The 57,671-nt window shown below is 63.1% G+C and carries 42 protein-coding genes and 2 tRNA genes (2 of these 44 cut by a window edge); 36 read left to right on the top strand and 8 right to left on the bottom strand.

The window, feature by feature from the left end; genetic code table 11:
* From FS787_RS03140 to FS787_RS03060, 17 genes are all read left to right on the top strand, one after another.
* A protein-coding gene (locus FS787_RS03140; RefSeq protein ID WP_144670856.1) for a fumarylacetoacetate hydrolase family protein crosses the window boundary here: on the top strand, nt 1-608 show its 3' portion. It extends 169 nt beyond the left edge of the window; only the last 608 of its 777 coding nucleotides appear in the window; its start codon lies off the left edge, out of view; the stop codon is at nt 606-608.
* 20 nt (nt 609-628) lie between these two features.
* Nucleotides 629-862 (top strand): hypothetical protein, encoded by a 234-nt coding sequence (locus tag FS787_RS03135; protein ID WP_144670855.1) that lies wholly within the window; start codon nt 629-631, stop codon nt 860-862.
* Nucleotides 863-897: 35 nt separating this feature from the next.
* Nucleotides 898-2,430: a glutamate--tRNA ligase gene (gltX, locus tag FS787_RS03130; RefSeq protein WP_144670854.1), complete on the top strand. Its 1,533-nt coding sequence runs from the start codon at nt 898-900 to the stop codon at nt 2,428-2,430.
* A gap of 62 nt (nt 2,431-2,492) precedes the next feature.
* Nucleotides 2,493-4,784, top strand: coding sequence for a polysaccharide lyase family 8 super-sandwich domain-containing protein (locus tag FS787_RS03125; RefSeq protein ID WP_144670853.1), 2,292 nt, complete (start codon nt 2,493-2,495; stop codon nt 4,782-4,784).
* Between the two features lie 387 nt (nt 4,785-5,171).
* Complete coding sequence (locus FS787_RS03120; protein ID WP_144670852.1) at nt 5,172-6,056, top strand: glycosyltransferase family 2 protein; 885 nt, start codon at nt 5,172-5,174, stop codon at nt 6,054-6,056.
* A gap of 88 nt (nt 6,057-6,144) precedes the next feature.
* The gene (locus tag FS787_RS03115; RefSeq protein ID WP_144670851.1) at nt 6,145-7,299 is read left to right on the top strand and encodes a hypothetical protein; all 1,155 of its coding nucleotides are present in this window, start codon (nt 6,145-6,147) and stop codon (nt 7,297-7,299) included.
* A 421-nt stretch (nt 7,300-7,720) separates the two neighbouring features.
* A complete protein-coding gene (locus tag FS787_RS03110; protein WP_144670850.1) occupies nt 7,721-8,164 on the top strand; it encodes a hypothetical protein in 444 nt (147 codons plus the stop codon).
* Nucleotides 8,161-10,302: a glycosyltransferase gene (locus tag FS787_RS03105; protein WP_144670849.1), complete on the top strand. Its 2,142-nt coding sequence runs from the start codon at nt 8,161-8,163 to the stop codon at nt 10,300-10,302. Before FS787_RS03110 ends, FS787_RS03105 begins: the two co-directional genes overlap by 4 nt.
* A complete protein-coding gene (locus tag FS787_RS03100; protein ID WP_144670848.1) occupies nt 10,299-10,946 on the top strand; it encodes a hypothetical protein in 648 nt (215 codons plus the stop codon). Before FS787_RS03105 ends, FS787_RS03100 begins: the two co-directional genes overlap by 4 nt.
* Nucleotides 10,947-11,092: 146 nt before the next feature.
* Nucleotides 11,093-12,448: a UDP-glucose/GDP-mannose dehydrogenase family protein gene (locus FS787_RS03095; protein ID WP_144670847.1), complete on the top strand. Its 1,356-nt coding sequence runs from the start codon at nt 11,093-11,095 to the stop codon at nt 12,446-12,448.
* Nucleotides 12,449-12,464: 16 nt separating this feature from the next.
* Nucleotides 12,465-13,175, top strand: a complete 711-nt coding sequence (locus tag FS787_RS03090; RefSeq protein ID WP_144670846.1) for an HAD family hydrolase — start codon at nt 12,465-12,467, stop codon at nt 13,173-13,175.
* A gap of 719 nt (nt 13,176-13,894) precedes the next feature.
* The gene (locus FS787_RS03085; RefSeq protein WP_186329078.1) at nt 13,895-16,081 is read left to right on the top strand and encodes a heparinase II/III family protein; all 2,187 of its coding nucleotides are present in this window, start codon (nt 13,895-13,897) and stop codon (nt 16,079-16,081) included.
* 592 nt (nt 16,082-16,673) lie between these two features.
* Nucleotides 16,674-16,745, top strand: a tRNA-Gln gene (locus tag FS787_RS03080).
* A gap of 130 nt (nt 16,746-16,875) precedes the next feature.
* Nucleotides 16,876-16,948, top strand: a tRNA-Glu gene (locus tag FS787_RS03075).
* A gap of 424 nt (nt 16,949-17,372) precedes the next feature.
* On the top strand, nt 17,373-20,168 hold the full coding sequence (locus tag FS787_RS03070) for a discoidin domain-containing protein (RefSeq protein ID WP_222124039.1): 2,796 nt from the start codon (nt 17,373-17,375) through the stop codon (nt 20,166-20,168).
* 108 nt (nt 20,169-20,276) lie between these two features.
* Nucleotides 20,277-22,043: a dynamin family protein gene (locus FS787_RS03065; RefSeq protein ID WP_144670843.1), complete on the top strand. Its 1,767-nt coding sequence runs from the start codon at nt 20,277-20,279 to the stop codon at nt 22,041-22,043.
* Complete coding sequence (locus FS787_RS03060; RefSeq protein WP_144670842.1) at nt 22,040-23,650, top strand: GTPase; 1,611 nt, start codon at nt 22,040-22,042, stop codon at nt 23,648-23,650. Before FS787_RS03065 ends, FS787_RS03060 begins: the two co-directional genes overlap by 4 nt.
* Before the next feature lie 60 nt (nt 23,651-23,710).
* Here FS787_RS03060 and FS787_RS03055 read toward each other — a convergent pair whose 3' ends face one another.
* The gene (locus FS787_RS03055) at nt 23,711-24,247 is read right to left on the bottom strand and encodes a DUF1697 domain-containing protein (protein WP_144670841.1); all 537 of its coding nucleotides are present in this window, start codon (nt 24,245-24,247) and stop codon (nt 23,711-23,713) included.
* A gap of 17 nt (nt 24,248-24,264) precedes the next feature.
* Nucleotides 24,265-24,984: an IclR family transcriptional regulator gene (locus FS787_RS03050; protein WP_056426387.1), complete on the bottom strand. Its 720-nt coding sequence runs from the start codon at nt 24,982-24,984 to the stop codon at nt 24,265-24,267.
* 124 nt (nt 24,985-25,108) lie between these two features.
* On the opposite strand from FS787_RS03050, the gene leuC reads away from it, so the two are divergent.
* The 7 genes from leuC to FS787_RS03015 are packed head-to-tail and all read left to right on the top strand — an operon-like array spanning nt 25,109 to nt 32,465.
* Entirely contained in the window at nt 25,109-26,563 is a 1,455-nt protein-coding gene (gene leuC, locus FS787_RS03045) for a 3-isopropylmalate dehydratase large subunit (protein WP_144670840.1), read from the top strand.
* A gap of 58 nt (nt 26,564-26,621) precedes the next feature.
* A complete protein-coding gene (gene leuD / locus FS787_RS03040) occupies nt 26,622-27,224 on the top strand; it encodes a 3-isopropylmalate dehydratase small subunit (RefSeq protein ID WP_144670839.1) in 603 nt (200 codons plus the stop codon).
* A gap of 52 nt (nt 27,225-27,276) precedes the next feature.
* Nucleotides 27,277-28,077: a DUF6270 domain-containing protein gene (locus tag FS787_RS03035; protein ID WP_144670838.1), complete on the top strand. Its 801-nt coding sequence runs from the start codon at nt 27,277-27,279 to the stop codon at nt 28,075-28,077.
* A gap of 51 nt (nt 28,078-28,128) precedes the next feature.
* Nucleotides 28,129-29,454 (top strand): UDP-N-acetylglucosamine 1-carboxyvinyltransferase, encoded by a 1,326-nt coding sequence (gene murA / locus FS787_RS03030; protein ID WP_144670837.1) that lies wholly within the window; start codon nt 28,129-28,131, stop codon nt 29,452-29,454.
* A 10-nt stretch (nt 29,455-29,464) separates the two neighbouring features.
* On the top strand, nt 29,465-30,274 hold the full coding sequence (locus FS787_RS03025) for a 1-acyl-sn-glycerol-3-phosphate acyltransferase (RefSeq protein ID WP_144670836.1): 810 nt from the start codon (nt 29,465-29,467) through the stop codon (nt 30,272-30,274).
* Nucleotides 30,271-31,323, top strand: a complete 1,053-nt coding sequence (locus tag FS787_RS03020; protein WP_144670835.1) for an NAD(P)H-dependent glycerol-3-phosphate dehydrogenase — start codon at nt 30,271-30,273, stop codon at nt 31,321-31,323. Before FS787_RS03025 ends, FS787_RS03020 begins: the two co-directional genes overlap by 4 nt.
* Complete coding sequence (locus FS787_RS03015) at nt 31,320-32,465, top strand: D-alanine--D-alanine ligase family protein (RefSeq protein WP_186329128.1); 1,146 nt, start codon at nt 31,320-31,322, stop codon at nt 32,463-32,465. The genes FS787_RS03020 and FS787_RS03015 overlap by 4 nt, the downstream gene beginning before the upstream one ends.
* A 3-nt stretch (nt 32,466-32,468) precedes the next feature.
* Here FS787_RS03015 and FS787_RS03010 read toward each other — a convergent pair whose 3' ends face one another.
* Nucleotides 32,469-32,972 (bottom strand): DUF3515 family protein, encoded by a 504-nt coding sequence (locus FS787_RS03010; RefSeq protein ID WP_144670834.1) that lies wholly within the window; start codon nt 32,970-32,972, stop codon nt 32,469-32,471.
* A 791-nt stretch (nt 32,973-33,763) separates the two neighbouring features.
* Here FS787_RS03010 and FS787_RS18075 point away from each other — a divergent pair.
* From FS787_RS18075 to FS787_RS02980, 7 genes are all read left to right on the top strand, one after another.
* Entirely contained in the window at nt 33,764-33,895 is a 132-nt protein-coding gene (locus FS787_RS18075; protein ID WP_260982369.1) for a hypothetical protein, read from the top strand.
* An 83-nt stretch (nt 33,896-33,978) separates the two neighbouring features.
* Nucleotides 33,979-35,721, top strand: coding sequence for a glycosyltransferase family 4 protein (locus FS787_RS03005; protein WP_144670833.1), 1,743 nt, complete (start codon nt 33,979-33,981; stop codon nt 35,719-35,721).
* Nucleotides 35,722-35,777: 56 nt separating this feature from the next.
* On the top strand, nt 35,778-36,626 hold the full coding sequence (locus FS787_RS03000) for an ABC transporter permease (RefSeq protein WP_260982368.1): 849 nt from the start codon (nt 35,778-35,780) through the stop codon (nt 36,624-36,626).
* On the top strand, nt 36,610-37,500 hold the full coding sequence (locus tag FS787_RS02995; protein ID WP_260982367.1) for an ABC transporter ATP-binding protein: 891 nt from the start codon (nt 36,610-36,612) through the stop codon (nt 37,498-37,500). Before FS787_RS03000 ends, FS787_RS02995 begins: the two co-directional genes overlap by 17 nt.
* 242 nt (nt 37,501-37,742) lie before the next feature.
* Nucleotides 37,743-39,419, top strand: a complete 1,677-nt coding sequence (locus FS787_RS02990) for a glycosyltransferase (RefSeq protein ID WP_260982366.1) — start codon at nt 37,743-37,745, stop codon at nt 39,417-39,419.
* Nucleotides 39,420-39,432: 13 nt separating this feature from the next.
* Nucleotides 39,433-40,680: a UDP-N-acetyl-D-mannosamine dehydrogenase gene (wecC, locus tag FS787_RS02985; protein ID WP_144670830.1), complete on the top strand. Its 1,248-nt coding sequence runs from the start codon at nt 39,433-39,435 to the stop codon at nt 40,678-40,680.
* Nucleotides 40,681-40,713: 33 nt separating this feature from the next.
* Nucleotides 40,714-45,147: a glycosyltransferase gene (locus FS787_RS02980; RefSeq protein WP_144670829.1), complete on the top strand. Its 4,434-nt coding sequence runs from the start codon at nt 40,714-40,716 to the stop codon at nt 45,145-45,147.
* A gap of 48 nt (nt 45,148-45,195) precedes the next feature.
* Here FS787_RS02980 and FS787_RS18050 read toward each other — a convergent pair whose 3' ends face one another.
* The gene (locus tag FS787_RS18050; protein ID WP_222124038.1) at nt 45,196-46,197 is read right to left on the bottom strand and encodes a hypothetical protein; all 1,002 of its coding nucleotides are present in this window, start codon (nt 46,195-46,197) and stop codon (nt 45,196-45,198) included.
* Nucleotides 46,198-46,491: 294 nt separating this feature from the next.
* Here FS787_RS18050 and FS787_RS02970 point away from each other — a divergent pair, with 294 nt between their 5' ends.
* The gene (locus tag FS787_RS02970) at nt 46,492-48,708 is read left to right on the top strand and encodes a heparinase II/III family protein (RefSeq protein WP_144670828.1); all 2,217 of its coding nucleotides are present in this window, start codon (nt 46,492-46,494) and stop codon (nt 48,706-48,708) included.
* Here FS787_RS02970 and FS787_RS02965 read toward each other — a convergent pair.
* The 3 genes from FS787_RS02965 to FS787_RS02955 form a co-directional block, all read right to left on the bottom strand.
* On the bottom strand, nt 48,705-51,383 hold the full coding sequence (locus FS787_RS02965; RefSeq protein ID WP_186329077.1) for a heparinase II/III family protein: 2,679 nt from the start codon (nt 51,381-51,383) through the stop codon (nt 48,705-48,707). The genes FS787_RS02970 and FS787_RS02965 overlap by 4 nt on opposite strands.
* Before the next feature lie 95 nt (nt 51,384-51,478).
* Nucleotides 51,479-52,621: a non-hydrolyzing UDP-N-acetylglucosamine 2-epimerase gene (gene wecB / locus FS787_RS02960; protein ID WP_144670826.1), complete on the bottom strand. Its 1,143-nt coding sequence runs from the start codon at nt 52,619-52,621 to the stop codon at nt 51,479-51,481.
* Nucleotides 52,622-52,756: 135 nt separating this feature from the next.
* A complete protein-coding gene (locus FS787_RS02955; protein ID WP_144670825.1) occupies nt 52,757-53,026 on the bottom strand; it encodes a hypothetical protein in 270 nt (89 codons plus the stop codon).
* A gap of 310 nt (nt 53,027-53,336) precedes the next feature.
* Here FS787_RS02955 and FS787_RS02950 point away from each other — a divergent pair, with 310 nt between their 5' ends.
* Together FS787_RS02950 and FS787_RS02945 are read left to right on the top strand one after the other, a co-directional pair.
* Nucleotides 53,337-54,383 (top strand): LCP family protein, encoded by a 1,047-nt coding sequence (locus tag FS787_RS02950; protein ID WP_144670824.1) that lies wholly within the window; start codon nt 53,337-53,339, stop codon nt 54,381-54,383.
* 205 nt (nt 54,384-54,588) lie between these two features.
* Nucleotides 54,589-55,791 (top strand): glycosyltransferase family 4 protein, encoded by a 1,203-nt coding sequence (locus FS787_RS02945; RefSeq protein WP_260982365.1) that lies wholly within the window; start codon nt 54,589-54,591, stop codon nt 55,789-55,791.
* Here FS787_RS02945 and FS787_RS02940 read toward each other — a convergent pair.
* A complete protein-coding gene (locus FS787_RS02940; protein ID WP_144670822.1) occupies nt 55,782-56,414 on the bottom strand; it encodes a YdcF family protein in 633 nt (210 codons plus the stop codon). The two genes, FS787_RS02945 and FS787_RS02940, sit on opposite strands and share 10 nt — an antisense overlap.
* 208 nt (nt 56,415-56,622) lie before the next feature.
* Between FS787_RS02940 and thiL the strand changes: the two genes are divergently transcribed.
* Both thiL and FS787_RS02930 read left to right on the top strand, forming a co-directional pair.
* Nucleotides 56,623-57,633, top strand: coding sequence for a thiamine-phosphate kinase (gene thiL, locus FS787_RS02935; protein ID WP_144671887.1), 1,011 nt, complete (start codon nt 56,623-56,625; stop codon nt 57,631-57,633).
* Nucleotides 57,634-57,655: 22 nt separating this feature from the next.
* Nucleotides 57,656-57,671, top strand: partial view of a DAK2 domain-containing protein gene (locus FS787_RS02930; protein WP_144671889.1) — the 5' portion only. Its footprint extends 1,004 nt past the window's final position; only the first 16 of its 1,020 coding nucleotides appear in the window; the start codon lies at nt 57,656-57,658; the stop codon falls past the right edge of the window.

Genomic DNA, 57,671 nt, shown 5'->3' with positions numbered 1-57,671 from the left:
TCCCGCGCAGCAAGGTCATCGGCGTGGGCCGCAACTTCGTGGAGCACGCCAAGGAACTCGGCAACGACGTCCCGGCCCAGCCGCTGCTGTTCCTGAAGCCCAACACCTCCGTGATCGGGCCCAACGATCCGATCATCCTGCCGGAATTCTCCGAGGAAGTGTCCTTCGAGGCCGAGCTCTGCGTTGTCATCGGCCGGATCTGCAAGGACGTCCCGGAGGAACGCGTCGACGACGTCGTCTTCGGCTACACCTGCGGCAACGACCTCACCGCCCGCGACGTCCAGAAGACCGACCTGCAGTGGGCCCGGGCCAAGGGCTTCGACACCTCCGCGCCGCTGGGGCCGTGGATCGAGACCGAGCTGAACACCGAGGACCTGCAGATCCAGGGCCGACTCAACGGCGAACTGCGCCAGGACGGCAGCACCAGCCAGATGATCCGCGGCGTCCGCGAGCTCGTCTCGATTGTCTCGCAGGCCTTCACCCTGCTGCCCGGCGACGTCATCATGACCGGCACCCCCGCCGGCGTCGGACTGGTTGAGGCCGGGGACCGCTTCGAGGTGGAGATCGAGGGCATCGGCCGGCTCTCCAACCCGGTGGTCCGCCGCTAGGCGGACCGCGGAAACAGCACATGAGTAACGGCGGATGGCGCGGCGCCCTGCGCGGTTCCGGCCGCCGCCGTTCCTTCCTGTTCTTTGCCCTGGGATCCATCGGCACGTTCGCGATGGCGGCACGCGCCGTCGGCTGGCTGGACGGGCCGCCGTGGCTGGCGCTGACGTTCCTCGCCGTGGGCCTTGTGCTGGCCGGATACTCCCTGGTGAAGGCGCTGTCCCGCCCGCAAACCGCACGGGGCCGCGGGCGGTAAAGCGCGTGGCGGCACGCGGTAAAGTTGGTGTCACTATGACTACTCCTTCTGCGCCCGACGCCGTCTCCAGCTCCGCCCCCAGCGCGACCAGCGAAGTCACCGCTGACACCCCGGTCCGTGTCCGGTTCTGCCCGTCGCCCACCGGCACCCCGCACGTCGGCCTGATCCGCACCGCCCTGTTCAACTGGGCCCACGCCCGCCACACCAAAGGCACCTTCGTGTTCCGCATCGAGGACACGGACGCGGCGCGCGACTCCGAGGAGAGCTACCAGCAGCTGCTCGAAGCCCTGAAATGGCTCGGCATCACCTGGGAGGAAGGCGTGGAGGTCGGCGGACCGCACGAGCCGTACCGCCAGTCCCAGCGCCTGGACCTGTACAAGGACGTCGTCACCAAGCTGATCGACGCCGGCTACGCCTACGAGTGCTACTCCTCCCCGGAGGAGGTCGAGGCCCGCCACCGCGCCGCCGGCCGCGACCCCAAGCTGGGTTATGACAACTTCGACCGCGAGCTCACCGAGGACCAGGTGGCCGCGTTCAAGGCCGAGGGCCGCCAGCCCGTGCTCCGCGTCCGGATGCCGGATACGGATGTCACCTTCACCGACATGGTCCGCGGCGAGATCACCTTCAAGGCCGGCAGCATCCCGGACTACGTGATCGTCCGCGCCGACGGCTCCCCGCTCTACACCCTGGTCAACCCGGTGGACGACGCGCTCATGGGCATCACCCACGTGCTCCGCGGCGAGGACCTGCTGTCCTCCACGCCCCGCCAGGTGGTGTTGATCAACGCGCTGATGGACATCGGCGTCGCCAGCTACCTGCCGGTCTTCGGCCACCTGCCGTACGTCATGGGCGAGGGCAACAAGAAGCTCTCCAAGCGCGACCCGCAGTCCAACCTCTTCCTGCTCCGGGACCGCGGCTTCATCCCGGAGGGCCTGCTCAACTACCTGTCGCTGCTGGGCTGGAGCCTCTCCGCCGATGAGGATATCTTCACGGTGGAGCAGCTGATCGAGCACTTCGACGTCAACGACGTGTTGGCCAACCCGGCCCGCTTCGACATCAAAAAGGCCGAGGCCATCAACGGCACGCACATCCGGATGCTCGACGCCGAGGACTTCCGCGGCCGGCTGGTCCCGTACCTGCGCACGGCCGGGTTCGTCGGCGACACGCTCACCGCCCGCCAGGAGGAGATCCTCGCCGAGGCGGCCCCGCTGATCCAGGAGCGCATCTCGCTGCTGGGCGAGGCCCCCGAGATGCTCGCCTTCCTGTTCAAGAACGACGACGCGATCGACGTCGCGGACGACGCCCGTAAGGGGCTTCCGGAGAACCTCACCGAGGTGCTCGACGCCGCCCTGGCCGCCCTGGAGCCCATTGCGGACTGGAACGCCGAGAACATCCAGGCCGCGCTCAAGGAGGCCCTCGTGGAGGGACTCGGCGTCAAGCCGCGGCTGGCGTTCGGCCCGGTCCGCACCGCGGTCTCCGGCCGCCGGATCTCGCCGCCGCTGTTCGAATCCATGGTGATCCTGGGCAAGGACTCGTCCCTGGCCCGGCTTCGCGCGTTCCGCGGCTGACGATGAGCAATGATGCCCGACATGGCTTTCGATGACTTTCTAAGGGTTTGGCGAGTACTTCTATGAGCGAAGGCAGGATACGTTTGGAAACGGCGCCCGACGACCTTGAGCAATTGTTTCGCAATTGGGAGACTCTCATCATCGGCCGCCAAATCCTGCGCAATAACCGACTCGTCCAGGGGGCTGTGAATCTACTCGATGCTAAAGTCAGTTCGCTCATGGAGAGCTCCCACGAAGACGTCGCGATTTCCCAACTGGTGCCACCGGAACGCAAGACGGGCCAGGAATTATGGACCCAAGCGAAAAACCTGCGAACTTTAGCTCTGGCGTACCGCACCCAGCATTCAGCGCACTTTGAGTCACATCGACTGATTGATTTCGTGACGGACGGCCTTAACCAGCTTCGAGTCTCCGGATATAGTAATAAATTTGAGGGGTTTGGGAATTGGTGGGAATGGACCATTGGAATTCCTCAGGCGGTACTTGATGTCTGCGTTCTCTTAAGAGACGAACTTCCAAGAAGGCAAATTGAAAATGTCCTAGATGCTGTCGAGTATCACATACCCGATCCCCGTCTGAATCGATGGAGCCGGTCTTCTGCTAACCGGATTATGACGTCGGCGAATTTTGTCGATCAACTGCAGAGTTTGGTCTTAGCGAGCAGTCTGCGTGGTGACAGGTTCGGAACATCCGCGTATCTCCAAGCGGTCGGCGGCGCTTTTGAAATTGTGGAAGCCGGGGATGGCCTCCGCAGTGATGGTTCCTATATCTTCCATGAACGCGTACCATACAATGGAACGTATGGATGCGTCGCCTTTCAAGTGATCGCCAGATTTGCACTAGTGACTCACGGAACGGTGTTCGGGCGGAGCCGGGATCTGGATCTAGATGCCTTTCTCGACAAATTGCTTGACGATGGAATACTCCCCTTCTTTGTTCACGGATCCTTGTTGGATGTCGTAAGGGGCCGGGCTATTCAACGCTCATCCACGGATGCGGATAACCTCGAGGTCGTTGCCCAAATATTCAGATATGCATGCATCACAGCGGGACAAGCGAAATCCCGTGCCAGGCTGGAGCGGTGCCGAGACATCATCAGCTATTACTCAGAGACGCGAATTATAGAAGCGTTTTCCGCCGCTGGTCTCCCGGGTGTGGCGACGGCTGAGGCAATTGCCGAGCTTAGAGATATGAACGAGATAGCGCCGAGGCAGACATCGCCTGGCCACAGGCTCTACCCGGCGATGGATCGAGCGGTTCATTGCGCCCCGGCGGGATGGCAAGCATCGCTCGCCATGAGCAGCCAAAGGATTGCGTACTACGAGCACGGACACGGAGAAAATGAACGGGGGTACCACACCGGCAGCGGGATGTTGCTGATACACCTTCCGTGTGACGCCTTCCACTACGGACCCGGCTATTGGCGGACGACCGACCCACGCCAACATCCGGGAACAACGGTGGAGGAGAAATTGCCAATCGACGGTGCAGGCGGCCCGTGGGCCTCCCTGACGCCGCCAACTTCCTGGGCCGGTGGCGCGGTGTACAACGGACGGCTCGCCGCGTTGGGCCTTGACTTGGCCGGGTTCCAGTCGTCCGTCACCGCGCGGAAATCCTGGTTCTTCATTGATGACTACATTGTCTGTCTCGGGTCGGAGATTACCGGTGGCGAAACCGACATCCATACGACTGTTGAAAATCGGATCGTCGCCGGGAACGGGGCCCGGTTACTCCTGGACGGAAGTGAATGCGACGTCACGGGCGGCCACGAACAGACAGCCGTTTGGACGCACCTTGAGGGTGTTGGCGGCTATGTCTTCCTAGACCAGCCGACAGCCCTCCGACTAAGTAGTCAGCCGGCGACCCAAGCCCGACCGGAGTCGAACTCACCCGATATGTCCGGATCGGTCCGCGTCACGATCGAGATCAAGCACGCCGCTGGCGACCCGCAGTGCCGCTACGCTTATTTGATCTACCCGGGGGTATCCCGATCCCAAGTGCGAAGCAAAGCAGAGAGGCCCACGGCAACTGTCCTGCAGAACGACGCCTCCGCGCAGGTGGTCGCAGTGGCCAACATGAACGCTATACTTGCGAATGTTTACGTCAGCGGCGAGTATCGTTGGACTGGGCTTCCGCCGGTGGTCCTAAGCGCACAATGTTCCATAATTCTCAAGCGCGACGGCGATACGATTCGGTTTGCTGTTTCAGACCCTACTATGACAACGAGCAAGCTGATTATCGGCGTTCTCGGTGAGGCATCCGACACGATTGACACGGCCGCGTCCGCGGTCGTGGACCTTGGCGACGGAGCGTCGGTGCATGGCACCATACAGTTGCTCTCTGCCGGGTCGTAGGCAGGGCTCATCCACGGAGACTTCGAAATTGCCATGATGCCCAAAATCGACTCGAAAGCCTGGTCATTGTGGTCGATATGCTCCCACAAGGTTGCGAGGAATCGGATGGGACTGCGGCCATGCGTCGGACAGGGGCCTCAGCATTTGTGGTGAGATTTGGATTTCTGAAACCGTTCAGGGAATATTTTTCCGTCAGGCGATCGCTGGCACCGGACAGCTGATACGAGGGACCAGACGCTGGAAGGGATAGCCATATGCGTTCGTCCAAGTCCTGAGGACGGACGGCGAACACGATCCCTTAAAGTGGATCGCGAAGCTGAACCGCTGATGTCTCACCGGCGATACGCAGATTGATCCTTGGCCTCGGCTACCCGATCGCTTGTGGCGATGATTAGCCGGCTGCCAGGAATCGTTGAATATCGCGGGCTCCCCTTAGTCTTGGGACACAACATCCACGTCGTCGAAGGGTACGTTTTGCCTCATTCCATTGTGACCATGTCCAGGGGCGATGCCACTCGCCTGCGAGAGTGGATGGACTACCACTCCCTGCTGGGGTTCGACGATTTCCACATCATCTTGGACAACCCCAACGACGAAAGCGAGCAGTTGCTCAGGTCCTGGGGCGGACCGGCGAAGATTACCGTGGACATTCGCCCGGCGCACGATGCCTACTACGATGGCTTGACGCCCGCCGAGAGGTACAAGGAGGTGTTGGCATGGAGGGAACGAAACGCAGAGAGCCTCAAAGACTGGGACGCCCCTATCATCGACTCTCTATCCCTTCGCCAAGCCCTGTACTTCCCCGCAGTACTGAACAAGTACGCTTTACGGAAAGTCGGGTGGCTCGCGCTCATCGATGTCGATGAGTTCATCGTTTTGCCAAGCGGGCAGAAAATTTCTGATCTTACAGAGGATGCGTCTGCGCCGCGGATACATTTCCTAAACTTCAACTTTGACACCACTGGCCACGATCCGGCTCGCCCAGTACTAGAACAACACAGGATGCGATGGTCCCGGGAGGATCTCGTGGCGCATGGAAAGGGCTGGGCGAATCGGGTGAAGACCATCGCCCAGTACGATTCGTTGCTGCCGTTTAAATCAGTGCATGCGATCAGTGCCGGATATGGTGAAATCCTATCTCCGGAAGTCGGTCGGCTCCACCACTACAAAGCGGCCGTCCACGTTCTCAAAGACGTGCCCTATTCGGTCGATGATGCGTCCGCCGCCGAACTGCTCCGCGTGACCTCAGCGCATGGAACCGACGACGTTTGATCGCCTATTCATTTATTCATGAGCATACCTTGGCAGCGTGCTTGCAGGCTGGAAAGGGTTTCTTCTTTATGCCTAGTTTGGGATGGAAATGAAAATAGAGTTTAGTGACTTTGGAGTGGACGACGCCGCCGTTTTCGGGTTTACGGCAAGGGACGACGAGAAGGAGACGCACCTGACTTTCGCTCTCCCGGAGCGGTTCTTTCCCGATCATGATCTGGTCGGGATTGCGATCGCGACTCTTACCGGCCGCAAGTACGACGAGATCGTGATCGACCTTCCCATGTCCGCTGACGCAGCCAGTCAGGTTCAGGGACTAACTGGCGCCTCGGTAAAAGCACCTCTGAGAAGCGGGAACATGTCTCGGCCGACCGGGCTCTCATACGGATTGAACTTCAGCGGAGGGTTCGATTCCCTCGCCGCTTTGGCGTTGCTGCCCGCGGACACCAAGCTAGTCTCACTGGACTTTGGCGGCGGGTTCGCACGCGAACGCGAGTTCTACCAGCAGTTCAAGCCGGCCTCGATCGCAACCAATTTCAGAGCCGAAGGGTTTGCGGAGAACAGTTGGTCATTCATGGGAATTGGAACTATCCTGCTGCGCGACTACCTCGATCTCGGCACGTTGAGCTTCGGAGCCATCCTCGAGGCCTCGCCCTGGAACTTCCAGCGAGACCTCATCTTCGGAGGTGGTCCTCAACCATGGTTCAAGGCTGCTGGCCTCAATCAGGTCAACCCGGCCCTGGGACTGACGGAGGTGGGGACGATCATGCTGATTGCAGAAAACTACCCGTCCAAGATCCGCGAAAGTCTCACGTCCTTGGCGAATTCGGGCTCGGAAAAATTGACTCGGAAATTTCTACTGCTTCGAATCGTCGAAGACTTGATGGGGGTGAACCTCGGCGTGCCGGATTTGCCTGCGCGCGAGACGCCTCACTTCGCGTTCGGCAGAAGTTTCGCGACGGACTTTCTGGCCCTCTACGTTTTGAAAAAACTGGGCTCGGATGGCGTCGGTTCTCTTGTTGGGAAAATTCCGGACCACGTGAAGGAGTTTGTTGCCGGGCGCAGCCTTGACTTCTATGAGCGGCTCAACCCGACGTTTTATGCCGCGCTTCCGACCAGCATCAAGCAGAGAGTTTATGCTCAGTGTCTAAATGCAGGCATTGACGCCTACACTGAGAAGGACTGGAGCGAATTCCGGGAAACCACAGCACTGCTTTCTGAGTGGCATCCCGCCCTAAAGAGGTAATCGACGCCCTCGGCGAGACCGCAATCTCGACAGCCCGCCGGAAATCAGCGTGCGGCCGAACGACCAAGATTATCCGAGACGCAGATTGACCCGCCGGGCTCCGCGGGATCAACGACACCACGATGAATCTGGTGCCAAGCCACTGCCTGAGAATGAGACAAAGCTCACGATATGAGCGGATAAAGCTTTCACGGAAGAAGGACCGGCCCTTGAAGGATAGTCGGCTGGAAACCGTATCGTGGTGAACTACGGGTACGTTTGACCTAAGCCGCCCCTCGAACGTTCAGCCTTCCAAGCTCGCTTCACTCGATCGATATCGGGGCTGAAGTGCTGCCTGTGTCTTAGTGAGATGGATGCCTCGGCTAAGCTGTTAGCTGGTTTGCCGTTGGACGCCCAGGGGCTCGAGGGGAGAGTGGATGGGATGAGTCAAATTCTCATCATTGAAGAAAACAGAGTGAAGATCTCCATGCCAGACGCGGAACGCATCAGGCAAGTTAGCCTGTCGCTGAAGAGCGTGACTGGTGTGGAGGAGAAGTCCGTAGCCATCGTCGTCAAGGCTTGGAACGCGGAAGGCAACAGCGTCACTGACTCTTGCAAGGGTGTGTACTATTCAACCATCCTCGGGGAAATGTTCGCTTACTATCCGGGCACACCCGACGACGCCTACAGCGAGCCTTTGACCCTGGAGTTTGTTGAGGCGCCGACAGAGGTCTCCTTCGAACTACTTACATGGCCGGGACGTGAGCCAGTGGGGAAAGCCATGTTCGGCGGCAGTGCCCTATTCGTGGAATCCTATGACGTCGCATCTAAAGGCTTATCGACGCGAAACAGAATTCTCAACGGTGGGGGACACAAGTTCAGATGATCAAAGAGACAATCGACGTGTCAGTCGTGATCGGATTCAGTAATTGGGGTCTAGCTCGGCTGGAACTGGCAGTTCGTTCCATCCAGGCATCTTTTGGTGGCCTGCGCGGTGAAGTCATTGTTTCCGACTATGGCTCCCACAGTTTCGAAGACACGCGCGAGCTCATGGAGTCCTTGGGCGCCCGCTATGTCTACACAGCCACCGATGGGACGTGGTCCCGTTCACGGGCTCTCAACGCAGGCTTTGCCGTTTCCTCCGGTTCCGTGCTCGTTTCAACCGATGCTGATATGGTCTTTAGTCCGGAATCAATGGAGACCATCGGATCTTGGATTCTGGACGACCCCTCGCTGTGCCTATTGCTTCAGTGCAGGGATCTGCCCGAGCAATGGACGGATGCCGAGATAGACCGTGTCGGTTACCAGTGGGACACTTTCGAACGTGTTTCCAGACTCCGACCCCGCTGGGGCATGGGAGGCATGATGGCGGTGCCTCGCGAGGTCTTCATGCGCATCCGCGGTTTAGACGAACGCATGCATACCTATGGCGGAGAGGACATCGATTTTGCTACGCGCGCGAAGCGTGCCGGGCAGCGACTTCTATGGGTAGATGATGAGCGCGTACGCATGTACCACATGTGGCATGCGCCGACGAGGGAGACTCACTCGAAGTCTGTTGCCGCTACGAACGCTATCGAGTTCAACAAGAAAATTGTCTACACCGACAAAACATTTGTCCGGAATACGCCAATCTGGGCGCATCGACCCGCGGACGCCGGGCCCCTTGTAACAGTCGCTATTTCGACCTTCAACCGAGCGAACTTTTTGGCCGAAAGTATTAGTTCCGTACTCTGCCAGACGCTGCAAGATTTTGAGATAGTTGTGGTGGACGACGGCTCAACAGATAACACGCGGCAAATTGTTGAGAGTTTCGATGATCGTCGCATCAGATACTTTTTCCAAGAGAATGCCGGTATAGCCGCGGCGCGTAATCGCGCCGCCGATGAGGCGCGCGGATACTATACGGCGGTCCATGATGATGATGACCTTATGACTCCGTGGCGCCTAGAGAAGCACTTTGAACACATTGCCGCTGGAACGCATGGTTCCTTCGGGTCTTTCGTGAACTTTGACGATTCTACCGGTGAGATGAAGCTATTTGCCTCAAAAATTCTCAACGACGGGACGATAATTGACTCCGGAGGCGCACCTGGTCATGGCACTTGGCTTGTCGAAACAGATATTATTCGTCGGCTTAGGTATGACGAGTCTTTGTCCAGCGGCGTGGATAACAACCTAGCGCTTCGCATGGTCCGTTCAGGCGTTGCCATGAAACACTCAGGTGAAATCATGATGCTGCGGCGGGTTCACGATGGCCAGATCACGGTGAGCGACGAATCGGTCCAGAAGACCTCCGCTCGTCAGACCAGGCAACTGTTCTCGTATATCACTACAAAATGGGGTGTGGATAAGTTGGGCGCCGAACGGGGACCCAAGGACTATGTCCCAATCAGGCTCGGGAAGAACTTGGACACATTGGTACCTTTCCTCCCGGATTCGCTGGTGCAGAGAATCGCAGTATTTCGAGGTTCTTTGGAATGCCTACCCCACGAGGTCAGGCGGCGTCTACTGGAACGTTGTGCGCATTTCGTTGTGGAACGCCAAGATGAAGATAGCGTTGTGCGGTATTCAGGTGCCATAGTCGGTGCCTCAATGAGGGACTTGGCGCTGCTTCGGCGGGCAGGGGTGGAATTTGAAGTCTCGGGCGAACTTATAGGTTCAGACGAGGGGATGGAAGAGTCGGTTCCCAATGATCGCGCAGCTATTACGGAAGCTGCGGTCCGTCAAGCCTTCCGCGATTTTGTCGAGCAAGCAGGCGACGAGGACTATTCGTCGTTCGGCCTGGTCCGGAGAATCGCGCCTGACCGGAAAGTTTCAGGCATTGGCTGGACTCGTAGTTTCACTTGCGGGGACTTGAAGGAGACGGTCTTATTTTTGCGTTTCACTAATAGTGTGGAGGCATTCAAAGCGCAGATAGAAAATGACTGGACGGAAATGGAACTGCTGGGTGACGCAATCGAACCTGCTTCGCTTCTAAATGAGCTCAACATTTCGCGCCGACTTTTTGGAGCGTCATTGTGATAATCAAATGGAACGGTGAGTACGTTGGACACACGGGGTTTAATGTAGCGGCCGACGACTACGACGGCGAACCTCGGTTTAAGTCCTTCTGGTTTGATGCAGGTCCTAAGACGCGACATCCAGATCGGGAGGCAGTCGCTGCTTTCTTAGTATTCAACTCGACTATGGGCGGCCTAGTGCACATGCCACATAAGTTCTCACCTGCCGTCGACACTGCGATGCGGTCTATATCGAACCCTGTGCCTGTCGTCTTTTCTCCAGTGGAGTACTATCCGAAAGCCCTGCCCAGCGGATCCCGCCCATTGGAGCTTTCATGGACCGGCATTGAGGCGACGCCCAAAGACGACACTGCTGGAGTTGACACGACGTACCTCCGACTTGAGCGATCCGATCAAGCTGCAGGTTCGCTACGAACCCTCCGCGGTTTGACCGTGTCGTCGAACGCCTGGCTACACTCCGATGGTCGAGAGGGCTGTGTTTCCAGCATTCGGCCGTATCTGGCCGCCGCAGTTCTTTTTGCGGAGGATCTGGATGCCGATTCGATCAGGGTCCCCGGCGACTTTGATCAGGATAGCCGCGAGTGGAAAGACTTGGTATATCTCCTGGGCACAGCACGCTTGGGCTTGGAAGTTGCCCGGTCTTAGAGCTACTTGCTGGGCCTAAACTTGCAGGCGAGGCCACAACACGCAACTAAACATAAGTAATCCGAGTATGACTCGGGTTTGGGCGGCTTGCGGAACCATCTGTACCCCCAAAATACACTGAGTTCACTACAAGGAAGAGATTCACCATGGGGAAGCGGCTTACAGTTATTGGCACCGGATATCTAGGTGCGACTCATGCGGCCGCTATGGCCGAACTGGGTTTTGAAGTACTGGGCGTTGACGTCGATCCCAAGAAGATCGACTCGTTGAGTCGGGGCGAATTGCCGTTTCACGAGCCCGGGTTGCCTGAGCTTCTGCTAAAGCACATAGGCTCCGGCAGGTTGCGCTTTACGACATCGATTGAAGAAGCAGGCGCCTTCGGTGACGTCCACTTCATCGCAGTCGGGACACCGCAACGCGCCGGCGAGGATGCGGCAGATATGACATACGTCGATGGTGCGATTTCGTCACTGGCGGGGGCCATAACCCGGGACGCTCTGATTGTAGGCAAATCCACCGTTCCGGTGGGCTCGGCCCGCAGACTCAAATCCGTCATCGCCGAGGCGAAGCGTGAAGATATCGAGATTGAGTTTGCGTGGAATCCGGAGTTTCTGCGCGAGGGATTTGCTGTTCAAGATACCTTGCGGCCGGACCGTCTCGTGGTCGGCACTGACTCACCGAGGGCCCACGCGGTGCTCCGGGAAGTCTATGCAGAAGCTCTCGCTCGGGAGACTCCGTACATTGCAACGGACTTTGAAACCGCTGAACTGGTGAAGGTGGCAGCCAACGCCTTTCTAGCTACAAAGATCTCCTTCATCAACGCATTCGCAGAAGTGACGGAAACTGTCGGAGGCGACATCCGGACTTTAGCGGATGCCATCGGCCTCGACAATCGGATCGGACGCCGATTCCTGAACTCCGGGGTAGGATTCGGAGGCGGCTGCCTCCCGAAGGATATCCGGGCCCTCCAAGCACGAGTGAGCGAGTTGGGCCTTGACCGGACCATGCGCTTCCTGGGCGAAATCGATGAGATCAATCTCCGGAGGCGAGACCGCGTGGTCTACCTTGCAGAGGAACTTCTGGACGGTCTCGAAGGTAAGCGCGTGGCTGTGTTGGGAACTGCCTTCAAACCGAACAGCGATGATGTCCGGGATTCACCTGCGCTTGACGTGGCGGCTCGGTTGTTCAACGGAGGAGCCGAGGTGAGCGTCTACGACCCTAAGGCGAACGATAATTCGGCCAAGCGGTTCCCCCGTTTGAACTACTGCCCGACACTTTCGGAAGCCGTGTCGGGGGCGGACGTTGTCTTGGTACTCACGGAATGGCAGGAGTTTTGCGACATGCGCCCTCAGGAGATTCAAGCCCTGGTAAACACCCAACAAATTGTTGATGGACGAAACGTACTCGACAAAGATGAGTGGGAGAGCGCGGGATGGACCTTCAGGGCGCTCGGACTCCGACCTTCATCCGTTCCTGCCAGGGATCTGCTGACCGTCAATTAACGTAAGGACAAATCGGATGGCTTTGCGAGCGGGCCTGGGCGGCATCCGCGGGGTGCTGTTCGACATCGACGACACCCTGGTGGACCTCGAGTTCTCCATGACGTCGGCCCTGCGCGACGTCAGCGAACACCTCCTGCCCGGCCTGGACCAGGCCGGGTGGGAGAAGTTCGGGCGGATCTTCACCCGCGAGACCACCCACTTCTATGACCGTTACCTGGCCGGGGAGCTGACCTTCAACGAACAGCGCCTGCTCCGCGGCCGGGCCGCCCTGGGGCACTTCGGGGTGGAGCTGGAGGAGGGGGAGCAGGCCCAGCACTGGGTCAGTTCCTACGCCAGCCGGCAGCACGGCTACATCCGCGCCTTCGACGACGTCACCCCGATCCTGGACGCGCTCGATGCCGCCGGTATCCCGTACGGCGCCGTAAGCAACAACGTCCACGACTACCAGCGGGTCAAACTGGACGCTGCCGGCCTAGCGCGCATCAGCGTGCTGGTGGGCACGGACACGGTAGGCGCGGCGAAGCCGGATCCGGCCATCTACCTGGAGGGCGTCCGCCGGCTCGGCACCGGCGCCGGCGAAACACTCTACGTGGGGGACAACCGCCTCCTCGATGCTGACGGCTCGACGGCGGCCGGCCTTCTGGGCGTCTGGCTGAACCGAGCCGGGGAGCCGGCCCCGGGCTTCACCGGCCGCGAGATCGGTTCGCTGCTGGAGCTGCTGGCCTAAAGCCGGAGGAGCCCGGCCCAAACCTTAAAGAGAGAAACCCCGCCAACAAACATGATGGCGGGGTTTCTCTTTGCCGCATTAGGGTCACAGCGACTACAAACCCCGTGAATTCCACGTGTGAGGTGCAAAGGTGAATTGGACTGACTCCGGGATTCTATTACCAAGCCTTCCGCTGCGGGGGAGCAGATTCTCCATCCGACCTTCACAGTGCAGAGGTCCAAGGCGGTCGGCCACGGTCGGCAGGCGCCTGGTAGGTACTCCAATGCCTGAAGCGAGTAGCACTGATGAAAATACCTAAATCTCTCGAACATTTTCGGGTAATAAGCACTCGTGTGAAGTCCTTCGTTAGTTCATAGTCTGGGTGCTCCTAGGGCAGCAGTAAATGCAGGTGTTCGCAGCTAATGTCTGGGCTGCGGGACTCATACACGAGCGACTTTCTATCAATTGCGAGATGGACGGCCTTTTCGATCTGTCTAGTTCTATTAGTCGCGCCCTGATTAGCCCGAACACCAGCGAAATCCCACCAGGGGTCGACCATCGGTTGGCCCGTGGACCGCACCGAGTGTTCGGGGGCAGCGATGTACCAGCAGGAAACGCAGATTCACGGATCGAGCACGGAGTTTGCAAGGCGTTCACGAACTCCCCGAAACTCGCGCCGATTTCGTGCCGGCGGTGGTTTGGCCACCGGACTTGCGTCCTGTCTAGCGCTGGCGATGTGTATGGCGGTGCTCCAGGCACCGCCCGCATACGCAGTAACACTGAGTGAACAGCGGGCCACCTTGCGGCAGGCATCCTACGCTGCGGCGCAGAACTACGTGGATTCCCGGGCCTACATCCCATTACTGGCCCGGCCCAACGGGGTGGCGGTTAAGGACGCCATCGCGTCGGGTTTAGCGAAAATTAAGACTGTCGGGGATGCGCTGACGGTCGCGAACACTCAGGCCGCCATGGACGCGGTGGCCGTCCGAATGAAGGCGGAAGTGATACGCGCGGCCACAGTGAAGAAGAGCGGACAGCAACTGGTGGAGTTGAAGAATTTGCGCTCCGGCCACCAGAAGATCGCGACCGCGGCACTGGCGGATTCGCTGGCGGGACGCATTACGTCCGCGGCGTATCAGGCCATAAAGACGCGGGCCGCGGCGTACAGCACACAGCTGTCGGCGGACGCAGTCCGTCAGCTGGGGGTGCTGGGACAAGCCGTGGCTGCGCCGGCGTTGATTGCGCCGAGGTACCGCACGGTCCTGGAGCAGGGCTCGGGCAGCATCCCGGTAGCCTCCGGCTGGGTCGGGTTCCCGGGGGGCTGTGCGTTGCCGGCGGCGTCATCCGCTTTCAGGCCGATGCTGCCAAGCGACGGGCCCGGTGTTGCCACGAACCGGAAAATACTTCTCGATTCTGCGGCCGGCATAGCCGCGGACACCGCCACCGGAGCGGTGCATCGGCAGCTCCTTCGCGCGGCAGTGAGCGAGGCGAGCTTGCCGAAGAGTCTGGCGGAGTTACGGACCGCTTACGTTGTCCGCACACCGCGGCTGGGGTACGGATGGTTGTCTGGAAGCGATTCCAACGCGCGCGACGTGCTGACGGAGGATACACAGCGCATTCTGTTGGCAGGCCCGGAGGGCATGAATACGCTAGCGTCATCCCACCTGCTACTGGCGGCATCCAGTGCTGCTGACTGGGTGAAGTTGAAAGGCCTAGATGAGACTGTACTGATCAGGTGGCTTGGCCCGCAGACGTGCCTGCTCGAGGACCGGGAACCATGGCTGAAGGGTCCCACGAACCTGGCGGCCATCCACAACGCCGCAAACTTCACCGCGACGGCTGTGTTCCTGAAAGGATCGCCGGCCATGGCTGCAGCCCTGGCCCAGGAATCGTTGAAGTCAATCCAGCCGGCGTTGCAGATGATCACCGCGGACGGCGGCACGCAGGAGGGGCCGGGATACTGGACCTACCAGAGCCGGGCGATCGCAGTCCTGTATGCGACGCTGCCCAACGCCTACCCGACCCCGCCCGTGGCGATGCCATCGCTGGAGAAGGTCTCTGACTATGCAATGAACAGCACGGGCCCGGACGGCCGGCCCAGTGCGTTTGCTGATGCCGAGCCAAACGAGCTGAGCGGTCTGATGCCAGCGTGGGACGCCAAAGTTCGAGGTGACGCCAGTGTCGCTGCATGGGTTGCCGGACGTTTTGCGCAGAAGCCGGACGCGTACCTGATGTGGTGGCGAATCGCCCCCGGGACGCTCCCGTCCAAGACATCCACGGTGTACCCGCAGACAGGTCTGGCTGCCCTGCACATTCCTGCGGGTACCGCCACGCTGAAGGGCGGCTCCAACGTCCTGCCACATGCTCATTTGGATCTGGGCGCGGTCTCCTTTTACCGCAGGGGCGTCCAGTGGTCCGTCGACCCGGGCCCCATGCCGTCGGGTGCCCCCGGGTACTATTCCGCGCTGCAGCGCTTCACCTACTGGAACCCCGGCACCTCGGCGCACTCCACGTTGGCCTACACGGGCGTGAACCAGCCCACCACGGCGGCGGCCCCGGTCCGCAGAATCTCGTCCAGCGCAGCGTCTGTGGACTTGCGGCAGGCGCTGCCAGGCGCGTCAACCGCGACCCGCACCGTGACCCACGGCAGCACCAGCATGATCGTCAAAGACGTGATTCGATTCAGTGTCGCAAAGAACATGACGTGGCAATGGGTCACCGACGCGACGGTCAGCCTGGGAACCGACCGAGCCGTGCTCCGCCGCGACGGGCAGGCAATCACCATCCGACTGACCGGGGTCCCGGCGGGATCAGTCCTGTCCGCGGTACCGGCACCGGGGACCACCACGGACGGTCAGGCCCTGACAATCCTGAAACTCACCATGCCGAAAGTGACGTCCCTGGATCTCACGGCGACGGCGTACTAGCCGCCGGTTCGGTCTGTGCTCGCGCTTGTTCGGTAGCGCAGGGGCGGTTCCGCAGTACCAGGGACGCGCCGGTCCAGTCCCAGGCGTCATCTCTGCGGCGGCTTTGATGAGTCCTGGGCGGGCGGGATTGCCTGGAACGCCGTCCATGCCGGTCCGGATCTTTGCTGTGCCGCCGGCCAGCTATTCGATGCCGAGAACCACGCCGGTGTCTGCCGGCCCCTTCGTCCGGTTGGGCCGCCCCGGTGGAGCCCGGCTGGCGCCTTTCCTCCGCCGGGCGGAGCCATCTTTGATAACAGCCTCACGACGCGCCCCGGCCGTGATGCAGCTAACATCGGAAAATGTCCGTTGAGTTGCCCGCGGTGGAGTGGGGAGAGGCGGTCACTCATTGGCAATTGCCCGAGCGCAAACTTGTCAGCTGCGGATTGGCAAGGGTTTCGGCCGACAAGGGGGCTCTTGCGGCGGCCGGGGGACGGCGGCCCCGGCAACTGCCCCGCCGATTTGTGCAGACGAAAACTCTCGGGTAAAGTAATTACTCGTGCTGAGGCGCCGGGAGCGAGGGTTTAGACCCAAGGATCCGGCCCGAAAGTTCCATTGGGATATGGTGTAATTGGCAACACTACGGTTTCTGGTACCGTCATTCTAGGTTCGAGTCCTGGTATCCCAGCTCTGATAATTCCGTGGATTTCCGCGGCTGATCAGGGGTTTTAGAACGGTTCGCCGATTTGAAACACTTGCTGAGTGTATGAAACAATCGCTTAGCGCGAATGGCAGAAATGTCGTTCTGGATAGTACGCGGCCCCATCGTATAGCGGCCTAGTACGCTGCCCTCTCACGGCGGTAACGCGGGTTCGAATCCCGCTGGGGTCACAGATAGAACGGTCCCGGGCATTAGCCCGGGGCCGTTTTGCGTTGCGCCCCGATCCTTGTCCAGGTCGACCCTGTCCCGTCGTTCGCCCGCCGGACGCTGCGCCGCTCGCGCACCGCGAGTATTCCTGCTGGTCACCCAAGGTTTTCACAAGTCCTCCTGCCTAGTGTCAGTCCTGTTACGACGGGTCGTGCCACGAGGGGGGCGCAGATGCATCGGTTTACGGGCACGGCGATCAGATTCCACGCGAGGCGGAGAGCCGCTGGGCGTGTGCCGGCCGCGGTGCGGCGCCTTCGGGCCCGTCGGTGGGTGGCTTTCCTGGTGGGGTCCTTGTTGATCGCAGGATATGGAGCGGTGGCCCTGCCCAAATCGTTTGGCTCGGCCGGCCTGCACGCGCATAGCTCCGGGCAGGGATCCTCGTCATTGGTGGGACCGCACATTCATAACGCCGCGAAGCCCGCCGCGGCGACGGAGGCCGTTCCCGTTCTTTTATCGCGGACCGGGTGGACGGCCACGGCCAGCGACGCCGAGACCTCCCGCGTCAACGGCCGGGCCAGCAACGTGCTGGACGGTAAATCGTCGACGATGTGGCACAGCCGGTGGTCCCCGGCGCCGGCCGCACCGCTGCCGCACAGCATCACGATCGACACCAAAGCCACCCGCAGCATCGGGGGATTCCGTCTTCTCCCGCGGACCGACGGCGCCAACGGCCGCGTGGGGACCTTCGAAATCCGGGTGAGCACCAACGGCACTGCCTGGACCATCGTCTCAACAGGAACCATGCCGGACACCGCCTCCGAGAAAACGGTGTCCTTCACCGCGGTGAACGCCCGTTACGTCCGGCTGACCGCGCGGTCCGAGGCCGGCAACCGCGGACCCTGGAGCAGCGCCGCCGAGATCAACCTGCTCGCCGGGCAGACGGCATCCCTATCGGGGGTGCTGCCACGCGCCGGGTGGACGGCCACGGCCAGCGACGCCGAGACGTCCCGCATGAACGGCCGGGCCGGCAACGTGCTCGACGGCAGTACGGCCACTATCTGGCACAGCCGGTGGACACCGGCGCCGGCGGCACCGCTGCCGCACACCATCACCATCGACACCAAGGCCACCCGAAGCATTGCGGGGCTCCGCTACCTCGGGCGATCGGATGGCGTGAACGGGCGCGTCGGCAACTACTCGATCAGGGTCAGCGCCGACGGCGCCAGCTGGAGCGACGTCGCCAGCGGCACCTGGCCGGACACCAGTGCGGAAAAGACGGTGTCCTTCACAGCCGTGACCGCACGCTACGTCCGGCTCACTGCGAGCTCCGAGGCGGGCAACCGCGGCCCCTGGAGCAGCGCCGCCGAGATCAACCTGCTGGCCGGGCAAACGGTCTCGGCGTCGGGCGCACTGCCCCGCGCAGGGTGGACCGCCACGGCCAGCGACGCCGAGACCGCCCGCGTGAACGGCCAGGCCGGCAATGTGCTCGACGGCAGTGCCGCCACCATCTGGCACAGCAGATGGTCGCCGGCGCCGGCAGTGCCGCTGCCGCACACCATCACCATCGACACCAAGGCGGCGCGAACCCTCGCGGGGCTCCGCTACCTCTCGCGCTCGGACGGCACCAACGGGCGGGTCGGCCGCTTCGAGATCGCGGTCAGCGACGACGGCACCACGTGGAGCGACGCCGCGAGCGGCACCTGGCCGGACACCGCTGCGGAGAAGACGGTCAACTTTACTGCGGTCAGCGCCCGCTACGTCCGACTGACCGCCACCACCGAGGCCGGCAACCGTGGCCCGTGGAGCAGCGCCGCGGAGATCAACCTCCTTGGCCCGTCGCTGGGATCCTGGAGCCCGACGATCAACTTCCCGCTGGTCCCGGCCGCAGCGGCGCTATTGCCCGGCAACCGGATGCTGACGTGGTCCGCTTATTCGCCCACCGCTTTTGGCGGCAGCAGGGGCTACACCCAGGCGTCCATCCTGAACCTGTCCACCGGTGTTGTGAGCCCGGCCCAGGTGGTCAACACCGGTCATGACATGTTCTGCCCCGGGACCTCGATGCTGCCGGACGGGAAGATCCTGATCAGCGGCGGCAGCAACAGCTCAAAAACCACCCTCTACAACCCCGCGACGAACGCGTGGTCCGCCGGGCCGGACATGATGATCCCCCGCGGCTACCAGAGCAACGTGACCACCTCCACCGGTGAGGTCTTCACCATCGGCGGGTCCTGGTCCGGCGGTTCGAGCAGCAAACACGGCGAAGTCTGGTCCGCGGAGGGCGGCTGGCGCCTCCTGACGGACGTGCCGGTAGACAGCACCATGACAGCCGATCCCCGCGGCCCGTACCGGGCCGACAACCACACCTGGCTGTTCGCCGCCTCCGGCGGCCGGGTGTTCCAGGCCGGGCCCAGCCGCCAGATGAACTGGATCTCCACCACCGGCAACGGCAGCATCACCTCGGCCGGGAACCGCTCGGACAGCGCCGACGCCATGAACGGCAACGCCGTGATGTACGACATCGGAAAGATCCTCACCGCGGGCGGGGCACCGGCCTACGACGACACCCCTGCCACGGACCGCGCCTACACCATCGACATCAACAACGGGGTCACCGCTGAACGGACCGGCGACATGGCCGTCAGCCGGTCCTTCGCGAGCGGTGTCGCTCTGCCCGACGGGCAGGTTTTCGTCGCCGGCGGTCAGCCCATTCCGGTTCCGTTCAGCGATACCGACGCCAGGATGTCCCCGGAAATCTGGAACCCGGCCACGGGGGAGTGGACCACCCTGGCCCCTATGGCCATTCCCCGGACCTACCACAGCGTCGCACTGCTGCTCCCTGATGCCCGGATTTTCGTCGGCGGCGGCGGGCTCTGCGGCAACTGCACCACCAATCATCTGGACGGCGAGATTTTCACACCGCCCTACCTCCTGAACGACGACGGCAGCGAACGCTCCCGGCCGACGATCGTGACAGCACCGGCCACCGCATCGGCAGGCAACACGATTGCGGTGACCACCGCGGCGCCCGTCAGCAAGTTCTCCCTGATGCGGATGGGGACCGTCACCCACACCGTCAACACAGACCAGCGGCGGATCCCGGTCACGGCAACCGCGGTGTCCGGCAATACCGCAACGCTGAAACTACCCGCTGATCGCGGCGTCCTGGTGCCGGGCACCTATCTGCTCTTCGCCATGGACTCCAAAGGCGTTCCCAGCGTCGCATCAACCCTCACCATCAGCTGACAGTGACGGCTCATCCGGCGGCGGCACTCCGGCCTCCCCGCGGCTGCAAAAGGACCCCGCCGCCCGGCAGGCGAGGTCCCGTTGCCCTCCCGGGCGAATGGCGCCCCCATGAAATGGCATGATGAAGCGGTGAGCTTCGAAGAAAACCACGGCCAGGCCGTTGACCTGCTGGAAGCCGTCCAGCGCGACCTTGCGACCGCCTCGCTCCCGTTGGCCCTGCCCGGCTCGGACGAGGCGCGGCTGGACATCCGCAACGCCCTGGCCCAGCTGGAGGACTACATCCTGCCCCGCTACCGGAGCCTGGACGCACCGCTCCTCGCCGTCGTGGGCGGATCCACCGGCGCCGGGAAATCGACCCTGGTCAACGGCCTCGTGGGGCACGCCGTCACCCGTGCCGGGGCCATCCGGCCTACCACGCGCCAGCCCATCCTGCTGCACCACCCCGCCGACGCCCGGTGGTTCGAGGACCAGCGGGTACTGCCCGGCCTGAGCCGGATCCGCGGCACGGTGAACCATCAACCGCTGCCTGCCAGCCAGGCCGGTCCCACCCCGGACGCCGCAGCGATCACGTCGCTGGTGCTGGTGGCCGATCCGGCCGTGCCGCAGGGGATTGCCCTGCTGGACGCCCCCGACGTCGACTCGGTGTCCGCCGACAACCGCCAGCTCGCCGGGCAGCTGCTGGCGGCCGCCGACTTGTGGGTGTTCGTCACCACCGCCAACCGCTATGCCGACGCCGTCCCCTGGCGACTGCTGCTGGACGCCGCTTCCCGGGACATCATGGTGGCCGTGGTGCTGGACCGGGTCCCGCCGGCCGCCGAGACCGAGGTCAGCGCCGATCTGCAGTCCATGCTCAGCCGGGAAGGCCTGGGCGGGGCACAACTCTTTGTTGTCCCCGAGGCGGCCTTGGACGGGATGGGGATGCTTCCGCCCGCAGCCGTGGAGCCGTTGCGTCTCTGGGTGCGAGACCTTGCCGCCGACGCCGCCGGGCGGGCGGACATTGCCCGGCGGACGCTCAATGGGACCGTCAAGGCGCTGGGGAGCCGTGTCGAGGCGGTGGCGCAGGCCGCCGGAGAGCAGGAACGCGCTGCCGAGGCCCTGGCCGGCGACGCCCGGGACGCCTACCGGGACGCGGTGGCACGTATCCTTGAGGCCACCCGTGACGGCGCCTTGCTGCGGGGCGAGGTCCTGGCCCGCTGGCAGGACTTCGTGGGCACCGGTGAGTTCTTCCGGGCGATGGAGCAGAACATCGGCCGGTTCCGGGACCGGCTGGGTGCCTTCTTCCGCGGCGAACCGGAGCCGGCGGTGCGGGTGGAGACGGCGATCGAGACGGGCCTGCAGGCCGTCATCATCGATGAGGCCGCCAACGCGGCCGAAGACACGGACCGGCGCTGGCGTTCCGATCCGGCCGGCCGCCACCTGCTGGGCAGCGACGACCTCTCCGGGACCTCCGACGGCTTCGCCGAGAAGGCCGCGGCCGAGATCCGGGCCTGGCAGGGGAGCCTCATGGAGCTGATCCGGACCGAGGGCCAGGGCAAGCGCACGCAGGCGCGCTGGCTGTCCTTCGGCGTCAACGGCCTTGGTGCCGCCCTGATGATCGTGGTGTTCTCCATGACGGCCGGCCTGACGGGTCTGGAGGTCGGCGTCGCCGGCGGCACCGCAGTCGTCGGGCAGCGGCTGCTGGAAGCGGTGTTCGGTGAGGACGCCGTCCGCCGGCTTGCCAAGACCGCCCGCGAGGAGCTCCACACCCGCTGCCAGCGGCTGCTCGAAGAGGAGCAGGAACGCTTCCTGGCCCGGCTTGAGCTCTCCGGAGGGGTCGCCCCGGCGGTGCTCTCCGGCCATGCCGCGGCGCTGCGCCGGCTGGCGGCCTCCGCATGAGCCGCCACGGCGCCGCGGCGCAGGCTTCCAAGCTGGACCGCCGGTTAGAGGCCCTGAACGAGGCACGCGAGCTGGCCGCGGGGGCGCTGCCGGACGATGTCCTGGACGGGGTGCTCCAGGTGCTGGACCGGGCCAGTTCCCGGCGGTCCCTCTCCGGCGACCACACCGTCGTGGGCTTCTTCGGGGCCACCGGCAGCGGAAAATCTTCCCTCTTCAACGCCGTCAGCGGCGAGGAAATCGCGACGGCGGCCGCCCGGCGGCCCACCACCTCCGAGCCGCTCGCCGGCATCTGGGGCGCCGAGGGCAGCGAGCCGCTGCTGGACTGGCTGGACGTCCGGAACCGGCACCATGCCGCGGCCGTGCCCGGTTTCGCCGACGAAGGCACGGGCCTGATCCTGCTGGACCTGCCCGACTTCGACTCCACCCGCGCCCCCAACCGCCAGATCGTGGAGCGGATGGTGGGGCTGGTGGACGTCCTGGTCTGGGTGCTCGATCCGCAGAAATACGCCGACGCCGCGGTCCACAACGACTTCCTCACCCCGCTGGCCTCCCACGGCGCCGTCACCCTGGTGGTGCTGAACCAGATCGACCGGCTCCCGGAGCGGGACCTTCCCCCGGTCCTGGAGTCACTCAAGTCCATCCTGGCCCGGGACGGGCTGGGCAAGGTGCAGGTCATTGGCGCCTCCGCCGTCGCAGGGACCGGCGTGGACAAGGTCCGCGCCTCCATACGCCAGGTGGCCACGCAACGGCAGGCCCAGTCCCAGCGACTGGGCGCGGACGTCACGGCGGCCTCAGCCAGGCTGGCCGAGGCATCCGGCAGCGGCGGGGCGGCCGGGGTCAGCGCGGCGTCGAAGGCCCGGCTGGCGGAGGAGCTGGCGGTCGCCGCCAACGTACCGGTGGTGGTGGACGCGGTGGTCCGGTCGTACCGGCTGGAGGCGACCCGCCGTACCGGATGGCCGGTGACGCGCTGGCTGGTCCGCTTCCGGCCCGATCCGCTGCGGCGCCTCAACCTGCGCCGGGAGGGCAGCCCCGAAGTGAACCGCACTTCCCTGCCGTCGGCCGGCGCACCGGAGCGGGCCCGCACGGATGCCGCCGTCCGGGAGTTTGCCGACGCCGCGTCCGACGGCGCCCCGGGGCCCTGGAGGGCCGTCATCCGCGGCGCCGCCCGCGAAGGCCGCGAGCAGCTTCCGGATGCCTTGGACCAGGCCATCGCGTCCACCGAGCTGAAGGCGGGCGGCACCTCCTGGTGGTGGACGCCGTTCAACATCGTCCAGTGGCTTGCCCTGCTGACGGCCCTTGGCGGTTTCGCCTGGCTGGGCGTGCTTGCCGCGCTGGGCTATCTGCAGCTTCCCGTGCCGGACGTTCCGCTGGTGGAGGGCTGGCCGGTGCCGACCGTCATGATTGCCGGCGGGGCGCTGCTGGGGATTGTGCTGGCCGCCCTGGCGAAGTTCATCGCGGGCGCCGCCGCCCGGGCACGCGGCGCGGCGGCCCGGAAACGGCTCAAGGGGTCCGTCGCGGCCGTGGCGGAGGATTATGTGGTGGAGCCGGTGGCGCTGGAGGTCAGCCGGCTGGCGTCCTTTAATAAGGCGCTCCAAGCGGCCCGCTGACCGACCCAGCGGCGGCGGCACCGTACGGCTGCAGCTTTCCGCTACAAAAGGCTGCTGCGCCTATAACAGTGCCGCAATGTCCCGGACCTTGATCATGGTGCGCAGGTTGCGGGTGGTGGTGGACGCCTTGTACTTGGGTTTCGAGGATAGCTTGCTGAACGGGCTGTCCAGCGTGCCGCCGGCCGGCGCCAGCCAGGCCAGGGCTTCCGGGCCGAGCCGGGTCAGCTCAGTGCCGTCCAACGCGGAACCGGCCGCGTAGAGCTCCGCCAGTATTTCGGCGTCCGAGCCGAGGGTGAGGTAGGTGTGGGTGGAGGTGTCGTCCGCGGGGTAGGGGCAGGCCGCCACAAGTTCGGCCACCCGGGCCGCGCCCAGCACCACCACCCAGGCGTCATAGCCGAAGGTTTCCCGCAGGCAGGCTTCGAATTGCTCCTTGACGCCGGCGGGCGGCAGCTCGCTCGAAAGCACAACGTTTCCGCTGGCCAGGAGCGTCTTCACGCCGGTAAACGGACGGGACTTCAGGGCTTCCTTCAGGTCGGCCATCCTGATGGTGATGCCGCCGACATTGACCCCGCGCAGGAACACCGCATAGCTGCTCATGCGGACAGCCTATGCCGTCAGTCGTTGGTCTTGCGCAGCGCCTCGGTCAGTACACGGGCGGCGTTGCACACCACTTCGGCGTGCAGCCGGCCGGGCTGGCGGGTGAGGCGTTCGATCGGCCCGGAGATCGACACCGCGGCGATCACCCGGCCGGACGGGCCGCGTACGGGGGCCGAAACGGAGGCGACCCCCGGCTCCCGTTCGCCGAGGCTCTGGCCCCAGCCCCGGCGTCGTACCCCGGCCAGGACCGTGGGGGTAAAGCGGGCGGCCTGCAGGCCCTCCAGGAGACGGTCGTGGTCCTCCCACGCGAGCAGCACCTGGGCGGCGGAGCCGGCCTTCATGGACAATTGGGTGCCGACGGGAATGGTGTCGCGCAGGCCGATGGGCCGCTCCGCGGAGGCGACGCACACGCGCCAGTCGCCCTGCCGGCGGAAGATCTGGGCGCTTTCCCCGGTGGCATCGCGGAGCTGCATCAGGACGGGACCGGCGGAGGCGATCAGGCGGTCCTCACCGGCGGCGGAGGCGAGCTCCACGAGACGGCTGCCCAGGACAAAGCGGCCCTGGATGTCGCGGCTGACCAGCCGGTGATGGACCAGCGCCAGTGCCAGCCGGTGCACGGTGGGCCTCGCCAGCCCCGTGGCTGCAACAAGCTGCGCCAGGGTGGTGGGGCCGGCCTCAAGTGCGTCAAGCACATGGGCCGCTTTATCGATGACACCGACTCCACTAGAATTGTCCATGTAATGATATTGCCGTCTCATTATCTGAGATGCAAGCCAACACGCTGGCGTATTACGCGGGAGTGCTGATTCAGTGGAGACAGCAAGCTGGCAAGCACGTAGACCGCAGTGAAGGGAGCAGGCCGTGGCTAAGACACTGGCCGAGAAAGTCTGGGACGCGCACGTGGTGCGCAAGGGCGACGGCGAAGGAGCCAACGCCCAGCCCGACCTTCTTTTTATCGACCTCCACCTGGTGCACGAGGTGACGTCGCCGCAGGCTTTTGAGGGCCTCCGCCTGGCAGGGCGCCCGCTGCGCCGGACTGACCTCACCATTGCCACCGAGGACCACAACACTCCCACGCTGGACATCGACAAGCCAATCGCCGATCTCACCAGCCGCACGCAGATCCAGACCCTGCGCAACAACTGCCAGGAATTCGGCGTCCGCCTGCACTCCCTGGGCGACGCCGAGCAGGGTATTGTCCACGTCGTCGGCCCGCAGCTGGGCCTCACCCAGCCCGGCATGACCGTGGTGTGCGGCGACTCGCACACCTCCACCCACGGAGCGTTCGGCGCCCTCGCGATGGGCATCGGCACGTCCGAGGTGGAGCACGTCATGGCCACCCAGACGCTGTCCCTGAAGCCGTTCAAGACCATGGCCATAAACGTCGAGGGCACCCTGAAGCCCGGCGTTTCCGCCAAGGACATCATCCTGGCCGTCATCGCCAAGATCGGCACCGGCGGGGGACAGGGCTTCGTGCTCGAGTACCGCGGCTCCGCGATCCGGGCGCTGTCCATGGAAGCCCGGATGACCATCTGCAACATGTCCATCGAAGCCGGCGCCCGTGCCGGGCTCGTCGCCCCGGACCAGACCACGTACGACTACATGTTCGGCCGCCCGCACGCCCCGCAGGGCGCTGAGTGGGACGCCGCCGTCGAGTATTGGGACACCCTGCGCTCCGAGGACGACGCAACGTTCGACGTCGAGGTGGACCTCGACGCCGACACCCTGGAACCGTTCGTGACGTGGGGGACCAACCCCGGCCAGGGTGTGTCCCTGTCCGCCAAGGTGCCGTCCCCCGAGGACTTCGGTGACGAGAACGCCAAGGCCGCGGCGGAACGCGCGCTGCAGTACATGGGACTGGAGGCCGGCACCCCCATGAAGGAGATCCGGGTGGACACGGTCTTCCTGGGGTCCTGCACCAACTCCCGGATGGAGGACCTCCGCGCCGCGGCGGACATCATCCGCGGCCGCACCAAGGACCCCAACGTCCGGATGCTCGTGGTGCCGGGCTCCGCCCGGGTCCGCCTCGAGGCCGAGGCCGAGGGCCTGGACAAGGTCTTCAAGGACTTCGGTGCCGAGTGGCGCTTCGCCGGCTGCTCCATGTGCCTGGGCATGAACCCGGACCAGCTGGAACCGGGGGAACGCTGCGCCTCCACATCGAACCGCAACTTCGAGGGCCGCCAGGGCAAGGGTGGACGCACCCATCTGGTCTCCCCGGTGGTGGCGGCGGCGACGGCGGTGCGCGGCACCCTCAGTTCCCCCTCGGACCTGGACCCTGCGCCGGAATCCGCCGCGCTCAGCACCGACGCCGCGTAGCGTCCCACAGTCCCTGATCCGCACAGCACCTGATCCACCCAGCACCGAAGGATCCGCCATGGAAAAGTTCACCACCCACACCGGCGTCGGCGTCCCGCTGCGCCAGAGCAACGTCGACACGGACCAGATCATCCCTGCCGTCTACCTCAAGCGCATCACCCGCACCGGCTTCGAGGACGCCTTGTTCGCGGGCTGGCGCAAGGACCCGGCGTTCATCCTCAACCAGGAACCGTTCAACACCGGCTCCGTGCTGGTGGCCGGCCCGGACTTCGGCACCGGTTCCTCCCGCGAGCACGCCGTCTGGGCACTGAAGGACTACGGCTTCAAGACCGTGCTGTCCTCCCGCTTCGCGGACATCTTCCGCGGCAACTCCGGCAAGCAGGGCCTGCTCGCCGCCGAAGTGGCCCAGGATGACATTGAACTCATCTGGAAGGAACTGGAGAACGCCCCCGGCACCGCGGTCACCGTGGACCTCGTCTCCAAGACCGTACGGTGCGGCAACATCGTGGCGCCGTTCGAGATCGACGACTACACCCGCTGGCGCCTCCTCGAGGGCCTGGACGACATCGGCCTGACCCTTCAGCACGAGGAAGACATCACCGCGTTCGAGGCGACCCGGCCCAGCTTCAAGCCGAAAACGCTGCCGGCCAAGCTGTCCTAAGGCTTCAGGCGTCCTGAGCCGGGAGCCACGGCGCCTCTGTTAAGGTTCTTTAATGCCCAAAAACGTGATGATCTATGGAAGTGCTGTGTCCCCGGACGTAATCGGCGACATGGATTCCGATTTCAGACTGCTCCGCCATGTTGCCGGTCAATCGATGATCAGTGCGCTGTCCCGCCCTGCCGTCCTCCTCGAGGTTCCTGCCGAGGAGGTACCAAACGTTGCCTTGGAAGACGACATCAAGTCCACCTTGCTCAAGCGTGTCCGTCGGTACGCCAGCGATCTTGACGTCTTGGTCATAAACCTGGCAGATGAGCGCCACGGAGTGGTCCGCCTCCCGGACGGAACCTTCGTGACGCTCACTCCGGAGCTGCGCAATTCAGGTTTGTTGGACACGATCAGGGGTACGCAGACCATAATTTCCCCGGTAACTGAGAGGCACTGGACGCTCTGGGAAGCGGCGGCCACCCGGCTCTTCAAGGCGTTGACAGAGCTTGGCATGCGCGACCGGACCATAGTCATAGACACGCCTTGGGCGGAAGTAGTCAACAGCGAAACGGGCGACTCCCAAGATCCGGGTACCACGACACTCGAGCTGAACGCCTACTTCGCTGAATGCTGCGCCCATATCCGTTCTCTCGGCTTCTCCGTTGAAACCCTTCCGGAGGAGCTGTGCGTGGCGGCACCGCGAAACGACGCAGGTGCGGCACCAATCCCGTTCGGGGCCGCAGCCAACTCCTGGATCGCGCAACGAATCGCTGATGTGAGGACAATGACCTCCCTCACAGGCGAGAGGTCCGAGGAGAGAGTGGATCGTGCCGTATTTCAGATCGGTAACGCTAGCTCCTATGCTTAGCAAGTGCCTTTGTAAGGATTTGGGGGCGAGTAGTCGTGAGGAAACCGGTATATGAGTAGTGTTCTGACAATCCGCGGAGGCGTCCCGCTGACTGGCCGCGTCACCGTGCGTGGGGCCAAGAATCTTGTCCCCAAGGCCATGGTGGCTGCCCTGCTGGGGAACGAGCCGTCCGTGCTGCGCAACGTTCCTGAAATCAAGGACGTCGAGGTTGTCACCAGCCTGCTCCAGCTCCACGGGGTCACCGTCGAGAAGGACCCCGTCACGGGGGACCTTACTCTCGATCCGACCAACGCGAAGACGGCCTCCCACACGGCCATCGACGCGCACGCCGGTGACTCCCGTATCCCGATCCTGCTGTGCGGTCCCTTGATCCACGCGATCGGGGAGGCTTTCATCCCCGATCTGGGCGGCTGCAAGATCGGCGACCGTCCCATCGACTACCACCTGAACGTGCTGCGGCAGTTCGGCGCTGTGGTGGAGAAGCGTCCCGGCGGCATCCACATCTCCGCGCCCGGCGGCCTCAAGGGCGCCAAGATTTCGCTGCCGTACCCGTCCGTGGGCGCCACCGAACAGGTTTTGCTGAGCGCCACGCGGGCCGAGGGCATCACCGAGCTTTCCGGCGCGGCCACCGAGCCGGAGATTGTTGACCTCATCGCGGTGCTGCAGAAGATGGGCGCCATCATCAGCGTCCAGACGGACCGCACCATCCGCATCGAGGGTGTCCCGGACCTGGGCGGCTACAACCACCGCGCCCTCTCGGACCGCAACGAGTCTGCGTCCTGGGCCTCCGCGGCGCTGGTCACCCGCGGCGACATCTTCGTCGAGGGCGCCACCCAGCGCGACATGATGACGTTCCTCAACACCTACCGCAAGGTGGGCGGCGGAATGGACATCGGGGATGACGGCATCCGCTTCTACCACAAGGGCGGCAAGCTCAACCCGCTGGTCTTGGAGACGGACGTGCACCCCGGGTTCATGACCGACTGGCAGCAGCCGCTGATCGTCGCCCTGACGCAGGCCGAGGGCGTGTCGATTGTCCACGAAACCGTGTACGAAAACCGGTTCGGCTTCACCGACGCCCTCATCCGGATGGGCGCCAACATCCAGGTGCACCGCGAATGCCTGGGCAGCGTCCCGTGCCGTTTCGGACAGCGCAACTTCCTGCATTCAGCCGTGATTTCCGGTCCCGCCCAGCTGACCGGCACGGACATCGACGTGCCGGACCTGCGCGGCGGGTTCAGCCACCTGATCGCGGCACTGGCTGCCAGCGGCACGTCACGGGTCACCGGAATCGACATCATCAACCGCGGCTACGAGCGCTTTACGGAGAAGCTTGCCGGTCTGGGCGCCGATTTCGACATCACCCCGGCCGAGTAGCGGGGACCAGGTGAAGGAATCGGCCAAGAGCCACACCACGTTTGTGGTCGTTGCCGGGATCGTCCGGCCCATCATGAACCTTTTGATGCGCAAGGAATGGATCGGCGTGGAGAAGCTGCCTGCCGGCGGCTTCATCGCAGCTCCCAACCATTGCACCGAAATTGATCCCCTGGTGGTGGCGCACATGCTCTACAACCAGAAGCGGATGCCGCGCTTCCTGGCCAAGGCGGGACTCTTCAAGGTGCCTGTGCTGGGCTTCGTGCTCCGCGCCACCAAGCAGGTCCCGGTGGAACGGTCGTCGTCGGGCGCGAACCGTTCGCTGCAGATCGCCAAGGAAGTGGTGGATGAAGGCGGCGCCATCATCATCTACCCCGAGGGCACACTGACCCGGGACCCTGAGCTGTGGCCGATGAAGGGCCATACCGGTGCCGCGCGCATGGCGCTTGAAGGCGGGATCCCCGTGGTGCCGATGGCGCATTGGGGTGCCCACGAGGTCCTTCCGCGCTATGCCAAACGGATGTACATCTTCCCGCGGAAGACTTCGCGCCTAGTGGTGGGCGACCCGGTGGACCTGAGCGCGTTCGCCGGACGTCCGCTGGACAAAGCCACGCTCACCGAAGCCACTAGTGTGATCATGGAGGCCATCACCGAGCTGCTGGCGACCCTCCGCGGCGGTCAGCCTCCGCTGGTCCGCTGGGATCCCACGGCCCACAACCAGTCCACGCACGGCCGCTTCATCGAACAGGGCGGAAAAGCCGGGGGAACCGACGACGGAACGTCCGACGCGGGGACGGCACCCGGCGCGGACGGCGCCAAATGACCGCGGACTTCGGCGGGGAGGGCGCCGCCACCACGGTGGCCGTCCTCGGGGCAGGGTCCTGGGGGACCACCTTTGCGAAGATCCTGGCTGATGCCGCCACGGCCTCCGGCGTCGACCGCGAGATCCGGCTCTGGGGACGGCGCGGCGAAGTTGTTGACCAGGTCAACCTGAAGCACCGCAACGAGCAGTACCTCAAGGACATCGCCCTTCCCCCGAGCATCACCGCATCCACCGACGTCGCGGACGTGCTCGCAGGTGCGCAGCTGGTGGTCCTGGCAGTTCCGGCCCAGACCCTGAGGCCGCAACTGCGCGAATGGAAAAGCCTCGTGGAGCCCGGAGCCCTGGTGGTGTCCCTGATGAAGGGACTCGAGCTGCACTCCGACGCCCGGATGAGCGAAGTCATCTCCGAGGAGCTCGGTGTTCCCGCCAGCCGGATCGCCGTGGTCTCCGGACCCAACCTGGCCATGGAAATCGCCCGGGAGGAGCCCACTGCGTCCGTGGTGGCCTGCTCCGACCCGATTGCTGCCGGCTGGATCGCGCGCAGTTGCACCGCACCCTATTTCCGCCCGTACACCACGGGCGACGTCGTAGGCGTCGAGATCGGCGGGATCGTCAAAAACATCATCGCGCTGGCCGTCGGCATCTGCGAGGGCAAACGGATGGGCGACAACACCAAGGCGTCGGTCATCACGCGCGGACTCGCGGAAACCTCGAGGCTCTCGCTCGCCCTGGGCGGCGAGGTGCAGACGATGGCCGGCCTGGCCGGCCTGGGCGACCTCGTGGCGACGTGTTCCTCGCCGCTGTCCCGGAACCACACGGCCGGACGGCTGCTGGGCAAGGGCCTCACCCTGGACGAGGTGACGGCCGAAATGACGCAGACCGCCGAGGGCATCAAGTCAGCGCAGGCTGTCCATGAACTGGCCGGCAAGCTCGGCGTCGAGATGCCCATCACCGCGGCGGTGGTCGCCGTGCTGGCCGGAAAGCTGTCCGTCGACGAACTGGGACCGCTGCTGCTGTCCCGGGACCTGAAACCCGAAGGCGATTACTGAGCGTGACTGAACAAAACGTGAACCCAGAAGGCCAGGCCTCCCGGCCCCGCGTGGCTGTGCTGTTCGGCGGCCGTTCCAGCGAACACGCCGTCAGCTGCGTGACGGCGGCCGGGGTCCTCGGCGCCATCGACCAGACCAAGTATGAGGTCATCCCGATCGGGATCGCCAAGACCGGCCAGTGGGTGCTGGCGTCCGGCGACACTCACGACTGGTCCCTCTCGGCCTCGTCCCTGCCCGAGGTTGCGGCCTCAGCCCGGACGGTGGCGCTCACCGAAATCGGCGGCGAACACCAGCTGATCGTGGCAGCCCCGAACGAGGTTCCGCAGGAACTCGGCGCCGTGGATGTTGTGTTCCCGCTGCTGCACGGCCCGTTCGGCGAGGACGGCACCATCCAGGGCTTCCTGGAACTCTCCGACACCCGCTACGTGGGGGCCGGCGTGCTGGCGTCCGCTGTCGGCATGGACAAGCACTTCATGAAGGTGGTGTTTGAATCCGCCGGACTCCGGGTGGGGCCGTACATCGCCGTCACGGACCGGCAGTGGCGCAACGATCCCGAGACCGTCCGCAAGCGCGTGGACCAGCTCGGCTTCCCGGTCTTCGTCAAGCCCGCGCGGGCGGGCTCGTCCATGGGCATCTCCAAGGTGGACTCCCTCGAAGGCCTCGACGCCGCGATCGAGGCCGCCCGCGAACATGACCCCAAGCTTGTGATCGAGGCCGGCATCGTGGGCCGCGAAATTGAATGCGCCGTGCTGGAGGGCCGGGGGACCGACGCTCCCCGCACGTCCATGCCCGGCGAAATTTCGGTGGCCGGCGGCGGGCACGAGTTCTACGACTTCAACGCCAAATACGTGGACGACGCCGCGGCCCTCAGCTGCCCGGCCGACCTCCCGGATGAGGCCATCGCCCGGGTCCGTGAGCTGGCCGCCGTCGCGTTCGACGCCGTCGGCGCCGAGGGCCTGAGCCGGGTGGACTTCTTCTATACACCCGACGGCGAACTCATCATCAACGAGATCAACACCATGCCCGGGTTCACGCCGAAGAGCATGTACCCGCAGATGTGGAAGGCCTCCGGCCTGGGCTACGCGGAGCTGATCGACGAACTGATCCACCTGGCGCTGCACCGCAGGACCGGCCTGCGGTAGGGCCTACTGGCTGGGCGGCAGGTTCTGCAGGTCCGCCTGGCCCACGCAGTTCCGCTCCGCGGGCACCTTCGCGGCCGCGGCGGCGAGGTCTGCCAGGACGGTGGCGGAGCTGATTTTGTCCGGGTCCATGAGGATTTCCGTGGCGGGTTCGCGTCCAAAAGTGGTCAGGGTCCATACCGGGTTGCCTTCCTTGATGACCCAATCGACGCCGTTCACGCTGACGCAGCGGTCCGTTGTCGGCCCCGGAACGTTCACGCCGCAGCGCAGGATTACCAGGGATGGATCGCCCCAGGCAGCGGTAGCCTGGCTGTTGGTCTTGCGCAGCTTGGCCTCGCCGATGGTATCCGGAAGCGCCACCATCATGGGGGCACATGCTGCGTTCGCCGCGTCCTTGGCGGGAGTGACGTCCACCACCGGAGAGCAGGCGCTGAGCAGGATCGCTGCGACTGCCGCCGTGGCCAGAATGCGGAGCGGACGTGCGGAAGCCGGGAGACGGAAGAGCTGCATGGTTTAAGCCTATCCCCGCCAAACGTCAGTTACGGCCAGCCCGCCGTTGAGGCAGCAGTTGACTATTTGGCGCCGTACCGTCGAGTACACTTGGGTCGAACCGTGCAACTCTGGGGCGCTGCCGACAACGACGTTAGGTCTTGCCACAACCGCGCACATTGAATTCAATCTCGGACGTGGGGGAGGGCCTGTCGATGACGTCGCGCAGCCAAAAACTGAGATCTGCACGCGCGGGCGCGTGCGCGCTCCTGCTTGCCCTTTGCGTGGGTGCCGCGGCCCCGGCGGCATACGCTGACGATGCTGCCCTTACGGATCCGCTGACCATACTTTTACCCCCCGAGCCATCCCCTCCGGCTCCGGTGGAGCCCGCACCGGTGGAGCCCGCACCGGTTGAGCCGGCGCCGGTTGAGCCCGCACCCGTTGAGCCAGCCCCCGTCCAGCCTGTCCCGGTCCAGCCTGGCCCCGTCCAGCCTCCCGTTGTCCAGCCACCTGTGCTCACCCCGGCGCCGATGGCGACCCCGCCGGCGGCCTACACGCCTCCGCCTGCTTTCGTGGCACCCGGTGCGCCCCTCCTCGCTCCACAGGCACCCGGTGCTGTGGTTGGGCCACTGCCCGGCGTCATGCCGGCCGATCGGCCGGCGGCAGAGCCTCCCTCCAAGGAGGCCAGTGCAACCGCGAGGCCGACACCCTCACCATCGCTGACTCCGAAACCCGCGCGAACAACGGAACCTGCTGTAGCGGCCGCCCCGGCCGAGCCACCGGTGATCGTCACGGCCGAAATTCAGGCGGCCGTGGCTACTGCCACCGGCAGCCCACTGTCGGTTCAGATCGTCACCGTTCTTATTTTGCTGGGACTCGGCTTTGCCTATTTCCGGTTTCTCGGCGGAAAGAGCCGCGGCCTGGCTGCCAGAGCAGGTAAGTAATTGACCGTGGTACAAGAATCAGCCGTTGGCGCGGCTCTGGTCGGCCGACCGGCGCTGGGCCGACTGCGGTCTGCAGTATTCCGATGATGCAGCTTTTGACCAATGCGCGGCTCGCCGCGCATACCGTGCTGCAGCACCTGACGGACGATCCCATGGTGCTGTCCCTCCAGCTGTCCCGGCGGCTGCCCGCGTCAGTGGTCCACCCGGCGGCACGGCTGGTGTGCGCAATCTCCCCGAAGAACTCCCTGTCCGTTCCCGTCTTGCTCGCCTCGCTCACACTGGGTGACGAGGGCGACGTCACGAGGCGCCTCCGGCTCGGCGCTGACCGTACGGTCGCGGGCGTGCACGCAAGAAGACTCGCCGACATCGCAACCGCCGCGAATCTGCCGGCGCTTTCGGATGCGCTGCTGGCGGGTGCACAAAACTCCCGGGGTTACCAGGCTGCACAAGCGCGACGGCTCTGGCATGACGGCGCCATGACCGCCGCCGTGGCTGCCCTCGAAGGCTCCGGTGCATCCGGACGCCGCCTGCAGGCCCGTTTGGCAGGCGAATTGGCGGTATTCCAAGGGGCTGCGCCAGCGCTGGGCCGGCGAGACTACACGCCGGTTCGCAACAGGGTCCTTCATCTGCTGACCAACTCCCTGCCCCACACGGCCAGCGGCTATGCCCAGCGGTCCCACTCGATCATGGCGGCACAGCAACAAGAGGGCTGGGACGTCCTCGCGGTCACACGGCTCGGCTATCCCGTGCAGGTGGGCAAACTGCGCGCCCACTCCAACGACGTGGTGGACGGGGTGCGCTACCGGCGGCTGCTCCCCGCTCGCCTGGCCGCGACGCTGGACGCGCGCCTTCAGCAACAGGCGGAGGAACTGCTGAGCGTGGCTTTGGAATTCAGGCCGAGCGTTCTTCATACCACCACGCACTTCGTCAACGGCATGGTGGTCCGGGCCGTGGCAGAGGCACTGGACATCCCTTGGGTGTACGAAGTTCGTGGTCAGTTGGCGGACACCTGGGCCTCCACCCGTGGTCCGGTGGCCCGCGACAGCGAAAAGTACCGTCTGTTCCAGCAACGCGAGGTCGAGGTTATGCGAGACGCGCATCTGGTCGTCACGCTGGGGGAGGCCATGAAAGCCAACATCGCCGCCTCGGGTGTCCCGGAAGAAAAGATCATTATCGCTCCCAACGCCGTTGGCGGGGACTTCCTTGAGGAACCGCTGGACGCGGCCAAGGCGAGACAGGGGCTGGGTCTTCCCGAACAGGGTACCTACATCGGCACTGTGAGCAGTCTCGTGCCGTATGAGGGCATCGATGACCTGATCGCCGTTTTTGGCCTTTTAGCCCCCTCCTATCCCGAACTTCGTCTGTTGATTGTCGGCGATGGCACGTCGCTGCCGTCCCTGAAAGAGCTGGCTCGGCGAAGCGCGTTTGAACACCGCATCATGTTTGCCGGCCGCGTTCCGCGAGATCATGCCCCCCTATATCACCAGGCTTTGGATGTCTTTGTGGTCCCGCGTAAGGATCTTGATGTCACCCGCTCAGTGACCCCACTCAAACCGGTGGAGGCCCTGGCTTCCTCCCGACCGGTCTTGGCGAGCCGGCTCCCGGCACTTGAAGAGATTGTGAGCGACGACACCAACGGGCTTCTGGCCTTGGCGGGGGATCGACTCGACTTCGCGACTAAACTGGAACGGCTGCTCGGCTCCGAGGAGCTTCGGTTCCGCTTGGGGCAGGCTGGAAGGCGAGAGGTGCTGGACACTCGCACCTGGCGGGCAAATGCCCACTCCCTGACCCTCGCTTATCACCAACTGATGGAGGCTCCGCGTTGAGTTCGAAAACGTCGTCGGCGGCACCTCAGGTACGTCAGGTACCGCAGCCAACAGCGGTGACCACGTCCGTCAGCTTGCGTGGTCTGCGCCGGGTGGGAGCGCGCCCGGCGTTCTTGGATTATCTCGTTTCCCTTTGGGACTACCGGCACTTCATTTTTTACGATGCTCAGGCACGTGTTCAGACAGGTAACGAGCAGGACCGCCTAGGCCGGGTCTGGTTGGTGCTGGGTCCGCTCTTGAACGGACTGATGTTCTATCTGATCATGGGCGTCATCTTGAAGTCCGGCAATGGCATCGAGAACTTTGTCGCCTTCCTGATCATTGGCGTCTTCCTCTTCCAGATGTCCACCCGCGCCATCACCGCGTCATCCCGTGTGATCAACGCGAATAAGAACGTTATCCAAGCGTTCCAGTTTCCGCGCGCCTCCCTTGTTCTGGCAGTGAATCTGCGTGAGCTTCTGTCGAACATTCCGGTGTTGATCACGATGCTCATCTTGATCATTGTTCTGCCGCCCTCGGAAGAAATCACGTGGCGATGGCTGCTGATCATCCCGGTAGTGGCGCTTCAATTCGTCTTCAATCTCGGCGTCGGTCTGATCCTCGCCCGGGTAGTCTCCGTGTTCAACGATGCCAGCCAGCTCATTTCCTACTCGATGCGGCTCTGGATGTACGCCTCCTGCATGTTCTTCTCAATCGAGAGTTTCAACGACATGCCGACTCTAAAGACGATCATGGAATACAACCCCCTGTACAACGTCTTGGATCTTGCGAGGGAGACGTTGCTCTATGGGAGTGCCGGAGAATGGCGGTCCTGGGTGATTCTTGCACTCTGGTCCATTGCAGCCCTTGCCGTCGGAACCGTTGTCTTCTGGCGGGGGGAGGAGACGTATGGGCGAGAGCTCTGAGCTGAATTTTGTCGAAGGCACGCCATCCGTCGTCATCGACAAAGTCAGCATGACCTATAAAACAACCTCCCGCTCCCGGGATACGCCGGCGTCTGCGGGATCTACCTGGCAGATGCTCAAACAGAACCTGGGCAGAACGACGGCTGTCAGCGTCACCGCACTGAAAGAGTTGTCCCTTGTCGTAGAGCACGGGGAATCGGTCGGCATTATCGGAAGAAACGGTTCCGGCAAGAGCACGTTGTTGAAAATTGTCGGTGGGCAGATCCCGCCGACTGCGGGTGCGGTTTACGCGACCTCCACGCCAGTGATGCTTGGCGTCAACGCAGCCTTGATTCCGGGACTGTCCGGCGACCAGAACATAATTCTGGGTTGCTTGGCCATGGGCATGACCAGACAGCAAATCGATGACAAGTATACGGCGATAGTTGAACTCTCCGGCTTGGAGGAGGCAATCCATATGCCGATGAAATCCTACTCCGCAGGTATGGGATCCCGGCTTCGCTTTGCGATTGCAGCGGCCATCGATCCGGAGATCCTTATTATTGATGAAGCGCTGAACACGGGCGATGCCCAGTTTAAGGACAGAACGCGCAAGCGCATGCTGGAACTGTTGGGCCAGGCGGGCACGGTCTTCCTGGTCAGCCACAGTATGTCGACGGTGCTCGATTTGTGCAACAGGGCGGTCTGGATCGATCAAGGTGAACTCCTCGCTGACGGAGCTCCGGCAGACGTGGTCAAGTACTACCGGTTGTTCACCCAACGACTGGCCGACGGGGATCGGGTGGGCGCCCTCAAACTCCGCCGAAGGATGATCAATGACCTCCAAGTTGCAGATGTCAGTGACCGAAATTCACTGCGCCGGTCCAAAGTATGAGAGCGGGCATCCAGACACTGCGTAAGCTGGTGTGGCATTTCAGGGCAGGTGGTCCTCGTCAGGTCCAGACGTGGTTGGCACGGGAGGCCTATGAGGCCGGTCACCGCAGGCTGGAGACGGTGCGGGGAGCTGAAGGGGTCTGGGTCGGAAGAGGCAGGAAACGACGGCTGAAATTTCGTCCCTCGGGCATCGACTCCGCCCGGCGTCAGGCCCAGCATGTGGGCCGGGCCCGTGTTGGAGTGGTGCTTGATGATTTTTCGTCCCTTGCCTTCGCTCTTGAGTGGGATTGCGTACAGCTCTCGCCGAAGTCTTGGCGCGAGCAATTGATTGAGCACGACGTGGACATGGTGTTCGTCGAGTCGGCCTGGAAGGGACCTCAGGGCCTGTGGGCCGGCAAGATTGCCCGCCAGGATCACTCGGGACCGTCACCGCTGCGTGGGTTGACCGAGTGGTGCCGTGAACACTCCATTCCAACGGCATTCTGGAACAAGGAGGACCCTCCGCACTACGACGACTTCCTTGCTACAGCAAGGTTGTTCGACTTTGTATTTACGAGTGACGCCAACAGGGTTGAAGCCTACGTGCGCGATCTCGGGCACGACCGCGTCGATGTATTGCCCTTCGCCGCCCAGCCGGTCATCCATAACCCGGTCCGCCCGAAAGACGGCTGGCATCAACGCGATGTGGCTTTCGCCGGGATGTACTTTGCCGACAAATACCCCGAGCGCCGCGAGCAGCTCGACGTTCTGCTCAAGGCAGCCGAGGCAGCCTCGCCATCGATGGAAACGGGGCTGGAAATTTTCTCCCGGCAACTGGGCGGCGACGCCCGGTATCAGTTCCCGGCTCCGTTCGACGCCAGGGTTGTGGGCTCGCTTGATTATTCCGAGATGCTCACGGCCTACAAAGCGTACAAAACCTTCCTCAACGTGAATTCGGTGGTCGATTCGCCCACCATGTGCTCACGCCGAGTATTTGAGATCATCGCCAGCGGGTCCAACGTTGTGACCACGCCCAGTGCCGCCATAACCCATCACTTTGGTGCGGATGAAATCTTTGCCGTGGCGACCGAGACGGAAGCAGAACAACTCCTGCGTGCATTGCACCGGAACCCGGAGTTGGGCGAACGCCAGCTCCATCGGGGACAGCGCAGGATCTGGCAGGAACACACTTACCGGGTGCGGAGCAGTCAAATCCTCTCTGCCGTTGTTCCGAAGCTGCCCCGCCAGGACCGGCGCCCGACCGTATCGGTTTTGGTGTCGACAATTCGGCCCTGGCAGCTCGAACACGTCTTCCAGACTGTCGGAAGCCAGCGCGACGTAGACGTAGAGTTGATCCTGCTTACCCACGGCTTCATAGCTGACGGCGACACTATCCGTCACTTGAAGGAACAATATGGCGTTTCAGCTATGAGGTTGCTATCTGCGGAGGCTCACGTTCCCCTGGGGGAGTGCCTGAATATGTGTGTGGCGGCAGCCGCCGGGCAGGTCCTGACAAAGATGGACGACGACGACTTTTACGCCGCGGATTACCTCAGTGACCAGCTGTACGCATTGGAGTACTCCGGCGCCGACGTCGTGGGCAAACAGGCGCACTACATGCACCTCGCGGACCGGAACGCGACACTGCTTCGCTTCCCCGAATGGGAGCACCGGTATACTCGGACGGTCATGGGCCCCACCATCATGGGATCCGCGGACGTTTTCCGCAGCAGCCCTTTTGCCGCCGTTGGTAGCGGAGAAGATACACGCTTTCTTCTTGACGTGGTTGCTGGTGGAGGCGCGGTCTATGCGTCCGACAGGTTCAACTACTGTCAACAACGTGCCTCTGAAGGCCACACCTGGAAGATCAGCGACGCAGAGTTGCTGGCCAGCGGTGAATTGAAATTTTTCGGAAATTACAGAGATCAAGTTTCTGTCTGACTGGGGGTTCTCCTTGAATACTATTGAAACTGTCGCTGTCATTGGATTGGGCTACATCGGCCTGCCGACAGCGGCGATCCTTGCCGGCAATGGGATCCACGTCATTGGAGTGGACGTAAACCCGGGCACGGTCGAGTCGGTCAACTGCGGCGAAGTTCCCTTCGTCGAGCCGGACTTGGCGTCCTACGTGGCAGGTGCCGTCAGCCAGCACAAGTTGAGTGCCTCGACTGAGACGCCATCTGCGCAGGCCTACATCGTGGCTGTTCCCACGCCGTTCAACGCCGATCACACAGCTGACGTGACCTACATCAAGGCTGCTGCACGGGGCATCGCACCCAAGCTCGTGGGCGGTGAACTCGTCATTCTTGAGTCGACGTCACCTCCTGGAACCACTCAGCTCCTGGGTGACTACCTCATTAGCCTCCGTCCGGACCTGAGCCTCGACGGAGCCGACGGCAAGCCGTCAATCCATGTGGCCCACTGCCCGGAGCGTGTGCTGCCTGGCCGGATCATGATTGAGCTTGTTACCAATGACCGCATCGTTGGAGGTCTCACCCCCGAGGCAGCTCAGCTCGCCAAGGCACTTTACGCAGTGTTCTGCCAGGGCGAGATCCTCGTCACCGATGCAGCGACGGCGGAAATGGCCAAGCTGGTGGAGAATTCCTACCGGGACGTCAATATTGCCTTCGCGAACGAGCTTTCGGTGATCAGCGACAAGCTGGGCATCAACGTCTGGGAACTCATCAAACTGGCGAATCACCACCCCCGCGTCAACATCCTGCAGCCGGGCCCAGGCGTGGGCGGTCACTGCATCGCTGTCGATCCCTGGTTCATTGTCGCTGCCGCCCCTGAGGAAGCGCAGCTGATCCGGCAGGCACGCGAGACCAACGACTCGAAGCCCGACTGGGTAGTGAAGAAAGTACAGGAAGCGGTGGGGGAGACCGTTTCGCCTAAGATCGCTGTCCTGGGACTGGCATTCAAGGCCAACATCGATGACCTTCGCGAGTCACCCGCCGTAGCCATCGTCGAAAAGCTCAGCGCCAAACTGGACGGCGCAGAACTTCTGGTTGTGGAACCCCATGTAGACCGCCTGCCGAGGCAGCTTGCAGGTCTCAGCAACGTTGTCCTGCAGGATCTGGAACCCGCGGTGGCTACGGCCGACGCCGTGCTGCTCCTAGTGGACCACGACGACTTTAGGGAAATGGACCAGCAGCTCATGGCAGGCAAGCCGGTGCTGGATACACGCGGAATCTGGCAGTAATTCGCAAAACCATCCCGGACACGGAGTAAAGCCTTGAAGCATGCAGATGAAGTCGCCCAGTTGGCAACAGTCAAGTTGGCCAAACGCAAAAGATATCTGCAGGATATCGACGCTGTCATCCGGGATTATGAGCGGTTGCTGGCCCATGAAGCCAAAAGCCGGCGCCGGGTTGAGGTTCTGGAAAAGGATCTCCGCGCCATGCGAAGAGCGAGGGATAACGCCAAAGCCGAATTGAAATCGGCGAACGATGACCGCAACAAGCTCAAGTCAGCGCTGAAAGCCCTTCGCTCCTCAAAGAGTCTCCGTGTCGGGCAGGTAGTTCTTGCCCCCGCACGGAGCCTCGCCCGCGCCTTCGGCGACACCGGGACGCAGTCCCGAAGCAACCCGGAATCGCCCGCAACGTCTTACGCACGGCCCGGCCGCTCTTTGCCGAAGCAGCCCGGCGCGTCCGGGAACCGGCCTGCCGTGCCCACTCAGGTCAAGCCCGCGGCGCCCACCACTGTCACACGCGAAGACCTTCTGGCCGAATTTGAGGCGCAACCGTCCAAGGCGGCCGCCCTCAAGCTGATCTCCCACGATTATTTCGACAAGGGCGCGATCCTGGAGCCCGGTGAGTTCATTCTGCAGAACTCCGCACTCCTTGAAGAGCTAGCCGGTTCCGAACTCTCACTTGTACAAAATGTCCTTGGGCAGCGCGAGCTACTGACCCGGGAGCAGTTTCTCTCCCCCCGGCAGCCCAATGCCGGGTACTTGCCGGAGCGCAACCGGATCATGTACTGCGCGCACAGTACCGGACATTTCAACAGCAACGGCTATTCAACGCGAACCGGCGGCGTCGTCGCTGGGCTTCAGGCCAACGGCGAAGACGTCGTCGTTGTGGCACGCCCCGGCTACCCGTGGGATTCGAAAGTCGATGTTGAGGTTGCCGTCAACGAACGCTTTGAGCGTGAGATAGGCGGTGTCACTCATATTTTCAACCCAGGGCCCAGCTGGACGGCCGACCGCCTCGACTACTACCTGGCGGAGGCCGTAGATGTCTACGTTCGCGAGGCCCAGCGCAATCGCGTGTCGTTGATCCAGTCAGCCTCGAACCACGTGACCGCGCTGCCCGCCCTCATGGCGGCTCGTCGGCTCGGCATCCCGTTCGTCTACGAGGTGCGGGGGCTCTGGGAGATCACGCAACTTTCAAACAATCCCGCTTGGGCCGAGTCAGACCGCTTCAAGCTTGCCGTCAGCCTCGAAACTCTGGTGGCGACCGAGGCCGACCTCGTCTTGGCAATAACCAGCCAGGTCCAAGACGAACTGGTTCGGCGCGGGGTTGACTCATCATCGATCAAACTGATGCCGAACTCGGTGGACACCGATACGTTCGCGCCCATGCCCGCCCTTGAATCCCTGCGTCGAAAACTTGGGCTGGCAGACACCACAACCGTGGTTGGCTACGCCGGAAGCCTGGTTGCTTATGAAGGCTTGGAAGATCTTTTGGAAGCGGCCAGAATCGTCCTGGATGAAGGTCTCGACGTTACGCTGGTCATCGTCGGGGACGGCGTCCAGTTGCCTGAGCTGAAGCGTAGGGCCCTGGAACTCGGAATCGCTGACAACGTCAAGTTCACCGGTAGGGTTTCGGCCGGAAAAATTCCGACCTATGTAAGCCTCTTTGACATTATGCCGTGCCCCCGGAGGCGTTTGCCTGTCACGGAGATGGTTTCGCCGCTCAAACCGCTGGAGGCCATGGCAAGCGCCAAGGCTTTGATCCTCAGTGATCTTGCCCCCTTGCGTGATCTTGCAGGACCCGACCAGGCCCGGGCTTTGCTCGCCGAGGCCGGAAACCCGAATTCCCTCGCCGAGGCCATTGCCGTTTTGGCTCAAGACCCCGAGCGGCGTGCTGCAATGGGGAGGCGGGCCCGCTTGTGGACGATAGACGAACGGACCTGGCGGGCAACCGGCGCCAAAGCCGTAGAAGCTCACGGCCAGACCCGGACCAGAGCCGAGTCTGCACCCCGAAAACTGTCGGAGATGACCGTCGGCATAATTGCAGACGAATTTACTCTTGAGGGCCTGCGCGGCGAAGCCACACTGGTTGCGCTCCGGCCTGAGTCCTGGCGCCAGCAGATCGAATCACAGCCCTTGGACGCACTGCTGGTGGAGTCCGCCTGGGAAGGAATTGACGGCGGGTGGAAGCAGAAGGTGGGCTACTACGACGATGAACGTTTCGCCACGTTGAAGGCGATTCTGGAATACTGCAACACCGCTGGCGTCCCGACGATCTTCTGGAACAAGGAAGATCCGGTGCATTTCAACAGGTTCATCCGAACAGCCGGACATTTTGATCACGTGTTTACGACAGATTCGGACTGCATCCGCCGCTACAAAGCGGCCGCTGGTCCCCGGCAGCGAACTGTGGCTTCGTTGCCCTTCTATGCACAACCCAGGTTGCACAACATCATTCCGTCCGACCGCCCGTATGATCACTCGGTCGCCTACGCCGGCTCCTACTACGGCGACCGCTATAAGGCGCGGTCTGAGGAATTGGCCACGATTCTTGACGTCGCGAAGAACCACGACCTGGCCATCTACGACAGACAGCATCTTAATCCGGAAAGCCCTTACCGCTTCCCGGACGACTTGGGTCGATATGTGCGGGGTGGGCTGAGCTACGCGGAAATGGTTGATGCCTACAAGTCCCATCCTGTCCACATCAATGTGAACTCTGTGGACGGTTCGCCCACAATGTTCTCCCGGCGCGTCATGGAAGTCGCCGCATCAGGTTCGGCTGTCCTGAGCGGTAGAGGCATCGGCGTTGAACACATCATGAATGGCCTGGTGCCGGTGGTCGAGGGGGCAGAAGAAATTGATCTGCTGGTCACCGAATGGATGAACAACGAGCCCTCTCGCATTAGGGACGCGTGGCTGGCCTACAGACATGTGCACAGGGGTCACACTGCGGGACACCGCCTGGCCTATGTGCTTCGTACTGCGGGGCTAACCGTGGAAGCTCCTGAGATGCCTGGCTATGCCGTCTTCGTTGACAGGCTGACTCCCGAAACCGCCTCGGTAATCGGAATGCAGACCGTGCAACCGGTTCGGATTTACTCCACAGACAGCGGAACGTCCACGGAACTTCCCGTGGAGCTCGTGGATGGTTTCACCGATGCCGTGAGGCTGGCGAGAGAGGCGGGACTCGCGTTTATGGGGTTCCCCGGCACAGGGCATCACGATCGAACCGTCTTTGAGGACATGCTCACTGCGACGAGTTTCGGAACCTGGAGTTCCATCGCCATATCGAGTGACGATCTGGACATTCCAGGCCTTGGGCTAGCCCGTCGTGGCTCAGCAGATTCGGGAAGTCCGCGGCTCACAGGACTCGATGACCGTCAGGACGACGGCACGCTCTGCCTCCGGAGAGACATCATCCTAAAGGACCAGCCATCGGAGGCCCGGCCTCTCAGCAAGCCAAAGAACATCCTGATTGCGGGGCACGACCTAAAATTCGCCACCGGACTCATCTCCAACCTCGAGGCTCTGGGCCACAGCGTCACGATCGACAAGTGGTTGGATCACAACAAACACGACGAGGAGCAGAGCCAGCGCCTGCTTGCGCACGCTGATGTGATCTTCTGTGAATGGACCCTGGGCAATGCCGTGTGGTACTCAAAAAACAAATCCTCACACCAGCGTCTGGTGACGCGACTCCACCTCCAGGAGATCTTTCGACCTTTCGTCAAGGATGTTTCGTATGCGGCCGTGGACGACGTTGTGTTCGTCGGGAGGCACATCCTCGAGGTGGCCGTGCGCGATCACAATGTCCCCCGTGGCATAAGTCGCGTAATTCCAAATGCGGTGGACACGGTGGAACTTCGGCAGGACAAAATCGCCGACGCCAGATTCAACCTTGGGTTTGTCGGGATTGTTCCTGCTCGCAAACGGCTGGACAAGGCATTGGACGTATTGAGGATTCTCCGGATGCGGGACGACCGCTACCGGCTCTTCATCAAGGGCAAACGCCCTGAAGATTTCCCCTGGATGGCCAACCGCCCCGAAGAAATGTCCTTCTACGTTGAGCAATACCGTCGAATCGAAACCGATCCGCTCCTCATGGGCGCAGTGACGTTTGATGCGCAGGGCGACGACATGGCTGCCTGGTACCGGAAGATCGGGGTGGTACTGTCGCTGAGCGACTTTGAATCTTTCCACCTGACCCTGCCGGACGGCGCCGCCTCTGGCGCCCTGCCTGCCAGCCTTGCGTGGCCGGGGGCAGACCAGATCTACCCGACATCCTGGCTGCATGCCGACGTGCCCGAGCTTGCCGAATTCATCGGATCCTTGGACGACACGTCATGGGCGGCTGCTGCGGGCATGGCACAAGACTATGTAACGTCCAGGTTCGAATCCCATGAGGTGCTGACAGCCCTCAGCAGTGTCATCCTGGGTGACAGCCCGGCCGGCCCCGCAGGTCCGAAGGGGTAGTCCCTGCTGCCCCTGTCCCGCGCACGTGTAGGACAGGGGCAGGGGAGTTCACCGGCGGCTGGGGCGAGCCGTGTAGTCCGTGTACCGGGCGATGTCCCTGCTTATAATTCGAGCGGGAACACCCGCAACCACACAGTTGTCTGGAATTTCGTCCAGCACAACCGCATTGGCGCCCACAACCACATTGTTGCCGATTTTCCCCCCAAAGCATTTGGCCCCGGGGGCGATGAATACGTTGTTGCCGATGATCGGGGTACCGTTCCCTCGAACCCGTCCACCCAGGGTGACGTTCTGGGCGATAACGCAGTCCCGCCCAATTATAGAATCCGGGTGGATCACGGTTCCGATACCGCCGATCCCCAGCCGAGTCCCTTCACCAATCGTGGCCAGGTAGGGAACGCGGCAATTGAACTTATTGAAGATAAACGTCTGGATGCAATTAGCCCCCTCGGAAAAACCTTCGAGGTACGCTGACCGGGACAAGCGGTAGAGATCCATAACGCTAAACTTGTGGAGCTCTTTGGACAGAATATCGACAGCCCCATTGGCGAGCGTGAAGGTCATCAAATCCCCGTAGTCATGCTCATACGCCTCGTGACCAATAGCGAGGGCGCCGTGGGGTATCTCGTCCAACCCAACGACAGGTCGACCAAAAAATTCCTTGCCCAGGTACTCGCCGCTCGGGTCGACAAAACAGATGACGTTATTCTTGGCCGAAAAAACATGAGCGGCAAAACCTGCTGTGCGAGTCACGCCGAAGACGGCGAAATCCCTCTTGCCTTGGGGGCGTGGCGCATCACTGAATCCCGCAAAGCGAAAGCGCTCGGAAATGCCGGAATCGATAGCGCCGGAATCTGATTTGGCATACCACTTCACCCGGTACACCCCTGCCTTGTCGAGCGGGAAGGTGTGAGTGGGCTCAACACTGTAGGGCGTTCGTTCAATCACTTCGTCGTTCAAGTAAAGGTAGAAAGCATAAACCTTTGCATTCGGCTTTATTACCGCCCTCAGCTGAAAAAAGTTTTCGAGTTCAAGTTCGATATTCTGCATATTCTCGTTTTCGTTAAGTGGGGATGAAACCGTCTTGCCGCCCGCGCCAATCCTGCGCCAAAACTGCGTATAGCTGCCGCCCTGCGCGGACGCCCTAGAAATAGACTAGTTTGGCGCGGTACGACTGTCCTAGTCAGCGCGCGTGACTCAGTGGGGGCCGGCACGGCGGCCCCGTTCGTTCAGGGTGACCGTAACCGCAATGGAGAATTACCAGTGAAATCGCCGATAAAGTCCATCGTCTCTCTCGGCCCTGGCGGGACGTCGATAGCCCGTCTAAGGAGACTGTGTTGCTCCGTGGCGACAGGGACGACGCTAGCCCTACTGGCGGGCGCAGTAGTCGCCAGTCCCGCGTCGGCTGCGACGCTCAGCGAACAGCGGGCCGCCCTGCGCCAGATCACCTATGCTGCCGGTCAGGACTACGTCAACGCCCGTCCGTTTGTGGCAGAGCTTGCCAGAAGGAATGCGCTCACCGTCAAGAACGCCATAGCGTCAGGCACCGCTTCCCTCAAGGCAGCTGGCGATGAGCTGACCGCGGCGAAGACCCAGGAAGCAATGGACGCAGTCGCAACACGGATCCGCGACGAGGCCACTCGGGCGGCGACCGTTCGCAAGGTAGCCAAGCAGCTCACCATATTGGTTGATCTTCGGACGGCGCAGCAGGGCGTTGCCACCAAGGCCCTGAGCGACTTGTCGGCGGCCCGCATCACGCTCACTACCTATTCAGGATCGAAGGAAAGAACCAGCTCCTTCACCACGCAGCTGGCGGCTGACACCGCGGTACAGCTGGGAGTGATCGGGAAGGCTGTCCCTGCGCCGGATCTAAAATCCACGCTTTGGCTCTCGACGCTGCAACTGGGGTCAGGACCGATACCGGCCCTGCCTGGCTGGGTTGGATTCCCGGGCGGCTGCGCATTGCCTTCGGCCAGTTCCACTTTTACCCCTATTCTTCCCGTGGACGGTCCTGGCGTAGGCACTTCGAAGCAACTGGTAGCTAGTGCAAAGACCCGGCAGTCCGCCGATGCCGCGTTGGGCTCTGTGCACGCCCAAATGCTTCGATCAGCGACCGCAGAAGCGTCCCGGACCATGCCATTGGGCGAACTGCGTGATGCCTATGTTCCGCGCGTGGCGCGCCTGGGATATGGCTGGCTTTCCGGCTCCGACACCGCGTCCCGCAACGTCCTGATTTCGGAGGCTAAAGGAATACTCTCGGCTGGCCCCGAAGACATGGACACCTTGCAGTCGTCCCACTTGCTGCTGGCAGCATCGACAGCGACGAACTGGTCCAAATCAACCGGGATGGAGGAGACGGCCCTCGTACGATGGCTCGGGCCGCAGACATGCCTGTATGCCGACGGTGAAAACTTCGTCGACGCACCTACGAACATCGCCGCCATCCATAACGCGGCCAACTTTGTGGCGGCCTCAGTCTTTCTCAAGAAGTCTCCGGCACGCGCGGCTGCCCTCGCCAAAGAGTCCCTGACCTCCATCCAACCAGCCCTCGGGTTGATTACGACGGACGGTGGTACCCAGGAGGGCCCGGGCTATTGGACCTACCAAAGCCGGGCAATCTCGGTGCTGTACTCGACCTTGCCCAACGCCTACGTAACAGTCCCGGTCAAAATGCCCACGCTGGCCAAAGTTTCCGGCTATGCGATGAACAGCACGGACCCTGACAACCGGCCGACGCCCTTCGCCGATGCTAGTCCTGCGGAACTCAGCCCACTGATGCCGGCCTGGGACGCGCATGTTCGGAAAGACCCGGCCGTGGCCGCCTGGGTCGCAGACAAGTTCAAGCAGAAGCCCGATGCCTACCTCATGTGGTGGGGTTCGCCAGCTGGTGTGTTGCCCCCCAAAAAGTCCGCTGTCTATTCAAAGACGGGACTCGCTGCGCTCCATCTCCCGGCGAGCACCGCGACACTTAAAGGGGGCGTGAATAGCGCCAACCACGCCCATCTTGACCTAGGAACAGTCTCGTTCTTTCGCCGCGGTGTACAGTGGTCGGTCGACCCGGGCACCCCGGACGGCTCTGCGCCGGGGTATTATTCTGAGCCGACTAGGTGGACCTACTGGAAGCCAGGAACGTCTGCCCACTCGACGCTAATGGTCCAAGGGGTGAACCAGCCCACCGGCGCAAGTGCACGGGTCACGGCTCCCACCACTTCAAGCGCCGCGGTGGACCTTCGTCAAGCGTTCCCCGGCTCGTCTGCGGCAACCCGCTCCGTCACTCACGGATCTAGCGCGATGGTGGTCAAAGACGTTATTCGTTCGGATAAGCCCTTGGACCTCGTCTGGCAGTGGGTTACCGATGCCTCGGTGAGCTTGGGCTCGGACCGGGCAGTGCTCCGGCGCAGCGGGCAGACTCTGGTGCTCCGGTTTGCTGGCGCGCCGGCAGGGTCCTCCCTCACTGCGGTCCCTGCCCCGGAGACTGGACCGGACGGTCAGCCGCTGACTATCGTCAAGCTCTCGATGCCTCAGGTCAAGAGCTTGGCACTCACTACGTCGGCCTACTAGCTGCCCCCAGCGGGGGAATAGGGCGGGGTGAGCGTCACCCAGGGAGTAGTGAAACCGCGGACAGCGTCGTCATCGGAGTTCCGCAGGAATACCCTGGCCCGGTACCGGCCGGCGGGGATGCCCTTCCACAGTGCTTTGCCGTCGGCGGCGTAAGGTGTCCGGGCGACGGACTCAGCCCCACAGAACAGTCGGGTTGCCAACTCCCAGCCGACTGGTACCTGCACGTCAAGGCATAGTGTTTCCGGATCCTCGCTCGAACGCCCGAACGTGAAGGGGACAGCATCTTCGCCGGCCCCGGTGAGCTCCTGCTGGATATTCGCGGTCAGAAACTGACGGTACACCGCTCCAATTTCGGCGTGAGGGAGGCCAGGCAGAACTGTCAGTTCGATGTGCTTCTTTCGGGTTTCAGCGTATGACTTCAGGGGCAAAACATGGTTCTTGTAGTGGTGGTCGGCCTCGCCCACCAGGATCGACAACCGGGTCGTGTCGAGCATGTCGTCGATCGCATTGAAGACCACCGCATCGAGCGCAGTGACCGAGTCCTCGCTGGTGTCCCCCATGATGAAGCGCAGCATGTTTGGGTGCGGGGCTCGGAGGAATGAACCGACGTTAACCTGCGGTGCACCGACAATGATGCGTCCGGCTCCGGCTGCCGCGCCGTGCAGTATTGCAGCGCTCCCGCCTTTGGACGACCCAGCGGTGATGAGGTCCCTGGCAGTCAGGCCGAGGCGATTCAGCTCCTGCGCGATCAGCGCTTGAGTCGCGGAGAAGATGGACCGGTCGCGGTGGTCCGCCAAGTAGTAGGCTCCCTGGTCCCCGAAATCGTCAAGGATGTAGAGGGCGTGCACCCCGGATGCGTCGACGGATTTCTTGTAGTTGAAGGTGAAGTCGCCTGCCTGGTGGATTGCTGTGAAGACGACTGCGAGTTTGCCCTGGCCAGAGGCTGAGCTAGCCGGTACCGAGAGGTAATTCAACCCAACGCTTCCGCTGCTGCGCCGCCAGGCTGCCGATTTGTCGTTCAGTCCCCGGTCGAGATAACTGAAATCGGCCAACCGGATTCGGGTGTGGAGCTGGGCGCGGCTGCCTTGGAATGAGATTTTGACAACGGGGGCAGGCAACGCCTCCCCGAAGCGCGGAAAACGCCAGCCCAGAGGCTTCGGCCTCATCTCTCCCTTATGAAGCGAAACCTTAGTGGGAACGTCCGCATCAAACTGGAGATCCATGACTTTGCGACCAACATGGAACAGTTCGAAACCTTGCCCGTGGACCACCGCTTCAACGTCCGTGCCGAGATTCCAGAGCAGTTCGTAGCTGTGTTCCCCTGAACTTTCGATCGTGTCCGAGACGTCGATGTAGGGAAGTCCCTCCCGCTCCTGGATGTCAACAGTTCTGGAATGAGCTGTGTCCGTCAATCGCCGGGTGCGACCCGTGACTTTGTAGCCATCGGTGCGTATGTCATGAGCTTCAAGGGTGGTGAGGTGGGCCGACCCGTCGGTGCGCGGCAGGGAGACACCGTCCACAACAAGGCAGTTATGCGCATAGGACGAATACCCGTATTTGGTCAGCGGATCCTTGTAGTCGTACCCGTAAGCGCCCGCCTCCGACAACAGGTCGACGCCATCGCTGCGCAAGAACAAACTCAGGTCATCGGAGTGCTTGTGGTAGTTCGCGTTGTACGCCGCGCTGAAGTAAGCAAAGGAGGCTTTCGGATTTCCCCAAGAGCTGCGGTAGATGGCGTAGCCGGAGTCCGGCAGCACCAGCGTTCGCCGCTCGGGCTTGGAACCAATCTTTCCCGCGGAAGCGGCATAAGCGAATTCGGCACTGTCGAAAATATTCTGTCGCGCTGCGCGGGTTTCAACCTGCTGGGTCGTGTCGCTGATCGGCGGATACATCCCGTTTGGCATGACCGCATGCGTCGCGTATTCGGCCGCATTCCGGAGCAGCGACTCGTAGTAGTCGGCATGAGGGTGCCCTGTTTTGGACAGGATATCGAGCACTCCGTGGACATGCTTGGAAACCATGAGGTGATAGGTCGGCGTGTTTTCGATGTGCACACCGTCGGATGTGAACGATGAGGAAAAGTACGAGTGCAACCGTGTCGTGGCGGTGGCAAAGAAGTCCTCGCGCTCGTCGGGCGAGGCAAAGTCGCACATGACCGAAAAATACAGCAGTGCGATGTCCTGGAACATCCCGTGGTTATTGCCCGTAGCATGAAAATCTTCCGTCGCGAGCAGGCGTGCAGTATCCATGGCCAGCTCGGCCAGCCAGTTGTAGTCGTGCTGGGGGACGAAGTCCTTCAGCCGAGGGAGCAGGCAGACCAATTGGATGAGCCGCTGCGCCGTGGTTTCGTCATGGTGAGACACTTCAGGCATCTGTGTGCCATCACCGTAGTCCGCCGCCCAGCTGCGGGCCACGTGGAGCGCGAATGCCGCGTACTCGGGGGCCGCGGCCGGATCGCTGAGCACTGTCCCATGCCAGTCAGAGAAGAACAAAAAGCCGTGGACAAATCGCGCTTGCGATCGTTTGGTTGCGTCGCCCCAAATTTCGCCGTCATTGAAGGCTAGATTTCCGAATCTCGCGCTGACAATTTCGCCGTCTCTGAAGAATGTTTCCGCACGCAACCGGGCGGAATCATCTGCGGCCTGGGGGAGTTGCCGCGCGACGGCTTCCCTCATGAGGTTAAAATTTGTCGGCACCAAGAGTACTCCAGTCCTTAAAGCGGGTCCATCGTTGTGAAGCATGGCGAATTAATCGCCGCGCCTCTCGTGCCTCACAGCCCGAAGTCGTCGATTCGGTCACCGATATTCAGCAGCTGCGCCAACGCGGCGATGGTCCGTTCGGAAGCTCTTCCGTCGCCATAAGGATTTACCGCGTTGGCCATCGAATCGAAGTGGTCCTGATCGTGCAGCAGCCGGTCGACTTCTTTGAAAATGCGCTCTTCGTCGGTACCGATAAGGGTGACAGTTCCGGCGTCGACGGCCTCGGGACGTTCGGTATTGTCCCGCATCACCAGGACAGGTTTTCCGAGGCTCGGCGCCTCTTCCTGCACTCCGCCGGAGTCTGTGAGCACGATGTGCGCGAGCGAGAGCATACGCGTGAATTCGCCATAAGCCAGGGGTTCGGTGACGATAACGTTCGGCTTGCCTTCCAGGGCCGGGAGCACCGCTTCGCGGACAACGGGATTCTTGTGAGCCGGCAAGACAATCACCATGTCAGGTTCAGCGTCCGCGATTCGTGCCAGCGCACGACCGACTCCGCGCATGGCATCGCCCTGGTTCTCCCGGCGGTGGGTGGTCACCAGCAGGATCTTCCGACCGCTGCGTGCGAGGTCCTCGAGTTGCGGGTCCGTGAACGGGATCTGCTTGCCTACCGTCGTCAGCAGGGCGTCGATAACCGAGTTGCCAGTGACTACGACGTCGCTGGAGTTGATGCCTTCCGCGAGCAGGTTGGCCCGGCTGATACTGGTGGGAGCAAGGTGGAGGCTGGCAATCTGGCTGGTGATCTTGCGATTCGCTTCTTCCGGGAACGGAGAGAAGAGGTCCCCGCTCCGGAGCCCCGCTTCGACGTGCACAACGGGAATACCGTGGTAGAAAGCAGCGATGGCTCCGGCGGTCGACGTCGTGGTGTCGCCCTGCACAATCACGGCGTCTGGTTTCTTCTCGGCGAAGAGTTTGTCCAGCCCGTCAATCGTCCGGGTCATGATGGCCGAGAGTGACTGCCGCTGCTGCAGGATGTTCAGATCGTGGTCCGGCACGATGCCGAAGAGCTCATTGACCTGATCCAGCATCTCGCGGTGCTGGCCGGTGACGGTCACGACGCAGTCAAAGAGTTCAGACTCGTGCAGTGCGGCAACGATCGGGGCCATCTTAATGGCCTCGGGCCGGGTGCCGAAGATCGGCATGATGCTGGGCATGGGTGTTCCCCCGGAGATTTGTGGACGACGTCGGCAATGATGCTACGGGAACTGACAATGAATCGCTGAATCGATGCCCGCGATATCACGCCATTAGAGCGACGGTCACGGCAAGCACGGCGCCCCGAAAGCGTTTCAGCCCGCGAGAATTAGGGCGATCACGAGCGCCAAAATGCTGACCGAGACAATGATCACGGCCAATAGCGCGACGGCCCGTTTACGACCATATGCCTGGACCCGGGCCGAGACGATTCCATTTTGCCGTTTTGCCACGTGTGCTGACTCCAACGGCAGGGGGTCCGCGCCTGGAACCAGCAAGGTGTCCGGGACTTCTGAGTGAAGAATTCGCTTTCGCAGATGGCGCGGAGCCGCGACCAACGGGGAAGCGCCTTTGGGTTCTTTCACCGTGTGCTCCTCCTCTGCTGATCGGGCTACGTCGGTGGTACCGGACTCGGCGTGGCTGTCGAAACGTCAACCGCGTCCGCATCAATTCTTACATTCCGCCGCGCGGATCCGCGCATTCAGCCAGCAGCGCGGCATCAATCGAGCCACCTGCCTGAAGTCAGACTGCCGCGGCAGCTCAGCCGGGCGGAAGCGCCTGCTTCTCCAGAGCCCTGCCGCTGTTCAAGCAGCCTCGATCCGGTCCGCATAGGCCGCCGTGACATACTGGGCCGAGCAATTTTTGTCCTCTGCTGGAAACGTTGGGAAGCATCACATGGTCTTTGTCGCCGAGAATCAGGCTCCTCTCGAGGAGCCGCAGCGGCCCCGGACGAAGAAGAAAAGAACCGCTCGGAACGTGCTCCTCGGCGTCGTGGCGTTCTTTCTGGTCGTAGCGGTCGGTGCCGGGGTTTACGCCTTCAACTTGGCCAGCAGCTTCAACGCCAAGTCCCAGAAAATCGAACAGGCGTTCCCGGACGACGCCGGCCGGCCCGCGAAGGTCCAGGAAGGCGCCACCAACCTCCTGCTCCTGGGCAGCGACAGCCGGGCCGCGGCATTGGGATCAGCCGAAGCCGGCGACTCCTCGGACCAGCGCTCGGACACCATGATGTGGGTCCACATTCCCGCGGACCGCAAGAACATCTACATGATGTCCATCATGCGCGACACGTGGGTGGAGATTCCCGGCCAGGGCGAGGCCAAGATGAACTCCGCCATGGCCCTGGGTGGCATCCCGCTGGTGGTGCAGACCCTGGAGGGGATGTTCGACACCCGTCTGGACCACGTGGCTGTCATCGACTTCGAAGGCTTCAAGGCGATGACCGATGCGCTGGGCGGGGTCAACGTCAACGTGCCGATGGCGTTCAACACCAACGATTTCTCCTTCGCCGAGGGCAAGCAGCAGCTGACCGGCGAACAGGCGCTGGCGTTCGTCCGCGAACGCAAGGCGTTCAGCGACGGCGACTACCAGCGCGTCAAGAACCAGCAGGTCTTCCTGAAGGCCCTGATGACCAAGTTCCTCACGGCAGAGACACTGACCAATCCCGGGAAAATCAGCAGCCTGGTGGACAACGTCTCGCCGTACATCAGCACCGACGAGTCGCTTGACGCCGCGGCCGCCGGTGGCCTGGCCCTCGGGCTCCGCGACGTCCGGGGCTCCGACGTGGTCAGTTTCACGCTGCCGACGCTGGGCATTGGCACCTCGGCCGACGGCCAGTCGATTGTCCTGCGCGACGACGCCGCGATTGACGGCATCAGCAAGGCCCTGGCCGACGATTCGTTCGGTTCCTACGTGCAGGACGCGGGGCTCACCAAAACGCCCTAAGCCGGACACGATGCGGAACTGCGGCCCGCAATCCCGCGTGCGGCGGCGGCACCTGAACGAACAGGTATGATTACGCGTTGGCACTGCTGTCTCCTGGCAGTGCCCACGCAAGGGTTCGATGACGAACACCACACCGTACCGAACTGCACTTGCTTTGGGGGAGCTGTTGAAAACATCACATGGGGCGTTCCCCCGAGCCGCGCGCGTGACCCTGCTGGCACACTCCTACTGGCCCGAGAACAGCCCGCCCCAACGCCGGTGGACGGCCCTGCTGCGGGAGTTCTGCGCCTACGGCTGGGAATTCGACGTCGTTACCCCGGTGGCGCACTTCCCCGTGGGCAAGCGTGAGCTGCCCGCCGATCTGGCAGGACGCGCCTTCCGGCGGCAAAAAGGCCAGTTCACCGAGCTGATCCGGCGGGTGCCGTACCTGCCGCACGGCAACTCGCACCTGGCCAGATTGCTGGACCAGTGCTTCTCCGCCGCCATGTCCGTACCCCTGGGCCTCCTGACGCGGCGGCCGGACGTGGTGATCGCCACGGCCCCCAGCCTGCCGATCCTCGCCGCGGGGTACCTGCTGGCCCGGCTCCGGGGCGTTCCCCTGATCGTGGAAATGCGCGACGCCTGGCCGGACCTGGCCCGGGACTCCCGCATGGTGCGCGGGCGAGTCAAGAGCGTCGTCGAAATGGCGGTGGAGTTCGTCCAGAAACGTGCCGACCTGGTGGTCACGGTGACGGAGGGTTTCGCCGAGACTCTGCGGCAGCGCGGGCTGAAAAACGTCAAGACCGTGAGCAACGGCCTCCACGTTGACACCATTCCCGCACTGGGATCCCCGGAGCCGGAGCGGGATGTCTTCGAGGCGCTCTACCTTGGCAACCACGGCGAAAGCCAGCGGCTCGACGTCGTCATCCGGGCAAGCGCCCTGGTGGGCGATGCCATGCACCTGCATCTGGTGGGCCACGGTACCCAGAGCCCTGCCCTGGAAAAACTGGCCGCCGAACTCGGTGCCCCGGTCACGTTCCATCCGTCGCTGCACGGCCAGGACGTTATGGACCGCTATGCCTCGGCGGACACCTGCATTGTCTCGCTGCGGGATGACTGGAAGTCGTTCGAGACCACCGTGCCGTCCAAGACCTACGAGGTCCTGGCCCTTGGCCGCCACGTCACCGCAATTGTCAAAGGTGAGGCCGCACGCATTATCGAGGATGCGGATGCCGGCGACATTGTGCCCAGCATCCCGGAGGACGTGGCCGCCCTGTGGCGCGAGCTGGCCGCGGACCGCTCACGGCTGGTCCGGTCCGATGCCAGCCGCCAGTGGGTCAAGGAGCATGCCGACTACACCCAGCTGGCGGAAAAGTACATGGACCTCATCTCAGAGCTCCTGGGCAAAGAACCTGCCGCTCACCGGTAATCCGGATCTTCCCCGACGGCGCCGGTCACGTTCTGGCCCGTCTGACTTTTCTGATCCGCGCATTCCGGCCGCAGGGACACATCCAGCAGGCCGCCGGTCTCAATGACGAACCGCCGCAGCCACTGCCCCGCACTCAGCTGGGGGTGGGAGTTCACCATCTGTACGTCCGCCGTCGTGCATTGCTCCATCAGGCGCTCCGCCCGGGAAAGGTGGTAGCTGGACGTCACCACCGTGATGGACTTCCAGCCGTTCGCCTCAGCGATTTTGCCGATGGCCCGTGCCTCGCCGCGCGTGTCGTACTCATCGGGCTGGAAGCACAGGAGCCGGACACTGGGAAAGGCGGCCGAGTTGCAGGCGGTGTCGGCCGCCACGTTGCCAGGCGTGTCCGTGTGGGACAGGACCAGGACGGGGATGTTGTAGTCACGCTGCACCTGCTGCGCCACCGGAAGCCGTTCAGACGCCGCGCCGCCCAGCATGATCACGGCGTCGGTCCGGTGCACGGTCAGGGGATCCACGTTCACAAAGACTTGAACGGCCAGCACCAGCCACACCAGGGCGGCCCCGGAAATCCAGCCGACTATCCGAGCCGCCGGGGGGCTCAGGGTTGGCAGCGGCAGGGGCATGAGTAAGAGTCTCGCACGCGGCCCGTGCCGCCGCGAAAACGGTTGCCGCACTTGCCCGACGGCGGCCGCTTTCCGTACCGTAGGGGACGCCGGCGTCGGACCGTCGCGGTAGCGTAGGGCTGTGCCTGAACGACTGAACGAACCGCCACAGAATGCCTTACCGCTGACCGACTCACCCCTCGCCGCCCCGCCGCAGACCTCGCCGCCCCTGACCGTCGCTGAGCTCTCCGAGTCCCAGCTCCTGGAACGGATCTTCCCGCGCCTGCACTACGGCCAGGAACACAGCCGGTCGCTGATCCTGGGGCCGGGGGACGACGCCGCGATCGTGGCCGCCCCGGACGGCCGGGCGGTCTTCAGCATCGACACGCAGGTGGCGGACCAGGACTTCCGGCTCGAGTGGAACAACGGTTACCGGACCACCGGCTATGACGTCGGCTGGAAAGCCGCCGCGCAGAACCTCAGCGACATCAACGCCATGGGCGCCCGCGCCACCTCCCTCGTGGTCAGCCTCACCATGCCCCCGGAAACCCGGGTGGCCTGGGTGGAGGACTTCGCCGACGGGCTCTCGGCGGCCATCCGCGAGCTGGGCGCCCCGGACTGCGCCGTGGCCGGCGGCGACCTCGGCCGGGGCCGTGAACTGGCCGTGAGCGTGGCGATCCTCGGCACCCTCGATGGCCGGGCGGCGGTGCGGCGCTCCGGCGCCCGCCCGGGGGACACCCTGGCGCTGGCCGGCACCGTGGGGCGCGCCGCGGCGGGCCTCGCGCTGCTGGAATCGGACACTCCCGTCGAGGCCCTGAGCCGGGCGCAGCGCGGGCTGCTGGACACCCAGTGCCGGCCCCTGCCCCCGCTCGCGGCCGGCCCGCTGGCCCGGGACTCCGGGGCGACGGCCCTGATGGACATTTCCGACGGGCTGGTCCGCGACGGCCAGCGGATGGCGTCGGCCAGCCGTGCCGTCCTCAACCTGGACCCGGCAGTATTAAAGGAGCTGGCGGTTCCGCTCCTGCCGGCCGCGGAGCTGCTGGGCACGGATCCCATGGCCTGGGTCCTGGGCGGCGGGGAGGACCACGGACTGCTCGCCGCATTTCCCGCGGACGTTCAGCTGCCTCACGGTTTCACTGCGATAGGCTCGGTAGAAGCCCCTGCATCAACGGACAGCACGGGCGTCAAGATAGCGGGAAGGCCCGCTGACACTGTGGGATGGGATCACTTTGCAGACTAAAATTACCGCCAACGCGCAAGCGATGAAGCGGTGGTTGA

This window comes from Arthrobacter sp. U41, assembly GCF_007679325.1.
In the GTDB taxonomy this organism is placed as follows: domain Bacteria; phylum Actinomycetota; class Actinomycetes; order Actinomycetales; family Micrococcaceae; genus Arthrobacter.
The sequence above is the reverse complement of the archived record's forward strand: the minus strand, read 5'-3'. Positions and strand labels throughout refer to the sequence as shown.

Excerpts from the sequence above, each read along its gene's own strand:
- FS787_RS03115 (WP_144670851.1), top strand. The coding sequence starts at position 6,145 with ATGAAAATAGAGTTTAGTGACTTTGGAGTGGACGACGCCGCCGTTTTC.
- gltX (WP_144670854.1), top strand. The coding sequence starts at position 898 with ATGACTACTCCTTCTGCGCCCGACGCCGTCTCCAGCTCCGCCCCCAGC.
- FS787_RS03010 (WP_144670834.1), bottom strand. The coding sequence starts at position 32,972 with ATGCAGCTCTTCCGTCTCCCGGCTTCCGCACGTCCGCTCCGCATTCTG.
- FS787_RS02995 (WP_260982367.1), top strand. The coding sequence starts at position 36,610 with ATGGGCGAGAGCTCTGAGCTGAATTTTGTCGAAGGCACGCCATCCGTC.
- FS787_RS03110 (WP_144670850.1), top strand. The coding sequence starts at position 7,721 with ATGAGTCAAATTCTCATCATTGAAGAAAACAGAGTGAAGATCTCCATG.
- FS787_RS03085 (WP_186329078.1), top strand. The coding sequence starts at position 13,895 with ATGGCGGTGCTCCAGGCACCGCCCGCATACGCAGTAACACTGAGTGAA.
- murA (WP_144670837.1), top strand. The coding sequence starts at position 28,129 with ATGAGTAGTGTTCTGACAATCCGCGGAGGCGTCCCGCTGACTGGCCGC.
- FS787_RS18050 (WP_222124038.1), bottom strand. The coding sequence starts at position 46,197 with ATGCAGAATATCGAACTTGAACTCGAAAACTTTTTTCAGCTGAGGGCG.
- FS787_RS02950 (WP_144670824.1), top strand. The coding sequence starts at position 53,337 with ATGGTCTTTGTCGCCGAGAATCAGGCTCCTCTCGAGGAGCCGCAGCGG.
- FS787_RS03005 (WP_144670833.1), top strand. The coding sequence starts at position 33,979 with ATGATGCAGCTTTTGACCAATGCGCGGCTCGCCGCGCATACCGTGCTG.
- wecB (WP_144670826.1), bottom strand. The coding sequence starts at position 52,621 with ATGCCCAGCATCATGCCGATCTTCGGCACCCGGCCCGAGGCCATTAAG.
- leuD (WP_144670839.1), top strand. The coding sequence starts at position 26,622 with ATGGAAAAGTTCACCACCCACACCGGCGTCGGCGTCCCGCTGCGCCAG.
- FS787_RS03105 (WP_144670849.1), top strand. The coding sequence starts at position 8,161 with ATGATCAAAGAGACAATCGACGTGTCAGTCGTGATCGGATTCAGTAAT.
- FS787_RS03020 (WP_144670835.1), top strand. The coding sequence starts at position 30,271 with ATGACCGCGGACTTCGGCGGGGAGGGCGCCGCCACCACGGTGGCCGTC.
- FS787_RS03060 (WP_144670842.1), top strand. The coding sequence starts at position 22,040 with ATGAGCCGCCACGGCGCCGCGGCGCAGGCTTCCAAGCTGGACCGCCGG.
- FS787_RS03125 (WP_144670853.1), top strand. The coding sequence starts at position 2,493 with ATGAGCGAAGGCAGGATACGTTTGGAAACGGCGCCCGACGACCTTGAG.
- FS787_RS03055 (WP_144670841.1), bottom strand. The coding sequence starts at position 24,247 with ATGAGCAGCTATGCGGTGTTCCTGCGCGGGGTCAATGTCGGCGGCATC.
- FS787_RS03090 (WP_144670846.1), top strand. The coding sequence starts at position 12,465 with ATGGCTTTGCGAGCGGGCCTGGGCGGCATCCGCGGGGTGCTGTTCGAC.
- FS787_RS02965 (WP_186329077.1), bottom strand. The coding sequence starts at position 51,383 with ATGAGGGAAGCCGTCGCGCGGCAACTCCCCCAGGCCGCAGATGATTCC.
- FS787_RS03035 (WP_144670838.1), top strand. The coding sequence starts at position 27,277 with ATGCCCAAAAACGTGATGATCTATGGAAGTGCTGTGTCCCCGGACGTA.
- FS787_RS02940 (WP_144670822.1), bottom strand. The coding sequence starts at position 56,414 with ATGCCCCTGCCGCTGCCAACCCTGAGCCCCCCGGCGGCTCGGATAGTC.
- FS787_RS03120 (WP_144670852.1), top strand. The coding sequence starts at position 5,172 with ATGATTAGCCGGCTGCCAGGAATCGTTGAATATCGCGGGCTCCCCTTA.
- FS787_RS03065 (WP_144670843.1), top strand. The coding sequence starts at position 20,277 with ATGAAATGGCATGATGAAGCGGTGAGCTTCGAAGAAAACCACGGCCAG.
- FS787_RS03135 (WP_144670855.1), top strand. The coding sequence starts at position 629 with ATGAGTAACGGCGGATGGCGCGGCGCCCTGCGCGGTTCCGGCCGCCGC.
- FS787_RS03050 (WP_056426387.1), bottom strand. The coding sequence starts at position 24,984 with ATGGACAATTCTAGTGGAGTCGGTGTCATCGATAAAGCGGCCCATGTG.
- FS787_RS03095 (WP_144670847.1), top strand. The coding sequence starts at position 11,093 with ATGGGGAAGCGGCTTACAGTTATTGGCACCGGATATCTAGGTGCGACT.